45 protein-coding genes and 2 tRNA genes (2 of these 47 running past the window's edge) are annotated in these 57,671 nt (G+C 66.1%); 24 read left to right on the forward strand and 23 right to left on the reverse strand.

The window, feature by feature from the left end:
- The 3 genes in view from ACO05N_RS11495 to ACO05N_RS11505 are tightly spaced (at most 47 nt apart) and all read left to right on the forward strand, a layout consistent with a single transcriptional unit that may run on beyond the window.
- A protein-coding gene (locus ACO05N_RS11495; protein WP_422057222.1) for a TonB-dependent receptor plug domain-containing protein crosses the window boundary here: on the forward strand, window positions 1-1,675 show its 3' portion. It extends 959 nt beyond the left edge of the window; 1,675 of the gene's 2,634 nt are visible here — the last part of the coding sequence; the start codon falls outside the window, past its left edge; it ends in the stop codon at window positions 1,673-1,675.
- Complete coding sequence (locus tag ACO05N_RS11500; protein WP_422057223.1) at window positions 1,675-3,195, forward strand: tannase/feruloyl esterase family alpha/beta hydrolase; 1,521 nt, start codon at window positions 1,675-1,677, stop codon at window positions 3,193-3,195. Before ACO05N_RS11495 ends, ACO05N_RS11500 begins: the two co-directional genes overlap by 1 nt.
- Before the next feature lie 47 nt (window positions 3,196-3,242).
- A complete protein-coding gene (locus ACO05N_RS11505; protein WP_422057224.1) occupies window positions 3,243-3,842 on the forward strand; it encodes a YdeI/OmpD-associated family protein in 600 nt (199 codons plus the stop codon).
- On the opposite strand, the gene ACO05N_RS11510 is transcribed toward ACO05N_RS11505, so the two are convergent.
- From ACO05N_RS11510 to ACO05N_RS11520, 3 genes are read right to left on the reverse strand one after another with little or no spacing between them, the layout of a single operon-like run.
- Entirely contained in the window at window positions 3,839-4,606 is a 768-nt protein-coding gene (locus ACO05N_RS11510) for a hypothetical protein (RefSeq protein WP_422057225.1), read from the reverse strand. The two genes, ACO05N_RS11505 and ACO05N_RS11510, sit on opposite strands and share 4 nt — an antisense overlap.
- The gene (locus ACO05N_RS11515) at window positions 4,603-6,081 is read right to left on the reverse strand and encodes a hypothetical protein (RefSeq protein ID WP_422057226.1); all 1,479 of its coding nucleotides are present in this window, start codon (window positions 6,079-6,081) and stop codon (window positions 4,603-4,605) included. The genes ACO05N_RS11510 and ACO05N_RS11515 overlap by 4 nt, the downstream gene beginning before the upstream one ends.
- Window positions 6,078-7,349 (reverse strand): MFS transporter, encoded by a 1,272-nt coding sequence (locus tag ACO05N_RS11520; protein WP_422057227.1) that lies wholly within the window; start codon window positions 7,347-7,349, stop codon window positions 6,078-6,080. Before ACO05N_RS11520 ends, ACO05N_RS11515 begins: the two co-directional genes overlap by 4 nt.
- A gap of 82 nt (window positions 7,350-7,431) precedes the next feature.
- Between ACO05N_RS11520 and ACO05N_RS11525 the strand changes: the two genes are divergently transcribed.
- Window positions 7,432-8,625, forward strand: coding sequence for a cytochrome P450 (locus ACO05N_RS11525; RefSeq protein ID WP_422057228.1), 1,194 nt, complete (start codon window positions 7,432-7,434; stop codon window positions 8,623-8,625).
- 96 nt (window positions 8,626-8,721) lie between these two features.
- Here ACO05N_RS11525 and ACO05N_RS11530 read toward each other — a convergent pair whose 3' ends face one another.
- From ACO05N_RS11530 to ACO05N_RS11550, 5 genes are all read right to left on the reverse strand, one after another.
- Window positions 8,722-11,034 (reverse strand): TonB-dependent receptor, encoded by a 2,313-nt coding sequence (locus ACO05N_RS11530; protein WP_422057229.1) that lies wholly within the window; start codon window positions 11,032-11,034, stop codon window positions 8,722-8,724.
- 286 nt (window positions 11,035-11,320) lie between these two features.
- Window positions 11,321-11,983, reverse strand: coding sequence for a GntR family transcriptional regulator (locus ACO05N_RS11535; protein WP_422057230.1), 663 nt, complete (start codon window positions 11,981-11,983; stop codon window positions 11,321-11,323).
- Between the two features lie 32 nt (window positions 11,984-12,015).
- Window positions 12,016-13,338 carry an MFS transporter gene (locus tag ACO05N_RS11540; RefSeq protein WP_422057231.1) on the reverse strand — a complete coding sequence of 441 codons (1,323 nt, stop codon included), beginning with the start codon at window positions 13,336-13,338 and terminating at the stop codon, window positions 12,016-12,018.
- 48 nt (window positions 13,339-13,386) lie between these two features.
- Complete coding sequence (locus ACO05N_RS11545) at window positions 13,387-13,812, reverse strand: MarR family winged helix-turn-helix transcriptional regulator (protein WP_422057232.1); 426 nt, start codon at window positions 13,810-13,812, stop codon at window positions 13,387-13,389.
- Window positions 13,809-14,831 carry a Rieske 2Fe-2S domain-containing protein gene (locus ACO05N_RS11550; protein ID WP_422057233.1) on the reverse strand — a complete coding sequence of 341 codons (1,023 nt, stop codon included), beginning with the start codon at window positions 14,829-14,831 and terminating at the stop codon, window positions 13,809-13,811. The genes ACO05N_RS11545 and ACO05N_RS11550 overlap by 4 nt, the downstream gene beginning before the upstream one ends.
- Before the next feature lie 80 nt (window positions 14,832-14,911).
- On the opposite strand from ACO05N_RS11550, the gene ACO05N_RS11555 reads away from it, so the two are divergent.
- Window positions 14,912-16,018, forward strand: coding sequence for a 5-methyltetrahydropteroyltriglutamate--homocysteine S-methyltransferase (locus ACO05N_RS11555; protein WP_422057234.1), 1,107 nt, complete (start codon window positions 14,912-14,914; stop codon window positions 16,016-16,018).
- Between the two features lie 181 nt (window positions 16,019-16,199).
- Here the strand turns inward: ACO05N_RS11555 and ACO05N_RS11560 are convergent, their stop codons facing one another.
- From ACO05N_RS11560 to ligK, 4 genes are all read right to left on the reverse strand, one after another.
- The gene (locus ACO05N_RS11560; RefSeq protein ID WP_422058742.1) at window positions 16,200-17,441 is read right to left on the reverse strand and encodes a Bcr/CflA family efflux MFS transporter; all 1,242 of its coding nucleotides are present in this window, start codon (window positions 17,439-17,441) and stop codon (window positions 16,200-16,202) included.
- Window positions 17,381-18,271 carry an amidohydrolase family protein gene (locus ACO05N_RS11565; RefSeq protein ID WP_422057235.1) on the reverse strand — a complete coding sequence of 297 codons (891 nt, stop codon included), beginning with the start codon at window positions 18,269-18,271 and terminating at the stop codon, window positions 17,381-17,383. The genes ACO05N_RS11560 and ACO05N_RS11565 overlap by 61 nt, the downstream gene beginning before the upstream one ends.
- Window positions 18,272-18,407: 136 nt before the next feature.
- On the reverse strand, window positions 18,408-19,463 hold the full coding sequence (locus ACO05N_RS11570) for a 4-oxalomesaconate tautomerase (protein ID WP_422057236.1): 1,056 nt from the start codon (window positions 19,461-19,463) through the stop codon (window positions 18,408-18,410).
- On the reverse strand, window positions 19,456-20,130 hold the full coding sequence (gene ligK, locus ACO05N_RS11575) for a 4-carboxy-4-hydroxy-2-oxoadipate aldolase/oxaloacetate decarboxylase (protein ID WP_422057237.1): 675 nt from the start codon (window positions 20,128-20,130) through the stop codon (window positions 19,456-19,458). The genes ACO05N_RS11570 and ligK overlap by 8 nt, the downstream gene beginning before the upstream one ends.
- Before the next feature lie 190 nt (window positions 20,131-20,320).
- Between ligK and ACO05N_RS11580 the strand changes: the two genes are divergently transcribed.
- The 7 genes from ACO05N_RS11580 (at window position 20,321) to pobA (ending at window position 27,007) form a co-directional block, all read left to right on the forward strand.
- Window positions 20,321-21,529: a LysR family transcriptional regulator gene (locus tag ACO05N_RS11580; RefSeq protein WP_422057238.1), complete on the forward strand. Its 1,209-nt coding sequence runs from the start codon at window positions 20,321-20,323 to the stop codon at window positions 21,527-21,529.
- 52 nt (window positions 21,530-21,581) lie between these two features.
- Window positions 21,582-22,445 (forward strand): DUF1932 domain-containing protein, encoded by an 864-nt coding sequence (locus ACO05N_RS11585; protein ID WP_422057239.1) that lies wholly within the window; start codon window positions 21,582-21,584, stop codon window positions 22,443-22,445.
- The gene (locus ACO05N_RS11590; protein WP_422057240.1) at window positions 22,442-23,461 is read left to right on the forward strand and encodes an amidohydrolase family protein; all 1,020 of its coding nucleotides are present in this window, start codon (window positions 22,442-22,444) and stop codon (window positions 23,459-23,461) included. Before ACO05N_RS11585 ends, ACO05N_RS11590 begins: the two co-directional genes overlap by 4 nt.
- Window positions 23,458-23,868, forward strand: coding sequence for a protocatechuate 4,5-dioxygenase subunit alpha (ligA, locus tag ACO05N_RS11595; protein ID WP_422057241.1), 411 nt, complete (start codon window positions 23,458-23,460; stop codon window positions 23,866-23,868). The genes ACO05N_RS11590 and ligA overlap by 4 nt, the downstream gene beginning before the upstream one ends.
- A 2-nt stretch (window positions 23,869-23,870) precedes the next feature.
- Window positions 23,871-24,752: a class III extradiol dioxygenase subunit beta gene (locus ACO05N_RS11600; RefSeq protein WP_422057242.1), complete on the forward strand. Its 882-nt coding sequence runs from the start codon at window positions 23,871-23,873 to the stop codon at window positions 24,750-24,752.
- A 97-nt stretch (window positions 24,753-24,849) separates the two neighbouring features.
- Window positions 24,850-25,797, forward strand: coding sequence for a Gfo/Idh/MocA family oxidoreductase (locus ACO05N_RS11605; RefSeq protein WP_422057243.1), 948 nt, complete (start codon window positions 24,850-24,852; stop codon window positions 25,795-25,797).
- 40 nt (window positions 25,798-25,837) lie between these two features.
- Window positions 25,838-27,007 (forward strand): 4-hydroxybenzoate 3-monooxygenase, encoded by a 1,170-nt coding sequence (gene pobA / locus ACO05N_RS11610; protein ID WP_422057244.1) that lies wholly within the window; start codon window positions 25,838-25,840, stop codon window positions 27,005-27,007.
- Here the strand turns inward: pobA and acs are convergent.
- The 4 genes from acs to ACO05N_RS11630 form a co-directional block, all read right to left on the reverse strand.
- The gene (gene acs / locus ACO05N_RS11615) at window positions 27,004-28,950 is read right to left on the reverse strand and encodes an acetate--CoA ligase (RefSeq protein WP_422057245.1); all 1,947 of its coding nucleotides are present in this window, start codon (window positions 28,948-28,950) and stop codon (window positions 27,004-27,006) included. The genes pobA and acs overlap by 4 nt on opposite strands.
- Window positions 28,951-29,039: 89 nt before the next feature.
- On the reverse strand, window positions 29,040-29,975 hold the full coding sequence (locus ACO05N_RS11620; protein WP_422057246.1) for an alpha/beta hydrolase: 936 nt from the start codon (window positions 29,973-29,975) through the stop codon (window positions 29,040-29,042).
- A gap of 4 nt (window positions 29,976-29,979) precedes the next feature.
- Entirely contained in the window at window positions 29,980-33,054 is a 3,075-nt protein-coding gene (locus tag ACO05N_RS11625; RefSeq protein WP_422057247.1) for a TonB-dependent receptor domain-containing protein, read from the reverse strand.
- A 62-nt stretch (window positions 33,055-33,116) separates the two neighbouring features.
- The gene (locus ACO05N_RS11630; RefSeq protein WP_422057248.1) at window positions 33,117-34,451 is read right to left on the reverse strand and encodes a dicarboxylate/amino acid:cation symporter; all 1,335 of its coding nucleotides are present in this window, start codon (window positions 34,449-34,451) and stop codon (window positions 33,117-33,119) included.
- A 198-nt stretch (window positions 34,452-34,649) separates the two neighbouring features.
- Here ACO05N_RS11630 and ACO05N_RS11635 point away from each other — a divergent pair, with 198 nt between their 5' ends.
- A complete protein-coding gene (locus ACO05N_RS11635; protein WP_422057249.1) occupies window positions 34,650-36,434 on the forward strand; it encodes a sensor histidine kinase in 1,785 nt (594 codons plus the stop codon).
- Window positions 36,434-37,768 carry a sigma-54-dependent transcriptional regulator gene (locus ACO05N_RS11640; RefSeq protein ID WP_422057250.1) on the forward strand — a complete coding sequence of 445 codons (1,335 nt, stop codon included), beginning with the start codon at window positions 36,434-36,436 and terminating at the stop codon, window positions 37,766-37,768. Before ACO05N_RS11635 ends, ACO05N_RS11640 begins: the two co-directional genes overlap by 1 nt.
- 305 nt (window positions 37,769-38,073) lie before the next feature.
- Here the strand turns inward: ACO05N_RS11640 and ACO05N_RS11645 are convergent.
- From ACO05N_RS11645 to rpsA, 3 genes are all read right to left on the reverse strand, one after another.
- A tRNA-Leu gene (locus ACO05N_RS11645) sits at window positions 38,074-38,161 on the reverse strand.
- 97 nt (window positions 38,162-38,258) lie between these two features.
- Window positions 38,259-38,537, reverse strand: a complete 279-nt coding sequence (gene ihfB / locus ACO05N_RS11650; RefSeq protein ID WP_422057251.1) for an integration host factor subunit beta — start codon at window positions 38,535-38,537, stop codon at window positions 38,259-38,261.
- Between the two features lie 184 nt (window positions 38,538-38,721).
- The gene (gene rpsA / locus ACO05N_RS11655) at window positions 38,722-40,431 is read right to left on the reverse strand and encodes a 30S ribosomal protein S1 (protein ID WP_422057252.1); all 1,710 of its coding nucleotides are present in this window, start codon (window positions 40,429-40,431) and stop codon (window positions 38,722-38,724) included.
- A 317-nt stretch (window positions 40,432-40,748) separates the two neighbouring features.
- Here rpsA and ACO05N_RS11660 point away from each other — a divergent pair, with 317 nt between their 5' ends.
- Window positions 40,749-41,171: a hypothetical protein gene (locus ACO05N_RS11660; protein WP_422057253.1), complete on the forward strand. Its 423-nt coding sequence runs from the start codon at window positions 40,749-40,751 to the stop codon at window positions 41,169-41,171.
- A gap of 62 nt (window positions 41,172-41,233) precedes the next feature.
- Here the strand turns inward: ACO05N_RS11660 and ald are convergent, their stop codons facing one another.
- Window positions 41,234-42,340 carry an alanine dehydrogenase gene (gene ald, locus ACO05N_RS11665; protein ID WP_422057254.1) on the reverse strand — a complete coding sequence of 369 codons (1,107 nt, stop codon included), beginning with the start codon at window positions 42,338-42,340 and terminating at the stop codon, window positions 41,234-41,236.
- A 141-nt stretch (window positions 42,341-42,481) separates the two neighbouring features.
- On the opposite strand from ald, the gene ACO05N_RS11670 reads away from it, so the two are divergent.
- The 6 genes from ACO05N_RS11670 to ACO05N_RS11695 all read left to right on the forward strand — a co-directional run bounded on the left by ACO05N_RS11670 (window position 42,482) and on the right by ACO05N_RS11695 (window position 48,854).
- Window positions 42,482-42,952 carry an Lrp/AsnC family transcriptional regulator gene (locus ACO05N_RS11670; RefSeq protein ID WP_422057255.1) on the forward strand — a complete coding sequence of 157 codons (471 nt, stop codon included), beginning with the start codon at window positions 42,482-42,484 and terminating at the stop codon, window positions 42,950-42,952.
- Window positions 42,953-43,071: 119 nt separating this feature from the next.
- Window positions 43,072-43,245 (forward strand): hypothetical protein, encoded by a 174-nt coding sequence (locus tag ACO05N_RS11675; RefSeq protein WP_422057256.1) that lies wholly within the window; start codon window positions 43,072-43,074, stop codon window positions 43,243-43,245.
- 116 nt (window positions 43,246-43,361) lie between these two features.
- Window positions 43,362-45,290, forward strand: coding sequence for a potassium transporter Kup (locus tag ACO05N_RS11680; protein ID WP_422057257.1), 1,929 nt, complete (start codon window positions 43,362-43,364; stop codon window positions 45,288-45,290).
- 52 nt (window positions 45,291-45,342) lie between these two features.
- Window positions 45,343-45,849 carry a 2'-5' RNA ligase family protein gene (locus tag ACO05N_RS11685; protein WP_422057258.1) on the forward strand — a complete coding sequence of 169 codons (507 nt, stop codon included), beginning with the start codon at window positions 45,343-45,345 and terminating at the stop codon, window positions 45,847-45,849.
- A 70-nt stretch (window positions 45,850-45,919) separates the two neighbouring features.
- A tRNA-Met gene (locus tag ACO05N_RS11690) sits at window positions 45,920-45,996 on the forward strand.
- Window positions 45,997-46,355: 359 nt separating this feature from the next.
- The gene (locus ACO05N_RS11695) at window positions 46,356-48,854 is read left to right on the forward strand and encodes a TonB-dependent receptor domain-containing protein (protein WP_422057259.1); all 2,499 of its coding nucleotides are present in this window, start codon (window positions 46,356-46,358) and stop codon (window positions 48,852-48,854) included.
- A gap of 34 nt (window positions 48,855-48,888) precedes the next feature.
- Here the strand turns inward: ACO05N_RS11695 and ACO05N_RS11700 are convergent, their stop codons facing one another.
- The gene (locus ACO05N_RS11700) at window positions 48,889-49,383 is read right to left on the reverse strand and encodes an Lrp/AsnC family transcriptional regulator (RefSeq protein ID WP_422057260.1); all 495 of its coding nucleotides are present in this window, start codon (window positions 49,381-49,383) and stop codon (window positions 48,889-48,891) included.
- 73 nt (window positions 49,384-49,456) lie between these two features.
- Between ACO05N_RS11700 and putA the strand changes: the two genes are divergently transcribed.
- Window positions 49,457-53,056, forward strand: coding sequence for a trifunctional transcriptional regulator/proline dehydrogenase/L-glutamate gamma-semialdehyde dehydrogenase (gene putA / locus ACO05N_RS11705; RefSeq protein ID WP_422057261.1), 3,600 nt, complete (start codon window positions 49,457-49,459; stop codon window positions 53,054-53,056).
- Between the two features lie 34 nt (window positions 53,057-53,090).
- Here the strand turns inward: putA and ACO05N_RS11710 are convergent, their stop codons facing one another.
- A complete protein-coding gene (locus ACO05N_RS11710; protein ID WP_422057262.1) occupies window positions 53,091-54,887 on the reverse strand; it encodes an acyltransferase family protein in 1,797 nt (598 codons plus the stop codon).
- Between the two features lie 143 nt (window positions 54,888-55,030).
- On the opposite strand from ACO05N_RS11710, the gene ACO05N_RS11715 reads away from it, so the two are divergent.
- Both ACO05N_RS11715 and ACO05N_RS11720 read left to right on the forward strand, forming a co-directional pair.
- A complete protein-coding gene (locus tag ACO05N_RS11715) occupies window positions 55,031-56,248 on the forward strand; it encodes an NAD(P)/FAD-dependent oxidoreductase (RefSeq protein ID WP_422057263.1) in 1,218 nt (405 codons plus the stop codon).
- A gap of 105 nt (window positions 56,249-56,353) precedes the next feature.
- Window positions 56,354-57,433: a TauD/TfdA family dioxygenase gene (locus ACO05N_RS11720; RefSeq protein ID WP_422057264.1), complete on the forward strand. Its 1,080-nt coding sequence runs from the start codon at window positions 56,354-56,356 to the stop codon at window positions 57,431-57,433.
- 1 nt (window position 57,434) lies between these two features.
- Here the strand turns inward: ACO05N_RS11720 and ACO05N_RS11725 are convergent, their stop codons facing one another.
- Window positions 57,435-57,671, reverse strand: the end of a protein-coding gene (locus tag ACO05N_RS11725; protein WP_422057265.1) for a nitroreductase family protein. Its footprint extends 360 nt past the window's final position; 237 of the gene's 597 nt are visible here — the last part of the coding sequence; the start codon falls outside the window, past its right edge; it ends in the stop codon at window positions 57,435-57,437.

The raw sequence follows: 57,671 nt of genomic DNA on the forward strand, positions 1-57,671 counted from the left end.
CATCTTCGCCGACGGCTTCTACTCGCGGCGCAGCGGCACGCTGTTGTTCAATCCCACGGCGAACGCGACCGTCCCCAGCACCAATCCGTTCTTTGTCTCGCCCGTCCCGGGCGCGACCTCGGTGACGGTGCAGACCACCTTTCTCGGCGCGACCGGCGCGCTGCCCAATGACTATTGGGCCAGCACGTGGAACGTGTCGGGCGGGGTCGAGGCCGACCTGTTCGGGGACTTCCAGGGAACGGTCTATTATGCGCAGGGCCGCTCGGAGGAAGTCGCCGACCGCCGCCGTTCGGGCATCAACGCCGCGGCACTCAACGCCGCGCTCGCCGACACCAACCCGGCGACTGCGCTCAACGTGTTCGGCGGGACGAACAACCCCGCGACGCTGGCGCGGATCACCGACAATTACTTCGTGATCGAGGGTAAGACCCGGCTCGAAGTCGTGAACGCCCAGCTCGACGGATCGCTGTTCGCCATCCCCGGCGGCAATGTCCGCATCGCGCTCGGTGCCGAGCATCGCGTCGAATATACCTATACGTCGCTGCTCACTGGCCAGTCTGCAAGCCAAGTGCGCACCGCCAGCGACGGCAGCCGCAACGTCGACGCGGTGTTCGCCGAACTGTTCGTGCCGATCGTCGGCGCCGACAATGCTGCGCCGGGCCTTGAACGCCTCAACCTCAGCCTCGCGCTGCGGCATGAGAATTACAGCGACTTCGGCAGCACCACCAACCCCAAGATCGGCCTGACCTATTCGCCCTGGACCGGACTGGTGCTCAAGGGCACCTATGGCACCTCGTTCCGTGCGCCGACCTTTACCGAAGTGTCGACCGTCGGCGGCGGCGCCGGCCTGTACTTCGACACGCTGCCGGGTCCCAGCGGCAACCAGATCGGCATCGGCATCGCCGGCGGCAATCCGGGGCTGAAGCCCGAACAGGCGACCACCTGGTCGTTCGGTATCGATATCACGCCGCCGGAAATTCCCGGTTTCACCGCGTCGGTGAATTATTTCCGCATCGATTACACCGACCAGATTCAGGCGCTGCGCGGCACGCCCGGCCTGCTCACCAATCCGATCTACAGCCAGTTCGTGCAGTTCAACCCGACCGCGGCGCAGATTTCCGCGCTGGTCAATTCGGGCCTGCCGATCAATCAGGCGATCAACCAGTCGCTGGTGACCTTCATCGCCGCTGGCCGTCGCCAGAATCTCGGCACCTCGCTGTTCCGCGGGCTCGATTTCACCGCCGCCTATCGCTGGAACTGGGGCGGGGTGGAGCTCGATGCCGGGATTCAGGGCACCTATATCCTCGACTATCTGTTCGAAGCGGTGCCGGGCGCGGGGCTGGTCAATGTGCTCGACACGATCGGCTTCACGCAGAAGTTCCGCACGCAAGCGGACATCGGCGCCAAGGTTGGCGCGTTCAAGTCGCGGCTGACCTGGAACCACCTCAACGGCTACACCAACACCACCTCGACCGTGGTGCGCGATGTCAGCAACTACGACACGTTCGACCTGCTGGTCGGCTATGACTTCACCGACCGGATCAACCTGTCGCTCGATGTGCGCAACCTGTTCGACGAGGATCCGCCCTTCGTCGACACGACCAACGGCTTCGACCCGCAGGCGTCGAACCCGATCCCGCGCATGTTCGCGATCACGGCGAACGTGAAGTTCTGATGCCGGCGCTGCTCGCCGCAGCCCTTGCCGGGTGCGCGTCCCTCTCGGGCGCGCACCCGGGCGGGGTGACCGTAACCGCGGCGACAGCGATCACCCCCGCGCCCAGCTGGACGCCGCAGACCACCAGCTTCTATCGCGGCGGTCCGGTCAGCGTCCCGCTGTGCCGGGTCGAGGGCGTGATCGAGGGGAATATCGGCTTCGAACTCTGGCTTCCCGCGACCTGGAACGGCCGCCTGCTCGGCGCTGGCGTCGGCGGCGACGCGGGGGTCTACAACTACACGGACATGAGCCGCCGCGTGGGCGAAGGCTTTGCCACCGTCACCACGGACAGCGGGCATAAGGTGACCCGGGCGCGCTGGATGGCCGATCCCAAGGCGCGCGTCGATTACGAACATCGCGCGATCCACCTGACCGCCGTCGTGGCCAAGGCGCTCGCCGCCAAATTCTACGGCCGCACGGTGGACAAGAGCTATTTCACCGGCTGTTCGGGCGGCGGGCGTCAGGCGCTCAAGCAAATGCAGAACTACCCCGGCGACTATGACGGGGTCATCGCCGGCGCACCGGGGCCGTATATGCCGCTGCAATCGGTGCGGATGCTGTGGTTCGCGCTGCAGCAAAAATGGACCCCCGCCGGCGCGCTGAGCGATGCCGACTGGGCGCTGTACGAAAGCAAGGCAACCGCCGCGTGCGATGCGCAGGATGGCGTCACGGACGGCATCATTTCCAACCCGCTGGCCTGCAAATTCCGCACAGCGACCCTGCTGTGCAAGCCCGGCCAGACCGAGGGCTGCCTGACCGCGCCCAAGCTCAGGATGCTCGACCTGATCCGCGCGCCGATGCGCGACGAGGCGGGCAGGGCGATGGACGGCGGGCTGTTCCCAGGCGTCCGCACGCGTCCCGGCCCGCCCTCGCCGCTGCTGCGCGCCATGTGGGCGGACGGCGTTTATGACGACGCCAACTGGAACGAAGACAGCTTCCAGCGCAGCCGCGACCTGCTCGCCGCCAACCGCCGCATGCCCGAGCTGCGCGCGGACAAGGTCGCGATTGCGCCCTTCATCCGGGCGGGCGGCAAGGCGATCCTCTATCAGGGCTGGGCCGACCCCTCGACCAACGCCGGCCCGACGATCGACTATTACGCCGCACTCGCCCGCGCCAATGGCGGGCTGGCAAAGCTGGACGACCATGTCCGCCTGTTCATGGCCCCCGGCATGTACCATTGCGCGCGCGGCCCCGGCGCCGACCAGTTCGGTGCCTCGGGGCAGACGAGCTGGCCCGGCGACCCGTCGCGCGACGTGCTGTGGTCGCTGATCCACTGGGTCGAACAGGGGCAAGCACCGGCTCGTCTGACCGCGACCAAGCTACAGGAGGGCAGGGAGACGTTCACCCGAACCCTCTGCCCCTATCCCCAGGCGGCGCGCTGGGACGGGAAGGGGCCCGCCGACGCCGCGTCCTCCTATCGCTGCGTGATCGATCCGGCGCTCGTCAAATATATGGGCCGCAAGACGCTGGTCGGTTCCTAAACTACACCCGCGCTGCTAGCCATCCGCGCGACGTAGCGGAGGACCCCATGGCAGCGGTTACGGTCGACCCGGACAAGGTTCGCGAATTTGCCGACGCGGCGCGCTTCTATGCCTGGCTGAGCGAAAACCACGCCGTCGCCGACGAACTGTGGATCAAGATCCACAAGGTGAGCTCCGGCCTGCCCTCGATCACACCGAAAGAGGCGATCGACGTCGTGCTGTGCTGGGGCTGGATCGATGCCATCCGCAAGAGCTTCGACGCGCACAGCTATCTTCAGCGCTACACCCCGCGCACCGCGAAGAGCATCTGGAGCCAGGTCAATGTCGAGAATATCGATCGGCTGATCGCGGAGGGCCGGATGACCCCGAACGGGCTCAAGCAGGTCGAGGCGGCAAAGGCGGACGGGCGCTGGGATCGTGCCTATGGCGCGGGCAAGAAGATGAAGATCGCCGATGACTTTCAGGCGGCGATCGATGCCGAGCCGCTGGCCAAGGCGATGCTGGCCAGGCTGACCGAGCAGAACCGCTTCGCGCTTGCCTTTCGCGTGCACAATATGAAGACCGAAGCGGGGCGGGCAAAGCAGATCGCAACGTTCGTGGACATGCTCAAGCGCGGCGAAACGATCTATCCGCAGCGCGACCGCTAGCCGTCCGGCACGATCCGCACATCCACCCGCCGCGCCTGCGGCCAGCGCAGCCCGTCGAACGCCTCCGCCGCATACGGCCCCGGCAACGCCTTCACGATCCGGATCCGATCCGGCGCGATGCCGCGCAGGATCAGCGCGCGCCGCACCACCTCTGCGCGGGTCCGCGCCAGTGCCTTGTCCTCGACGATCCGCCGCCCCGACACCGTCTCCGGCACGGTCTGCGCCACGCCTGCAATCTCGATCCGCGCCGGCTGCACATCCAGCGCATAGTTGATCGTCGCGTCGAGATAATAGTCGCTCAGCTGATAGGTGATGAAGCTGCTGGAAAAGCCGAACGGGATCGTAAACCGGCCCTCGGCGAACGGCTGGGCGGGCTTCTTGCGCGCCTCATAAAGCGGGCGAACGTTGCGGGCGGGCAGGGCGAAGCGCCGTCCCTGATAGCCCTCGGCGCGGATCAGATGGCGGGTGCAGGGTTCCTCCAGCACCGACACCGTCGCCGGTTCGATCACCGTTCCGCCGCACGGATCGCCGCCATCCTTGGCGACGAACCCCTCGACCAGGATCGCGTGGTTCCAGTCGGGCTTGGTGGGCGCGGCGGTGACGTCGTAGCGGATGCCGGTTGCCGGATCGCTCGCCAGCCAGCACCCCGATTTCCGCCCGTTATCGGTATCGCGATAGACCGGGCAGGCGATGAACCGCACTGCCTTCTGCGCATCCTGCGCCCCGGTCAGCAGGACCGCGCCCAACAGCAACACCGTCTTCACAGCGCGCGCATCATGTTTTCGAGGTCGCGCTTCTCCTGCTCGGTATAGCCGATGTTATAGCGCCGCTCGTAATAGTCGATCACCCCGCGCAGATCCTTCGCGCTGCCGTTGGAGAAATAGGGCGCGCGCGCCGACAGGCCGCGCATCGTCTGAAGCGTGATCCGCCCGACATCGGCGCATTTGCCCGTGGTCAGCGCAAAGCCCGGATCGCTGGTCAGGATCGTGCGCCCATAATGCGGATGCGGCTTGCCGGTGCAGGTCACGCGGAACAGCGGCAGATGCGGGGCAGGGTCCGCAAACGGCTGGTTGGTCGTGCCCAGATCGACCTGACCCGGCGCGACATCCATGCCCATATAACTCATGTTGTGACAGAAGACGCAGCTGTTGCGCACCGGGTTGCCGAAGCCGATCGGCGAGTTGATGCCCGCCGTGTCGGTGATCAGGAAGGTCTTGTCGCGAAACACCCGCGCGCCGCGCGCGACGGACTCGCGGAATGCGATGACTTCAGGCGATAGCTTCGCCTTCGCCGCCGCGGGCATCTTCTCCCACGCCTCGAACTCGCTCCACACCGGAATGCCGCCGTCGCTGCCCAGCCGTCCGGCCTGCGACACCTGCAGTGTTTTGGTTCCGCCCATCGATCCGTCGCCGTCGAGCGCACCGCCCTTCACGTCGAATTGCTGCGCAGCATAGATGCGCCGCTCGAAGTCGAGGATGCGGGCAATGTCGCCCTTGTCGAGATTCTTGAGAAAGCCGAGATGCGCCCCCGCCGCGTCGCGCATCTGCGCCTCCAGCGTCGGCACGCGGCCATCGGCCATCAGGTTCCCGCTGACCGGCTTGCCCGTCTCCGGATCGACCGGCAGCGGCATCCCCGCCTTAGGATCATAGGCGAAGCCCATCGCCTCGATATATTTGAAGTTCGCCACCGGGCGCGGGCGGCGGAACACCGACACCATGCCCGCGCCCTTCAGGCCGTATTTGGGATCGAGGTTACACGTCGACGGATCGCGCACGACCTCGATCGTGAAGTCCGGCTTCACATCCTTGGGCGGCCATGGCCGGGCGATACGGATCAGGCCATGGTCGATCAGCAGTGAATGCGACGCGCGCTCGCCCTGCGGCAGGCTGGGGCAGTTCGACCCGTCCGACGCCGCGAATAACGGGTCCTTCGCGCCGCGCCGCGTCCATTGCCGAGCCGCCGACGCCGCTGAGAGGCTCATCGCGTCCGCAGGCTGGTGACAGGTAACGCACGCCCGCCCGTTCGGCCCGATCGCGGTGAAGAAGGGATGATCCTTCGTCTCCATCGGCCCATTGTCGAGCAACAGCCGCAGCGTGCCATTGGCATTGCGATAGTCGAGGCTGGCCGGGAACACGCGCCCCTCGTTCGGGTCCCACCACGGATCCTTTTTGTCCTGCGCGAACGCAACCGCCGCAGCAAAGGCGATCGTAGCAGCGCCAAGGACGAGGCCGCGGATCACGCCTTGCCCTCCCGCGCATTGCCGAGGCGGCTGAGCGGCAGGATCAGAAGCGCGCCCAGTAGCATCAGCCCCGCCAGCACATAGACCGGAACGGTGATCTTCCCTGTCGACGCGACGATCCACCCGATGACGATCGGCATCACCGTGCTGCTGGCATTGCCGCACAGGTTGATCGTGGCGATGGCCCCCGGATTGCGCGCACCGACGAACTTGGTGGGGATCGTCCAGAATACCGACTGCGCGCCGCCCAGTCCGAACCCGCCGATGACCAAAGCCGCCAGCGCCAGCGGTCCGTTATGCGTGAACTGCGCCGCCACCCCGAACGCCGCCGCCGCGCCCAGCATCGGCCAGGCAAGGTGCTTGTACCGCTCGCCGCTGCGGTCCGAATGGCGCGCATTCCACACCATCCCCGCGCCGATCGCGACCCAGGGGAGGGCGGCGAGGATGCCGACTTCCAGCGGATCGTTGCGCCCCAGCGTCTTGATCGCGATCGGCAGCCAGAAGATGATCGCGTTGGCTCCGGTGATCAGCACGAACCACACCCCCGCCGACACCCAGAGTATGGGGTCCTTCAACGCATCGGACAGCTTGGCGCTGGGCGCCCGCGCGTCGGTTGCTTCGGCGGCGATCGTGTCCTCGATCCGCGCACGTTCGTCGTCGGACAACCACTGCGCTTGCGCCGGGCGATCGACGAACCAGAAGATCGCGACGATCCCCGCAATCACTGTTGCCAGCCCCTCGACCAGGAACATCATCCGCCACGACGCGATGCTGCCGGTGTCCATCGCCATCAGCGCCCCGCACAATGGCCCGCCAAAGATCACCGAAATCGGGATCGCCAGCATCGTCCCGGCAATCGCCCGCGCGCGATATTGCTGCGGCAGCCATTGGCTCACATACCACACCACGCCCGGCGCAAAGCCGCTTTCGAACAGCCCGAGCAGGAAGCGCAGCACATAGAAGTGCAGCGGGGTCTGAATCGCCGCCATCGCGGTCGCGACCGCGCCCCAACCGATCACGCTCCCCGCAATCCACCAACGCGGCCCGATCCGCCGCAGCACCGCCGCGCTCGGCAGCTGGAACAGCAGATAACCGACGAAGAAGATGCCCACGCCAAAGCCATAGGCCTTTGGGTCCAGCCCCAGATCCGGGTTCATCTCGATCGCCGCGAAGCTCACATTCACGCGGTCGAGCGAACTCAGGATGATGAGAAAGGTCAGCGGCGCAACGACGCGCGCCATCACCTTGCGATAGGTGGTCGGTTCCAAGCCTCTCTCCTTTGCAAAAAGGCTATGCGATAAAGCATTTTTGTGTCAACGAGATTGTCGACAATCTGCTGAGGTGAGGATGATGGCGCCGCGCTGGACCGCCAACGAATATGACCCCCATGCGCCTGAGGCATTCGACACGCCGCATCAGGTGTTCGCCGATCTGCGCGCCCGATGCCCGGTCGCGCACAGCGACGCATTCGGCGGCTTCTGGATCGCCACGCGCCATGCGGACATCAAGGCGATCCTCGACGACCCCGCCGAGTTCACGACGACTGTCCGCAACGTCGTCCCGGGCGCGTCCGCCACCGGCCGCCGCCCGCCGCTGCACCTCGACCCGCCCGAGCATACGCCATACCGCCGCGCGATCGACCGCGCACTCGGCGCCTCGCGCCTCGCCGCGATCGAGCCGGTGATCGAACGCCATGTCGCGATGCTGCTCGACTCCTACATCGCGGCGGGCGGCGGCGATTTCGTCGAGGGGTTCGGCAGCCCGCTCCCCGCCTTGCTCTTCGCCGACTGGTTCCAGCTCAGCCCCGACCAGACCGACCTGTTGTGGCGCACCGCAAAGGATTTCGTGAAGGCGTGGGAGGCGTTCGATGTCGCCGCCGTGTCGAAGGCGAGCGAGATCCTCTACGACCTCGCCCGTGACCTCATCGCCACCCGCCGCGCCGCGCCGCTCGATCCCGAATTCGATCCGGTCAGCAGCCTGCTCGCCGCGACCGACGCTGAAGGCAATCCGCTCCCGCACGAAATGCTGGTCGGCTGCGTCCGCCAGATCCTCGTCGTCGGCCTCGTCGCGCCGCCGGTCTTCCTCGGTAGCGTCGCGGTCCATCTCGCGCGCCACCCCGACCTCGCCGACCGGCTGCGCGCCGCGCCCGACAGGATCGACGCGGCGGTCGAGGAATTCCTGCGCCTCTACACCCCCTATCGCGGCTTCGCGCGCACCACGCGCAACGGCGTCGAGCTCCGTGGCCGCCGCATCGAACCGGGCGAGCCGATCGCGCTCGCCTATGCCTCGGCCAACCGCGACGAAGCGGTGTTCGAGGCGCCGGACGAATTCCGCCTCGACCGCGCCAATGTTCGCGACCACCTCGCCTTCGGCCGCGGCCCGCATCGCTGCGCCGGCATGGCGATGGCGCGGATGGAATTCCGCATCGCGTTACGCGAACTCCTCGCCCGCACGCGCAGCATCGAACTCGCGGGCGACGTGCGGATGAGCGGCATGCCCGAAGTCGGCCCGGTCTATGTTCCGCTCACGATAGCGGGCGCATAAACCGACAAGAAAAACCCCTCTCCCTTTCGGGGGAGGGGCAAAGGTTTGGGGGAGTCCCGCAAGGTTGGCCTCTCCAGGGGGAGAGGCCGTCCAAGATCAGAAACTGAACCGCACCGTCGCGTAAATCTCGCGCGGCGCCGCCGGGATCGCGACATATTCGCCGGTCGGCGGCAGCGTGCCCTTGTAATAGGCATGGTCGGTCTTGGTCAGGTTGGTACCCTCGACCGACAGCTCGATGCCGGGCAGGAAGCTCGGCTTGAACGCGATCCGCGCCCCCAGCAGCGTATAGGCATCCTGGAACGACGTCGCATCGGCGGGGGTCAGGAACTGCGACCCCTTGTGGCTCAGATCGCCGCGCAGCGTCAGCTCACCCGCGCCGGTCTCGAAGCCATAGGAGATGCCGGCGTTGATCGACCAGTCGGGGATCTGCGGCACACGGTCGCCCAGCTTGAACCCGCTGGAGATCGCCGACGCCGCCAGCGTGTCGAACTTCGCATCGACATAGCCGACGCCCAGATTGAGATCGAGCCCGCGCGTCGGCCGCGCCGCGATCTCCAGCTCGAACCCCTTGATGTCCGAACCGCCCGCATTGCGCGTGGTGCGGATATTGGCGTTGGTCACCGGATCGACCGACTGCACCGTCAGCTGGATGTCGCGATACTCGGAATAGAACCCCGCAACGTTGAACGTCAGCCGGTTGTTGAGCCAGCTCGTCTTCGCGCCGATCTCATAGCTGGTGAGCTTTTCGGGGTCGTAACGCGGGGTCGGGGTCGATGCGACCGTCGACGCGCCGAAACCGCCGGATTTGAAGCCCTTCGACCAGCTGGCGTAGAGCAGCATGTCGGTGTTCGGCTTGTACTCCAGCGCCACGCGCGGGGTGAAGCTTTCCCACTCCGCCACGGCGCTCGACAGCGGAACTACGGTGGTGCCGTTCTGCGGCCGCACGACCGACGTCGCATATTCCTTGCGATCCTTGTTATAGCGCGCGCCCAGCGTGACACCGAACTGGTCGGTCAGCTTCAGCGTCTCCTGCGTGAACAGCGCGTAGCTGGTCGCCTTCATGTAGAAGGTGGTGAAGGTGTTGCCGACATCCGCCGCGGTCGTGGGCTGCCCCGCCGCGATCAGCGCCTCATAGATACCCTCGAACGACCGGGTAAAGACGGTGGAATCGCCTTCCTCGCGGAACGCATAGGCGCCGATCAGGAAATTGAGCTTGCCGTCCATGGCGGTGCCGCCCAGCTGCAGCTCCTGGCTCAGCTGATCCTGGTTCATCGTCGTGCGCGACTGCTGGAGCGGGTAGGGGGTCTGGTCGCCATCCACCTCGATCGTCGCGTCGATCGACCGCCAGGCGCTGATCGATTTCAGATAGACCGTGTCGCTGAGGTCGATGTTCAGCACCGCCGAAAGGCCGCCGATATCGGCATCGTCCTGCTGCGCCTGCAGCGAATAGACATTGTACGGGTCGGGCGATTCCCACCGCGCGTCATAGATCGACCCGCTGGGCAAGCCGAGCCGCGGATTCCAATAGGGCGCGGCGAACTGGTTGAACCGCGCGATCTTCGCGACCGTTGCGCCAGCCGGCACGAAGTCGATCAGATAGCCCGAGGGCGGGTTCTGCCGCTGCCGTGTATAGTCGCCCGCGACCTTCAGCGTCACCGCCTCGCCCAGCTGCGCCTTGAGCGCGCCGCGCACGATGAAGCGGTTCTCGCTGGCATAATGCTGCCCGTCGAGGATGCGCGTGCCATAGCCCTCGCTGGTGAGGTAGGAGGCGGAGAGGTTAAGCCCCAGAACATCCTCGACCAGCGGCGTGTTGATCAGCGCCGAAACGTCGGCGCGCTTGTAGCTGCCCGCGCGCGCCTTGACGATGCCCGTCGCCTCGCCCGACAGGCGCGGGTCTGTGGTGATGACGTTGATCGCGCCGCCGATCGTGTTGCGGCCATAGAGCGTGCCCTGCGGCCCCTTCAGCACTTCGACCCGCTCGATATCCTCAAGGCTCAGCAACCCGCCCATCGAGCGCGCGATATACACGTCGTCGACATACAGGCCGATGCCGGGATCGGTCGGGAACTGGAAGTCGCCGGTGCCGACGCCGCGGATATAGCCCGCGAACGCCGAACCGCCGCCCGCCGGACGGTTGGTCGGGTGCAGCTCAAGGTTCGGCGCGAAATTGGAAATATCGCCGAGATTGTCGATCCCGCGATCGGTCAGCGAGTCCGCCGACAGCGCGGTCACCGACAGCGGCGCATCCTGCAGCCGCTCGGCACGGCGCTGTGCGGTGATGACGATCTCACCGACGCCAACTTCCTCATCCTGCGGTGCAGGGGCGGTCTGCGAGCGTGCGGGCGATGCGGCCAGCAAGGCGGCGATCGATGCAGTGGCGGCAAGCGCGACGGTCGGACGAAAGCGCATTTTGGATCCTCCCCGGGACAAATGTCGGGGGTCGGCGCCCCCTTGTGGTCCAATGGTTATGGATCAATACAAATATTGTCAACAATCTCGTCAGCAAAGCGCGAGCGGCGCCCAGACCGCTCCCGCCGCATCCCCATACCATCGTCACCCCGGCCTCGCGCCGGGGTCCAGCGGAAGGCAGGCGCGGGACAAGAGGCGCGATCGCTCCGCGCGCGGCCAAGTGGACCCCGAAACACGTCCGGGTGACGAAGGAGGGGCGTGGGCAACAGCGAACGTGAAGCCGCGCCTATTGCGGCAGCACATCCTCCATCTCGATCACCGCCGCCAGCGCGTCCTCGACATGCTTGCGCATCAGCCGCTCGGCCTCAGGCGCATCGCCACGGACGATCGCGTCGGTGATCTGGCGGTGGTCGCTGTTCGCGTCGTCGATCCGGTGCGGCTTGAAGAATGCGGAGAACAGCAGGCGGTGGAGCGGCAGCCGCAGTCGCTCGACAAACCCGCGGACATAGTCGTTGTCCGCGCCGTCGAGGATCAGCGCGTGCCAGGCATCGTTGGCGCGCACGAACGCGGGGTGGTCGCCGGTATTCTCCACCGCGTTCAGTTGCTCCTGCAACTCGACCAGCTGCGCCTTGCGCTCGGGATCGTCGGCCAGCGCGAAGTCATGCGCCGCCAGCCCCTCCAGCACCATGCGCGCGCGATAGATCTGACGGATTTCATCACGGCCAAAGCGGCGCACCGACGCGCCGCGAAACTCCTCGATGACGATGAGTCCTTCGCTCTCAAGCCGCTGCAGCGCCTCGCGCACGCGGCTGCGGGTCGCGCCGGTCTCGCGGATGATGTCCGCCTCGACCAGCCTTTGCCCCTGCACCGCGCGCCCGGTGCGGATGCGCTCGCGCAGCCAGGCGGCGACCTCGGCGGCGGAAAGGATGCGGTCGGGTTCGTCGGCCATGCCGCGACCCTCGCCGGGGCGCGGGGCGGCTGTCAACCGGCCGCGCCCTCGACCGGCTGTTTCCACCCGCGCATCGCCAGCAGCGCGAGCGCCGCGATGATCGATCCGATGCTCATCAGGATCGCTACGGTCGGCAGGCCATAGCCAGCTGCAAACAGGAATCCGGCCAAGGCAGGGGCCAGCGCCGATCCGCCGCGCCCAACGCCGATGACAAAGCCGGTCGCCGACGCGCGAACCCCGGTCGGGAACGACTGGGCGATCAGCGCGTACAGGCCGACAACACCAGCATTGGTGGCAAAGCCCGCGGCGGCCGCGACCATCGACAGCCCAGCCAAATCGCTCTGTCCCTGCCCGAACAGGATGATGAGCGCGGTCGACAGCAGCATCGCGACGATGGTGAGCGCGAGCAGCCGGATCTTGCCGGTCAGCAAGCCCAGGATCAGCGAGCCCGTAGCTCCGCCAATGCTGGCCCACACCAGCACCCCGGCCGCCTCGGGCGGCGGGAAGCCCATGTCGACAACGATCTTCGGTATCCACTTCAGGATGAAGTAGAAGGTCATGATGTGCGCCAGATAGGCGATCGTCAGCAGGATCGTCGGGCGGATCAGGCTGGGTGAGAACAGATTGACCAGCGGCGCCTTGCGCGACGTCACCACATCCGGCTCGGGCAGCGCGTCGATCGGCGGGTGGCCCATGCGGGCAAGGTTGGCGTTGATCCGATCCAGCGCGTTAGGCGGGCGCTTGTGCATCAGGAACGCAACCGATTCCGGCGCGCGCCACAGCACCAGTGGTACGAACAGGATCGAACATGCCGCACCAAACACGAACACCGCGCGCCAGTCGTACATCGACAGCAGCACTGCCGAGATCGACCCGCCGATGATCGTACCGACCGGATAGCCGGCCGCCATCAGGACCACCGCAAGCGACCGGTGCTTGGCATTCGCCGCTTCCGCTACCGCCGCGTTGGTCGCCGCCAGCATGCCGCCGATGCCAAGGCCGGTCAGCACGCGCCACAGCATCAACGTGTAGACGTCGTGCGCGGTCGCCGCGCCGAGCATGCCGACGGTCATGATGCACAGGCACGACAGGATCGTCGCGCGCCGCCCGATCCGGTCGGCAATGCCGCCCAAAAACAGCGACCCGATCGCCATGCCGACCAGTTCCATCGACAGGACGATGCCCAGCTGCGCGCGGTCGATGCCCCAATCGGCAGCGATGCCGGGGGAAGCGAAGCTGATCGACAACACGTCGAATCCGTCGAGCGCGTTCAGCCCGACCATCGTCGCGACCACGCCCCATTGGAACCGGGACATCGGTGCGCGGTCGATCACCGCGCGCGGATCGGTAGCCATTTCCCCTCCATCGGCCGATGCTCGGCCATTGTTATATCGGCAAACAAGTCAGCGATAGATGCGTGCGAGCAATTCCTCAAGCATTCCGAGTTCGGCAGCGCCGAACCGCGCCTTCAACCAGTCTTCGTGTGCGGCGATGGCGGCCTTGGCCTGTGTCAGCAATGCCTCGCCCTCGCCTGTCAGCCGGAACGCGATGCGGCGGCCATCGGTGCGCGACGGGCTGCGCGACACCAGCCCGCGCTTCTCCAGCCCGTGTACCAGCGCCATCGTCGTTGCGCGATCCATGTCGAGCGCCTGCGCCAGGTCCGCCTGCGCCAGATCGGGGTGGTCCCCGGTCAGCCACAGCACCGAGACCTGTTTCTGTGTCAGCCCCAGGTCGGCGAAATGCTCGACGAAATGCCGCTGCACCGCGCCATGCGCGCGCCGCAGCCTCAATCCCAGAATATCGTCCAGATCGCCACGGCCGATCGTCACGCCTGCTCCGCCTCCATCAGCTTGCGGATGATCGTCCGCGCCCGAACGCTGCCCTGATCGATCGAATAGCCGCGCAGCTTCATGTCCGGGTTGGCCGCGATGCTGCGCTGCTGCGCTTCCAGCACTTCGACATCCTCGTCGAACACCTGGCCCTGCTGCGCCTTGAACCGTGCGGTAAAGCCGGCATCGTCGATGTCGAAGTTCCTCGCCATGCCCCAGAAATAGTGAGTCGTCGTCTCGGTCTCGGGAGTCATGGCATCGACGACGAAGCCGCGCACCCCCGAATTGTGATCGTCGATCGTATCCCCGGCATCGGCCGGCGACACGCCGACATCGATCAGCACCGAAGAGGGCGGCAGGAAGTGGCACACCTGCCAGCGATCGACCGGCCCGGCCGAGCGCAGCGCGTCGCGCCAGAAGGGTGGCGGCTCGATCCCCGGCATCCAGCGGCGGACGAACACTTCCTCGCCCTTCACCACGGTCTCGATCGGTGCCTCGGTAATCTCATGCTGCCCGATCGACCCCTGGTGCACCCAGGTCTCGTGGCTCAGGTCCATGAGGTTGTCGATCACCAGGCGGTAGTCGCAACTGATATGATTATACCCGCCATCGAAGGTCCAGCCCGGCGCGCTGCATGGCCAGAAATCCGGGATCGTCGCCGGATCGGCCTTCGCCGCCTCGCCGATCCACACCCACACGAAGCGGTGCTTCTCCACCACCGGATACAGCGTCGCGCATACGGCCTTGGGTACCGCCTCCGACTTGATCGGCATTTCGCTGGCACAGCCATCCGGCTCGATCAGCAGCCCGTGATAGCGGCACCGGATCGAATCCCCCTCCTTGAACCCCATCGACAGCGGCAACAGCCGGTGCGGGCACGCGTCGCGCATCGCCACCACGCTGCGGTCCAGCTTGCGGTAGAGCATCACCGGTTCGCCACAGATGGTGCGCGCGATCGGCGTGCGGTCCACCTCCGAATCCCATGCGGCGACATACCAGCGGTTGGTGATCCAGGTCATTGCCTCGCTCCTCATCCTGTCCTATCGGTCATTGCAGCATTTTGTATGTAACACTTACAAATATCGCAAGGAGAATCAGGATGTCCAAACCCCCGTTCCGCGCCGATCATGTCGGCAGCTTCCTCCGCCCCAAGGCGCTGATCGACGCCCGCGCAGCGTTCAAGGACGGCAGCATCGACGCCGCCGCCCTGCGCGCTGTTGAGGACGAGGCGATTCGCGGCGTGGTGAAGTTCCAGGAGGATTTGGGGCTTCAGGGCATCACCGACGGCGAATTCCGCCGCACCTATTTCCACACCGATTTCCTGCTGCAGCTCGATGGTGTCGAGGAAGCCGGCGGTACCGCGGTCCATTTCCACCAGCATGGCGGCAAGGAACTGTCCTACGCCCCGCCGGTCATGAAGATCACGGGCAAGATCGAACATGCCCGCGACATCCAGCGCGCTGACTATGAGTTCCTCGCCAGCTGCACCAGCCGCACGCCCAAGGTGACGATCCCGTCGCCGACGATGCTGCACTTCCGCGGAGGCCGCGATGCGATCGACGCCTCCGCCTATCCCGACCTAGAGGACTTCTACACCGACCTCGCCGCCGCCTATCGCGCGGAGATCGCCAGTCTCGCCGACGCCGGCTGCCGTTACCTGCAGCTCGACGACACCAACCTCGCCTATCTGTGCGACGAAACCCAGCGCGAGAATGCCCGCAAGCGCGGCATGGACCCGGACGAGCTTCCGCGCCTCTACGCCCGCATCATCAACGATTCGATCCGCGACAAGCCCGACGACATGGTCGTGTGCGTCCATCTCTGCCGCGGCAATTTCCGTTCCAGCTGGGCGGCCGAGGGCGGTTACGAACCCGTCGCCGAAGTGCTGTTCAACGAACTCAACATCGACGGCTATTTCCTCGAATATGACGATCCCCGCTCGGGCGACTTCGCCCCGCTGCGCTTCGTGCCGAAGGGCAAGACCGTCGTGCTCGGCCTCGTCACCACCAAGCTCGGCGAGCTGGAGTCGAAGGACGACGTCAAGCGCCGCATCGAAGAAGCCGCGCAATTCGCCCCGCTCGACCAGCTCGCACTGTCGCCGCAGTGCGGCTTCTCCTCGACCGTCCACGGCAACGACATCGAGGTCGAGCAGCAGGCGGCAAAAATGCGCCTGGTGATCGACGTGGCAAAGGACGTCTGGGGCTGACAGCCAAACTCCTCCCCTGAGCTTGCTCAGGGGAGGGGGACCGCCCGCGTAGCGGGTGGTAGAGGGGCCGCCCCTCGCAAATGGCGGAGTTTTGCCAAGCTGCCCACGGCCGTTTACGCGGCCGCCCCTCCGTCAGCGCTGAGCGCTGCCACCTCCCCTGCGGCGCAGGGGAGGAATTGGGCTAGTCCAGCGTGCGACTCCCCCAAACCCGCAGCCCCAAAGCCACCATCACCAACACCCCGATCAACCCCAGCTCCACCGCCGCCGATGGCGCCAGCCGCACCGCCAGCGTCGAGATCAACGCCGCGCCCCCCATCTGCATCGTCCCGAACAGACCGGTCGCCGCGCTCGCCCGCTCGCGCTGCTGCTCGATCGCCTCGGCCAGCAGGGCAGGGCCGGTCAGCCCCGCACCGAACGCGATCAGGCTCATCGCCACGAACAGCCCCGCCAGATGCGCCCCCGTCGCCGCGACGATCAAGATCACGACCGCGCCGCTGCCTAGCGCGACCGACCCGGCCGGCTTCAACCCGCGCGGCCAGCGGCGCAGCACCACCGGCACGCACAATGTCCCGCCGATGATCGCGCACGCCACCGCCGAGTAGAACAACCCCGCCTGCGCCGGCGTCGCCCCCGCCGCGTCGAGCACGAACGGCGACGCCGCCAGAAAGGTGAAGAACGCTCCGCTGATCAACGCGTTGGACAACGCGAGCGGCAGATAGCCGCGCTGGCGCAGCACCTGCCAATAGGTCGTCGCAATCCGCCGCGCATCAACCGGCGCACGGTCGCCCGCCCGCGTTTCCGGCAGCATCCGCAACGCCAGCGCTCCGCCGACCAGCGTCAGCCCCGCAAGGATCCAGAACAGCGCGCGCCACCCGCCCACGCTCGTCACCGCGCCGCCCAGCGCCGGGGCGAGGGCGGGGGAGATCAACGTCACGCTGGTCAGGATCGCGAGCGGCGCTGCGGCCTTGCCGACCGGCGCGGTATCGGTCGCCATCGCGCGCCCGGCAATCAGCGACGATGACGCCCCGGCGGCCTGCACCGCGCGCCCGGCCAGCATCATCGCCAGATCGCCCGCCAGCGCGCAGCACAATGTCCCGATCAGAAAGACGATCAGTCCGCCAAGCAATACAGGCCGCCGGCCATAATGATCCGCAACCGGCGCCCAGCCCAGCTGCCCCAGTGCCAACCCGATCAGATACAAGGAGATCACCAGCTGTCCGCCAGCGGGCGTCGCGCCGATCCCATCGACCAATTGCGGCAGGGCAGGAACGATGATCTGGATCGCGAGTGAACCCAGCGCGATGATCCCGCCGAGCAGGACCAGCCGCCCCTTCGTCGCCTCGGCGCGCGCCGCCGCGATGGTCAGGCTTCCTCGGGCCAGTACAGCCGCATCGGATTGGCGACGAGCAGCTTGTGCTGCAATTCCGCCGTCGGCGCGATTTCGGGGATCACATCCACCAGCGCCCCGTCATCGGGCAGCACGCTTTCCATGTTCGGATGCGGCCAGTCGGTGCCCCACAGCACCCGATCGGAATAGCCCTCGACCAGCGGGCCCACCGCCTTCACGAAATCGGCATAAGGCGGACCGGCGGGATCGAGCCGGTCGGGGCAGGTGACCTTGGTCCAGATGTCGTCACGACTGTCGAGCAGCGCACGGAACGCGGTCATGTCCGCGCCATCGGGTCCCTGCCGCACATCGGGCCGGCCCATATGGTCGATGACGATCGGAACCGGAATCGCGGCGAGGAACGGCTTCATCTCCTCAAGGATATCCGCCTCGAAATAGACCACGACATGCCAGTTCAGCCGCGCGATCCGCTGCGCCACGTCGAGGAACTTGTCCTTCGGCGCATCGTCGACCAGCCGCTTCAAGAAGTTGAACCGCACCCCGCGAATGCCGCCCGCATGCAGCGCGTCCAGCTCGGCATCGCTGATCGCCGGATCGACCACCGCCACCCCGCGACACGTGCCACCCGACACCGCGATGCCGTTCAGCGTCGCGGCATTGTCGGTCCCGTGACAGCTCGCCTGTACGATCACGTTGCGCGCAAAGCCCAGCCGCTCGCGCAGCGCGAACAGCGCGTCGGGCCCGGCATCCTGCGGCAGATACTTCGCCTTGGGGCTGAACGGGAACTGCGCCTGCGGCCCGAACACATGGCAATGCGCGTCAACCGCGCCCGGCGGCGGGGTAAAGTGCGGCTTGGACGGCTCCAGCGTCCAGCTGCGGATGCGCCCGTCCTGATCTGTGCTCACCGCCAAACTCCCATATTTCCGTCATGCTGAACTTGTTTCAGCATCCACCACGCCACACGCGGCTCAGCTAATGGCGGCAGATTGGACGCTGAAAGACCGCCAGCATGACCGACGGTGTTGCAGCCCCTGCGCCACATCACCCGAACACCATCCCATCCATCAGTTTCCGCGCGGTCCGCAGCATCCCGGCCTCGACCGGCGCGCCGGCCTCATCCAGCTTCACCACGCACTCGGTAACCCCGGTCGGATGCTCGACCCCCAGGGTCAGCGACTGCCCCTCGGGCACCACCGCCAGTGCAGCCGCAGGCGATCCCTCGATCAGACACGCCGTCGCCACGCTCACTGCACCCAGCACCCCGATCGACGCATGAACCCGATGCGGGATCAGCGACCGCACGGCAATCGCGCCGCCATCGCGCGGCGCAGCAACCAGCATCATCTTGGGCACCGATTTCCCGGCCACATCGCCGAGATTCATCAGCGGCCCGGCCTTCAGCCGGATCGCCTCGACCTTCGCCTTCATCGCATCATCGGCGTCGAGCGTGTCGCGATCCTCGTACCCGGTGATGCCGACATCGCTCGCCGCGATCACCACGCAGGGCATGCCATTGTCGATCAGCGTGACCTTGACGCCATCGATCTCGTCCACGCCATTGCCGGTCGGCAGCAGCGCGCCGCAGCTCGATCCGGCAGTATCGCGAAAGGCGAGCGGGATGGGGGCCGCAGTCCCCGGCACGCCGCTGATGCTGGCGTCACCGTCATAGCGGACCTCGCCGCCCGGCGTCTGGACCGTCGCCACCGCGACCTGCCCGGTATTCTCCATGAAGATCGCAACCCGCGTCTCGCCATCCTGCGCCGCGACCAGCCCGCGCTCGATCGCAAATGGCCCGATTCCGGCGAGGATGTTCCCGCAATTCTGCGCGTCGGTCACGATCGCCTGATCGACGAACACCTGCAGGAACAGATAATCGACATCGACCCCGTCGCGCGCCGACTTGCGCACCACCGCGACCTTGCTCGTCAGCGGATCCGCGCCACCCATGCCATCGATCTGGCGGGGATCGGGCGAGCCCATCACCCGCAGCAGAAACGCATCGCGCGCGCCGGTGTCGGCGGGCAGGTCGTCGGCAAGGAAATACCCGCCCTTCGACGTCCCGCCCCGCATCCACATACAGCGGACGCCCTCACTCATATTTCAGGCCCATCTCAGCGAGGCGCGGTCGCATGTCATAGATGTCGAGGCCCAGCTCGCCCGCCGCCAGCCGCACCCGCTTGGCTTCCTCGGCAGCCTCACGCTTGCGCGCCGCCTCCAGCACGGTGACGGCATCGCCACGCTTGACCACGCACACGCCATCATCGTCGGCAACGATCACATCGCCCGGCTCGATCGCGGCACCTGCGCACACGATCGGCACGTTGACCGACCCCAGCGTGTTCTTGACCGTCCCTTGCGCGAACACCGCCTTGGACCAGACCGGAAAGCCCATCTGCGTCAGGTCGCGCACGTCGCGCACGCCCGCGTCGATCACCAGCCCCCGGCACCCGCGCGCCATTGCGCTGGTCGCCAGAAGGTCTCCGAAATAACCATCGACGCACGGGCTGGTGGGCGCGAGGACAAGGATGTCGCCCTCCTTCAGCTGTTCGATCGCGACATGCACCATCCAGTTGTCGCCCGGCGGCGACGAGATAGTCACGGCGTTCCCTGCAATCCGCGCCCCGGCATAGATCGGGCGCATATAATGGGCGAGCAGCCCGATCCGTCCCTGCGCCTCATGCACCGTCGCGACGCCGGCTTTGGCGAGGCCATCGACGATGTCCATCGGGGTCCGCTGGATGTTTTGAACGACGCGTGCACTCATTGTCTTCTCCGGTGCGCAATTGTCGAACCCGAATTCGGGCCGATGCAGCGTTATGGCACGATGTGTTGCCCTTTTTGGACGAACGCACGGTTCGGGCCGCGACTTTGTTCGCCTTCCATGGCTGTCGATCTCCAACATACCATAATATGAATTCCGTTTATGTAATAAGATTTTCGGATATGTTGGCGGCATGATCCGTCCGTTTGACCTCAATCTCCGCCATCTGCGTGCGTTGGGCCAGGTGATCGCGCAGGGTAGCCTCAACCGCGCGGCGGAGGCGGCGGGATTGTCGCAACCGGCACTGACGCAGGGGTTGGCCAAGCTTGAGAAGCAGCTGGGCGTCACCCTGTTCGACCGGCATTCGGACGGCGTGACGCAAAGCCCGGCCGGGACAGCGCTGGCGGAGCGGGTGGAGCGCGCATTCGACCAGCTCGCCGCCGCGACCCGGCGCTCGGCGCGTGGCGGAACGCGCGGGTTTGCGCGGCCCGAGCTGCTGATGACCGCGACCCAGCTGGATGCGTTTCTCCACTTCGCCGATGCGCAGGGCTTTGCCGGCGCCGCGGCGGCGAGCGGCATGTCGCAGCCTGCGGTGCATCGCTCGGTCCGCGAGTTGGAACAGGTCTGTGCCACCCCGCTGGCCGAGCGGCGGGGGCGGGGGATGGCGCTGACGCCCGCAGGCCGCACGCTGGCGCGCGGGGTCCGCCTTGCCGCCGGTGAGCTCGCCGCCGGGATCGCCGAAGCACGCGGCGATGAGGGGGAGGGCGGGCGCATCGCGATCGGCGCGATGCCGCTCAGCCGCGCGCTGCTGCTCCCCCACAGCCTTGCTCAATTCCTGCGCGAAGAACCACGTACGGTGGTCGATGTGATCGAAGGGTCGTGGCGCGAGCTGGTCGATCCGCTGCTCGACGGGATCATCGACATCATGGTCGGCGCGTTGCGCGACGATTGCCCGCCAGGCGTTGAGCAGGTGCCGCTGTTCACCGATCGCCTCGCGATCTTCGGGCGGCGCGGGCATCCGCTGGCACAGGGTGCGGTCGATCTCGACACGCTTGCCGCGCAATCCTGGGTCGTCGGCCCGGTCGGCACGCCCTTGCGCGCACATTGGGAGGCCCTGTTCGCGGGCCGCGCGCTGCCTTCGGTCCCGATCGAGTGCGGGTCGGTGATGGTGATCCGCGGACTGCTGGTGCAGAGCGACCTGTTGACCCTGCTCTCGCCCGACCAGGTCGCGCTGGAGGTCGGGGCGGGGATGCTCGAGCGTATCGGCCCCCAGCTCCCCGGCGCGGTCCGCACGATCGGCATCAGCACCCGCGCCAACTGGCGCCCCACCGCGAGCCAGGCACGCTTCATCGACCTGCTGAACCGGGCCTCGAAAGAGACCAGACTTCAGAAAAACGGATAGCGACCAAAGCAATCCGATTGGAACATGTCGCGCGTAAACGCTTCATGGCGACATGATCGATCGGACATCCTTGGTGGGATTTGGCGAAGCAGGGCAAGCCTTCGCCCAACCCGGCGCCGCGGCGTTCGACATCGCCACCGAGAATGGCGAAACACGTCCACTCAAGATCGCCGAATATGAACGCGCTCAAGTGCGCTGGTCGGCAACCCCCGCAGGTGCGTTGGCGCATGCGGAATTGGTCCTGAGCCTCGTCACCGCCGATCAGGCACTTCCCGCCGCGCAGCGCTGTGCGCCCTTACTGAAATCCAGTGCGCTGTGGTTCGACATGAACAGCGTCGCGCCCGGCACAAAGCGCGAAGCCGCTCAAGCGATTGAGGCGGCGGGTGCGCGCTATGTCGACGTAGCGGTGATGGCCCCGGTGCTGCCCGCGCGGTTCGGAGTGCCCCTGCTGGTCGCCGGGCCGCACGCAGACGCCGCCGCAGAAGCACTGCGCGCTTATGGGTTCACCAAGGTGTCGATCGCTGGCCCAAAGGTCGGTGACGCGTCCTCGATCAAGATGATCCGGTCGGTGATGGTCAAGGGGCTGGAGGCGCTGACCGCCGAATGTGTCCTGGCGGCGGAGCGGGCGGGGGTGCGTGATGCGGTGCTCGCCTCGCTGGACGCGAGCTGGAAGGAACAGGGCTGGGCGGAGCGCGTCGACTATAATCTCGATCGCATGCTTGCGCACGGCACGCGCCGCGCCGCCGAGATGGAGGAGGTCGCCAAGACGCTGAGCGATCTGGGCGTCGATCCGGCGATGACGCGCGGCACGATCCAGCGGCAGCGTGAGGTGGGTGCACTCGATTTGACGCCGCCCAATGGACTGACGGCGAAACTCGCCGCGATTGAAGCAAGGGAAGAGGACCAAGCCGCGTGATCATCGACTGCCACGGCCACTACACCGTCCTGCCCAAGGCGCATGACGCCTGGCGCGAGGAGCAGAAGGCCGCGTTCAAGGCCGGGACGCCGTGCCCGCCCTATCCCGAGATCAGCGACGACGAGATCCGCGAGACGATCGAGGCGAACCAGCTGCGCCTGATCAAGGAGCGCGGCGCGGACCTGACCATCTTCTCGCCCCGCGCTTCGGCGATGGCACCGCATGTCGGAGACGAAGCCGTCGCGATCGAATGGGCGCGGCGCTGCAACGACCTGATCGCGCGCGTCGTCGGGCTGTTCCCCGAGACGTTCGTCGGTGTGTGCATGCTACCGCAATCGCCCAAGGCGGACATGAGCGCCAGTATCGCCGAGCTGGAGCGGTGCGTGAGCGAACTTGGCTTCATCGGCTGCAACCTCAACCCCGATCCGGGCGGCGGGCATTTCACCCATCCGCCGCTGACCGACCGTTACTGGTACCCGTTCTACGAGAAGATGGTCGAGCTGGACGTCCCGGCGATGATCCATGTCTCGGGCAGCTGCAACCCGGCGATGCACGCGACCGGCGGCTACTATATCGCGGCCGACACGGTTGCCTTCATGCAGCTGCTGGAGGGCGACCTGTTCGCCGAATTCCCGACGCTCCGCTTCATCATCCCGCATGGCGGCGGCGCGGTGCCGTACCATTGGGGGCGCTATCGCGGGCTGGCGGACATGCTCAAGAAGCCGTCGCTCGACACGCACCTGATGAACAACATCTTCTTCGACACCTGTGTCTATCACCAGCCCGGCGTCGACCTGCTGGCGGATGTGATCGAGAACAAGAACATCCTGTTCGGGTCGGAAATGGTCGGTGCGGTGCGCGGGATCGACCCCACAACCGGGCATTATTTCGACGACACCAAACGCTATGTCGATGCGCTCGACATCAGCGACGCCGAGCGCGCCGCGATCTTTTCCGGCAACGCCCGCCGTGTCTTCCCCCGTCTCGACGCCAAGCTGAAGGAGCGCGGCCTGTGACCGACCATACCGACATCCACGCCTATCTCGCGGAGTTCGAGGACATCCCCGGCACGCGCGTGTTTACCGCCAAGCGCGCGCGCGCCGGTTACCATATGAACCAGTTCGCGATGAGCCTGATGAAGGCGGAGAACCGCGAGCGCTTCAAGGCGGACGAGCGTGCGTATCTCGATCAATGGCCGCTCTCCGAAGAGATGAAGCAGGCGTTGCTCGCACGCGACTACAACAAGTGCCTCGACCTGGGCGGCAACGTCTATTTTCTCTCGAAGCTCTTCTCGACCGACGGCATCGCCTTTGCCGAGGCGGTCAGCACGATGACCGACATGAGCTTCCCCGAATATCGCGAGATGATGATGCGCGGCGGGCGTTCGCCCGAAGGCGTCCGCTCGATCAAAGAAGGACGCTGAACATGGCACGGATTACCGCAGGCGTCGCGTCGAGCCATGTCCCGCTGCTGGGCGTGGCGGTCGATCAGGCCAAGGACCGCGACGATTATTTCGGTCCGATCTTCGCCGGCTATGACTGGACCCGCGAATGGGAAAAGGCCGAGAAGCCCGACGTCGTGATCCTGGTCTATAACGACCATGCGTCGGCGTTCGACATGAAGATCATCCCGACCTTCGCGATCGGTTGTGGCGAGCGGTACAAGCCCGCCGATGAGGGCTGGGGCCCGCGCAAGGTGCCCGATGTGGAGGGCCATCCCGACCTGGCCTGGCATATCGCGCAGAGCTTGGTCCTCGACGAATTCGACATGACGATCATCAACGAGATGGAGGTCGATCACGGCCTGACCGTCCCGCTGTCGATGATGTTCGGCACGCCCGATGCCTGGCCGTGCAAGGTCATCCCGCTGGCGGTCAATGTCGTCACCTATCCGCCGCCCTCGGGCAATCGCTGCTGGGCGCTGGGCGAAGCGATCGCGCGCGCGGTGGCGAGCTTCCCCGAGGATCTGAACGTGCAGGTGTGGGGCACCGGCGGCATGAGCCACCAGCTTCAGGGGCCGCGCGCCGGGCTGATCAATCCCGAATGGGACAACATGTTCCTCGACGGGCTGATCGGCGAGAGCGACCATCTGCGCCGCATCCCGCACATTGAATATCTGCGCGAGACCGGGTCCGAGGGGATCGAGATGGTCATGTGGCTGATCATGCGCGGCGCGCTGGGCAAGCGCACCGCCGCGCTGCACCGGCATTACCATGTGCCCTGTTCGAATACCGCGATCGGGCATCTGGTCCTGCGCCCCGACAATGGCGAGGGGCTGGATATGACGGGGAGTGGGTTCGCGGCCTGACCCGTCACCCCAGCGAACGCTGGGGTCTCGGGCGGCAGGCTCAAACCTCATGAGACCCCAGCGTTCGCCGGGGTGACGAATTAGACTGGAGCGAAACATGAAAATCGCACTCGCAGGCGCCGGGGCATTCGGCGAAAAGCATCTCGACGGGCTTCAGAAGATCGACGGGGTCGAGGTAATCTCGGTCGTCGGGCGGCGGCTCGAACCAACCCAGGCGGTGGCCGCGAAGTACGGCATTCCGCACGCGACCACCGAACTTGCGGAGGCGCTGGAGCAGCCGGGCCTCGACGCGGTGATCCTGTGTACGCCGACCCAGATGCACGCCGCCCAGGCGATCCAGTGCATGGAGGCGGGCAAGCATGTGCAGGTGGAAATCCCGCTGTGCGACAGCCTGGCCGATGGCGAAGCGGTGCTGGCCAAGGCACAGGAAACCGGCCTGACCGCGATGGTCGGCCATACCCGTCGCTTCAATCCCAGCCACCAATATCTGCACCGCAAGATCGCGGCGGGCGAGCTGAACGTTCAGCAGATGGACGTGCAGACCTATTTCTTCCGCCGCCAGAACATGAACGCAAAAGGTGAGGCGCGCAGCTGGACCGATCATCTGCTGTGGCACCATGCCGCGCACACGGTCGATCTGTTCGCCTATCAGGCGGGGCCGATCATTGCCGCCAACGCGATCGAGGGTCCGATCCATCCTGAGCTTGGCATCGCCATGGACATGTCGATCCAGCTCAAGGCGGAGAGCGGCGCGATCTGCACGCTCAGCCTGTCGTTCAACAATGACGGGCCGCTCGGCACCTTCTTCCGCTACATCTGCGACAACGGCACCTGGATCGCGCGCTATGACGATCTGGTGACCGGGCGCGAGGAGCCGGTCGACCTGTCCGGGGTCGCGGTGTCGAACAACGGCATCGAGCTGCAGGACCGCGAATTCATCGCCGCGATCCGCGAAGGGCGTGAGCCTAATTCCAGCGTTGCGCAGGTGCTGCCCTGCTACCGCGTGCTGCACCAGCTGGAGCAGCAGCTGAACGCCGCGCGCTGAACATCAACTGGCCGCGCGGATGCGGTCGTGGGGAAATGACATGAAGACCCAGGTTGCGATCATCGGGGCAGGGCCTTCGGGCCTGCTGCTCGGCCATCTGCTGCGTCAGGCGGGGGTGGATTGCGTCGTTATCGAGCGCGCGTCGCCCGATTATGTGCTCGGCCGGATTCGGGCGGGCGTGCTGGAGACGGTGACGACCGACCTGATGACACGGCTCGGCCTCGACGCGCGGATGAAGCGGGAGGGGCTGGTCGAGGCGGGGTTCAACCTTGCCACCGATGACCGACTTATCCGCATTGACATTGCCGCGCTGACCGGGCGCAACGTGATGGTCTATGGTCAGACCGAGCTGACCCGCGACCTGATGGACGCGGCGCCCGAGCGGGGGCTGGAGGTCGTCTATGACGCGGGCGATGTCGCGTTGCATGAGATCGAGGGCGATGCGCCGTTCGTTACCTATGTGAAGGATGGCGAGACGCACCGGATCGACTGCGCCTATATCGCCGGGTGCGACGGGTTCCATGGGCCATCGCGCAAGGCGATCCCGGCGAGCGCGGTGCGCGAGTTCGAGCGGGTCTATCCGTTCGGCTGGCTCGGCATCCTCGCTGACGTGCCGCCGTGCCATGATGAACTGATCTACGCCAATGGGCAGCGCGGCTTCGCACTTGCCTCGATGCGGTCGAAGACCCGCAGCCGCTATTATATCCAGGTGCCGTTGACCGACAGGGTCGAAGACTGGACCGAAGAGCGCTTGTGGGACGAACTCGCCGCGCGGTTCGATCCGATCAGCGAGCACAAGGTCACGCGCGGGCCAGCGCTGGAAATGTCGATCGCGCCGCTGCGGTCCTATGTGTTCGAGACGATGCGGCATGGCCGGCTGTTCCTCGCCGGGGACAGCGCGCATATCGTGCCGCCGACCGGAGCCAAGGGGTTGAATCTGGCCGCGTCGGATGTTGCCTATCTGTGTGACGCGCTGGTCGGCGCGGTGAAGCAGGGGGATGCCGCGGGGCTGGACGGCTATCAGGCGCGGGCGCTGGCGCGGATCTGGAAGGCGGAGCGGTTCAGCTGGTACCTGACCAAGCTGATGCACCGCTTCCCCGAGGATGGCGCGTTCGAGCATCGCATGCAGGAGGCCGAGCTGGATTATGTCGCCAGCTCGACCGCGATGCAGACGGCGATTGCGGAGAATTATGTGGGGCTGCCGCTCTAGGCCCCCGCAAGCTGGGGTCGGTTGGCGAGCAGGTGATCGACCACCGACGGGTCGGCCAGCGTCGACGTGTCGCCGAGGTTGCTGACGTCATTCTCGCCGATCTTGCGCAGGATGCGGCGCATGATCTTGCCCGATCGGGTCTTGGGTAGCGCCGGGGCGAACTGGATCACGTCGGGGGTGGCGATGGGACCGATTTCCTGGCGCACCCATTTGATCAGCTCGGCGCGCAGCGCGGCGTCGGGTTCGACCTCGGCATTGGTGGTGACGAAGGCGTAGATGCCCTGGCCCTTGATGTCGTGCGGCATGCCGACGACTGCGGCCTCGGCGACCTTGTGATGGGCGACGAGCGCGCTCTCGATCTCGGCGGTGCCCATGCGGTGGCCGGAGACGTTGATGACATCGTCGATGCGGCCGGTGATCCAGTAATAGCCGTCTTCGTCGCGGCGGCAGCCGTCGCCGGTGAAATAGCGGCCGGGGAAGGTGCTGAAATAGGTCTGGAAGAAGCGGTCATGGTCGCCCCAAACGGTGCGCATCTGGCCGGGCCAGCTGTCGGTGATGACCAGGCAGCCATCGCCCGCGCCCTCGATCAGCTTGCCGTCATTGTCGAGCAGAGCGGGCTGGACGCCGAAGAAGGGCTTTGTCGCCGAACCGGGCTTGAGCGCAGTCGCGCCGGGCAGGGGGGTGATCATCGCGCCGCCGGTCTCGGTCTGCCACCAGGTGTCGACGATCGGGCAGCGGCCCTCGCCGACCACGCGGTGATACCATTCCCATGCCTCGGGATTGATCGGCTCGCCGACGCTGCCGAGCAGGCGCAGGCTGCTGCGGCTGGTGCGCTTCACCCACTCATCGCCCTCGCGCATCAGCGCGCGCAGGGCGGTTGGGGCGGCGTAGAAGATCTCGACCTTGAACTTGTCGACCACCTGCCAGAAGCGGCTGTGGTCGGGGAAGTTGGGGACGCCTTCGAACATCACCGTGGTCGCGCCATTCATCAGCGGGCCGTAGACGACGTAGCTGTGCCCGGTGACCCAGCCCACATCGGCGGCGCACCAGTAAATCTGGCCGGGGCGGTAATCGAAGACGTACTCGTGCGTCATCGCCGTCCACACCGCATAGCCGCCGGTGGTGTGCAGCACGCCCTTGGGTTTGCCGGTGGAGCCGGAGGTATAGAGGATGAACAGCGGGTCTTCCGCGCCCATCGCCTCGGGCGCGCAGTCGGCGGACTGGCTGGCGGCTTCGGCCCAGTCGATATCGCGGCCTGCAACCGTCGGGACATCGGCGCCGGTGCGGCGGAGCATGATGACGCGCTCGACCCCGGGACAGCGGGCCAGCGCGGCATCGACATTGGCCTTGAGCGGGATGCGCTTGCCGCCGCGCAGCCCTTCGTCGGCGGTGAGGACGATGCGGCTGTCGCAATCCTGGATGCGCCCGGCGAGCGCGTCGGGGGAGAAGCCGGCGAACACGATCGAATGGATCGCGCCGATGCGTGCGCAGGCGAGCATCGCCACCGCCGCCTCGGGCACCATCGGGAGGTAGAGCGTCACCCGCTCGCCGCGCTTGACCCCCTGAGCTTTCAGCAGATTGGCGAAGCGGCAGACATCGGCATGGAGATCGCGATAGGTGATAACGCGGTGCGGCTCGTCCGGGCTGTCCGGTTCCCACAGGATCGCGGTTGCATCGCCGCGCTCGGCAAGGTGGCGGTCGAGTGCATTGGCGCTGATGTTGAGCGTGCCGTCACTGAACCAGGCGATGCCGAAATCGGCCTCTTCGAAGCTGGTTTCCTTGACCCGCGTGAATGGCGTGATCCAGTCGATCCGCTGCGCCGCCTCACGCCAGAAGCCCTCGGGATCTTCGACCGAGCGGCGGTACATCGCGTCATAGCCGTCCGCATTGACCAGCGCGCTTGCCGCCCATTGTTCGGGTACCGGGAAGATCGTCTGGGCCATGTCACTCTCCTGTCTACGCCGCGCGTTTGCTATCCGCGTTAGCGCATCGGGAGCGACAGGTCAGTCCGACTTTTGTCGTAGATTCGTGCTCAGTCGGCAGCTTCAGCCGCCTTTCGCGCAGGAAGCCAGCCATTGGCTCTGATCCAGCTGGCAAACAGCCGGGGCCAGGCCGCGACCGGTTCGCCGGGCTTGCCCAGCCCCCAGCTATGCCCGCCGCGCTGGAACAGGTGCATCTCCACCGGACGCTTCGCCGCATGCATCGCCGCCGCGAGCCGCAGGCTGTGCGCGACATCGGCGGTGGGGTCATCATAGGCATGGGCGAGGAAGATCGGCGGCGTCGTGGCGGTCACCTGTGCCTCGACCGAATAGGCGCCGCGCCAGTCGGGCAGCTTGCTGACATAGCGGGCCGTGCGCGTCGTATCGATCGGCGCGCGCATCGAAACCACGGGATAGATCAGCCCGGCGAAGTCCGGCACCGCGCTGGCCGTGTCCACCGCGTCGATCGCCGGGTAGAAATCATGCGCTCCGCGCGTCGCGAGCATGCCGGCAAGATGGCCGCCCGCGGAGAAGCCGATCACGCCGATCCGCTTGGGATCGATCCCCAACGTCTTCCAGTTGCCGCGCAGCAGCCGCATGGCGCGCTGCCCATCCTGAAACGGAACCTCCGAACTCCATCCGTCGCCGGGCAGGCGATAATAGAGGACGAAAGCGGTCACGCCGCGCTGCGCCAGCCATTGCGCAGTAGGCATGGCCGCGCTGCCGATCTGGATGCGGAAATAGCCGCCGCCGCCGATCACGAGTACAGCCGCGCCGTTCGGCTTTTTCGGCCGCACGACCACCATGCGCGGCACGGTGACGTTGGAGACCGATCCGGTCGCCGCGCCCTCGCTGCCGATCTTCTCGGGTCCGGAGACGGTGCCGCTCCCCGGCATCGGCCCGGGCCAGAGGTTGATCACTTCGCTCCGCGCCGAGGCCGGGGCCGCGACGCAGAGCAGCACAAGGGCAGCGAGCCAGCGCGTCATCATCACCTCAGAACCGCTTGCCGATCGATGCGTAGAGATAGCGGCCATAGGGGACGTAGAGCGACCCCAAATAGCCATCGGCGGTGATCGGCGGCTGGGTGTCGAACACGTTGCGCGCGCCGATGCGGAAGCGCGTGTCCTCCAGCGGGCCCTTGCGGATGCGATACTGGCCATAGAGGTTGAAGAATGCCTTGCCCTCGACCTTGTACGGGTTGCCGGCCGTGTCGAGGAAGTTGGTGTCATACACCGTGCCGATGTAATTGCCGAACGCACCGATCTGGAAGCCCTTGTGGCTCCAGGTGAGCGATCCCGTCACACGCCACTTGGGCCGTCCGCGCTCCTCGATCAGGTCGCTGGCGTCGGTCAGCGGGGTCGCGGCATTGATCTGGCCCGCCGCGCGTGCATCGAACAGCGCCTGCACCGCCGGCGGCGTTTCGCGCGAGAATTTGGTCAGGCGCGCGGCGTTCAGCGCGACATCGAACCGACCGATGTCGGTGCGGACATTGTAGAGCAGCGCGAGATCGACGCCCTGCACGGTCTGGGGCAGCAGGTTGACGAACTGGTCGTTGATCCGGGTCACCGCACCGACCGCTGCCAGGCCGGTCCCCGTGAACACCGGCGTGTCATCGGCGGTGGGCGCGGACCGAACCACGTTCGGGTTGCTCGATCCCTGAAGGCGCAGGAGATAGTCGAGCACCAGCGCATTCTGTGCGCCGAACTGGCCGACGATCCCGGTCTGCTGGATCGACCAGAAGTCGGCGGTCAGCGTCAGGCGGCCGAGACCGGCGGGAATGAACTTCGGCTCGATCACCGTGCCGACGGTCCAGTTGGTGCTTTCTTCCGGCCTCAGGTCGGGATTGCCGCTGATGAAGATCGAATAGCTGATGCCGCGGCTGCATGCGGAGAAATTGGCGATCCGCGCCGCACGCAGATCCGCCTCGCACCGATAGTAATCGGTGTTCGAATTGAGCCGCGAATAGGCGACGGTCTTGGTCTGCTCCAGGTTCGGCGCGCGGAAGCCCTGCGACCACGAACCGCGCAGGCGCAATCCATCGACGATGTCCCATGCCGCCGCGACCTTGGGCTTGGCCACCGATCCGAAGTCCGAATATTCCTCGACCCGACCCGCAATCTGCAGATCGAGGCGGTGGACCAGCGGCACGTCCATCTCGGGCGACACGAGCGGCACGGCGAGTTCGGCATAGGCCGACAGCACGGTGCGGCTCCCGAACACCGACGGGGTGGGGCTGACTGCGGCGACGTTGGACAGGTTGGTTTCGCCGGTCACCATGTCCCTGAAGGTGATCTGACCGTTGAGGTTGGGATCGCGGATGTCCTGCTGCGTCTCGCGCCGACCTTCGACACCGAATGCGATGCCGACGCCGCCGCCGGGCAGGTCGAAGAGGCTGGCGCTCGACAGTTTGAAATCGCCGAGCAGCAGGGTCGTCTTGGACTTGCGCACGAGGTTGAAGCTGATCGCGTCGATCGTCGCCTGGCTCGCGGGTGAGCAGTCGCCCAGCGACGGCGTCGCCGAGCAGCCGCCGCTGAACGGGTTGTACGCATCGGGGGTCGACAGGGCGAGGTTGCGCTGGAGCGCGGTCATGTCGATCGCGTTGGAGCTGTCGCGCGCCTGCGCCTCCGAATAGAGGATGCCGGTGTCGTAATCGAAGCTGCCGATCTTGCCGCGCGCGCCGAGCAGGAAACGCGATTGCCAGTTTTCGACATTCACCACCTGATTGCCCGCATCGACGAAGCGATAGGTGGTGAGGCGCACCGGGAGTCCGGCGGCGGGGACGTTGGTGAGCCCCGGGATGCGGTTGGTATTGGCCTGGCCATTGGCGAAGGTGACCGGGCCGAACGGGTTCCAGTAATTGCTCGCCGGAATGACGATCGCGTTGAGGTTGATCGTCGGCGGCTGAATCCGCTGGGTGTCGGCGAGGTAGTAGCCGAGTTCGGTGTAGAGCTCGACTGCGTCGCTGACCTCGTAGCGGCCGGTGAAGAAGGCGTTGTAGCGGTTGAACGCGGGCGTGACCGTCGTGCCGGGACGCGTATCGAACCGCTCGCTGCGCAGCGTCGTTGCGGTCGCGCGGGTGCCGGTGCCGTAGCAGACATTGCTGTTGATCGTGACCGCGCAGCCGGGGTTCAGCGACGACTGGGTGTGGAACGCGCCCGCCGATGAGGTCAGCGCCTGATTGCCCGGGCTGCGGCGGATCGTGCCGGGGCCGCCGACAACGGCGAGGTTCGCCCAAGGGCTCTGCGTCGCGCGGCCATCGGCACCCAGGTTGCCGGCATAGGCGGGATCATTGGCGAAGAACGAGAGGAGATTGTCGGTCGCGGTATAGGGCTGGTCCTCGGCCAGCTGCGCGGTGCGGCGGACATAATTGACGAACAGGGAGAAATTGCCGCGGCCACCGGCGAAATTATGCCCGATCAGCCCGGTCCCCTCGAACTCCTTGCGGTGCGTCCCCTCGGCATAGCCGTAGCGCAGGTCGAGCCGCGCGCCGTCGAAATCGCCCTGGGTCACGGTGTTGACCACGCCCGCCACCGCGTCCGCGCCATAGATCGCCGCCGCGCCATCGCGCAGGATCTCCAGCCGTTCGATCCCGGCGACGGGCAGTGCGTTGGAGTTGTAGCCGAGCACGGGCACGTTGCCGTCGCCGGCCTGACTGGTCGGGTGGCTGACCATGCGGCGGCCGTTGAGCAGCACCAGCGTGTTGCCGACGCCCAGATTGCGCAGGTTGATCGAATTGACGTCGCCGCGCGCGGCGTTGCTGGTCTGCGGATTATTGGCTTCGTTGAAGGTGACGTCGCCCGCCTGGGGAATCGATCGGATCAGATCGTCGCCCGACAGCGCGCCGGTCGCCTCGATCTGGTTACGGTCGACGACGCTCACCGGCAGGGCGGTGGTGATGTCCTTGCCCTTGATCTGGGTGCCGACGACGACGACCTCCTGCTCGGGTGCGGCCTCTTCGCCGGCGGGAGCGGCGGGCAGCGCGTCCTGGGCCTGGGCGGGCAGCGCGATCGCCAGTGCGGCGAGTGCGGTTCCGGTCGCGAGCGCGCGGAGGCTGGTGCGGTTGGTCATGGTCTTCTCTCCCTGTTCCCGGAAAGGCGGCTTCGACGTCCGCTCTTCCCCAATGTCCTTGATCAGTCCGGATCGGCTTCCGTCGCTGGTCGCGCCGGGCCCGTCGGCGCCGCACCCGACAGCGCGCGATCGAGCGCGTCCTTGTCGAGCGCATTGTCCCAACGCGCGACGACGACCGTCGCGACCGCATTGCCGATGAAATTGGTGAGGCTGCGGCACTCGCTCATGAAGCGGTCGATGCCCAGGATCAGCGCCATGCCAGCGACCGGCACCGAAGGCACGATCGACAGCGTCGCGGCCAGCGTGATGAAGCCAGCGCCCGTGACGCCCGCCGCCCCCTTGGACGAGATCATCGCGATCAGCAGCAGGGCAATCTGGTCGCCAAGCGTCAGGTCGACATTGCACGCCTGCGCGATGAACAGCGCCGCCAGCGTCATGTAGATGTTGGTGCCGTCGAGGTTGAACGAATAGCCGGTGGGGACGACCAGGCCGACGACCGACTTCTCGCAGCCCGCGCGCTCCATCTTGTCCATCAGGCTGGGCAGCGCGCTTTCGGACGAGGAGGTGCCCAGGACCAGCAGCAACTCGGCCTTGAGGTAGCGGATCAGCTTGAAGATCGAAAAACCGGCGAGCTTTGCGACGATCCCCAGCACCACCACGACGAAGATCAGCGAGGTGAGGTAAAAGGTCGCGACCAGTCCGGCCAGATTGGCGAGCGATTCGATGCCGTATTTGCCTATGGTAAAGGCCATCGCGCCGAACGCACCGATCGGCGCCGCGCGCATCAGGATCCCGACCAGCTTGAACACCACCAGCCCGACGCGCTCCAGCATGTCGCGCACCGGCGCGGCGGGCTCACCCACCATCGACAGCGAAATGCCGAACAGGATTGCAACCAGCAGAACCGGCAGCAGCTGATCCCCCGTCAATGCCGAAACCAGTGTCGTCGGGATGATCGCCATGAAGAATTCGACGATGCCGCTCTCATGCGCCTTGGCGACATAGCCCTCGACCGCTCCGGTATTGAGCGTGGCGGGATCGACGTTCATGCCCGCGCCGGGCTGAACCGTATTGGCGACGATCAGGCCGACGATCAGCGCCAGGGTCGAAAAGAACAGGAAATAGGCGAACGCCTTGCCGGCGACGCGGCCGACCGAGCGCAATTCCGTCATGCCCGCAATGCCGGTCACCAGCGTCAGGAAGATCACCGGGGCAATGATCATCTTGACCAGCTTGATGAATGCATCGCCGAGCGGTTTGAGCGCTTCGCCGACCCCCGGCCAGAAAAAGCCCAGCGCAATGCCGGCGGCGATCGCGACCAGCACCTGGACATAGAGCTGGGTCCACCAGCGTCCGGGCTTTGCGGGTTCTGCCGCATATTCGAGTGCAACCGCCATCAACCATCCCCTCTGCGCGCCTTGATTGGCGCGTCTGGCTATAGTTGGCGACACTATGTCCGGGACAGGGGGAATTGCGAACGTCCGCGATAAATCGTTTTATTTCAACGGATTGATCATAATCATACGGATGAAAGGTGTGCAAAATGTGCGATATTCCGCGCATTACATATCGCGAATGTGTGATATTCCGCGCGGATGGAGATCGGGACGACTCGACTGTCACGTCGGCTGGCACTGGTTGCGGCAATCGGCTTGGTGCTGCTGGCGGCGGTTGCATTGGGCGCGTCACGCTGGGCGCGCGGGCAGGCGGTGGCAGCGACCGATGCGGCAGGGGCGGAGCTGGCGCGCGCCAACGCCGGCCTGCTCACGAGCGAGCTGCAGAAATTCCGGCTGCTCCCGCTCGTCCTGACCGAATATCCCGACGTGCCGGCGCTCCTCGACAGCCCGTCCGCGGCCGTTGCGGCACGCGTGAATGCCCGGCTGGAGCTGCTCGCCGCACGCACCGATGCGGCGGCGATCTATGTCATCGACGCGCGGGGCAAGACCGTCGCGGCCAGCAACCACCGCCTGCCGACCAGCTTTGTCGGCCAGAATTACGGATTCCGGCCCTATTTTCGCGATGCGGTTCGCACCGGCAGCGCGGAGCTGTTCGCGCTGGGTACGGTCAGCGGCATACCCGGACTGTATCTTGCGCAGCGGATCGGCTCCGCTGCACGCCCGCTGGGGGTGATCGTGGTGAAGATCGAGTTCGAACGGGTGCAGGCGCAATGGGCCGCGCAACAGGGCACGACGATCGTCACGGATCGACATGGCGTCGTGATCGTGACCGGCCGTCCCGACTGGCGCTTCCGCACGCTCGCGCCACTCTCCGCCGCCAGTCGCCAGGCGATCCGGGCCACGCGACAATATGGCGATCTTCCGCTCGGCCCGCTCGGCCTGACCCTGGATGGCGCCGACGTGCGGGGGACCGGGGTCGACATTGCGGGCGACAGCCGGGTCGCGTCGGTCGCCACACCGCTGGCAGGGGCACGGTTGCACGTCCTGATGCCGCTGCGACCGGCGCTCGCCAGTGCCAATGCCAATGCGCGGCTGGTGACGCTTGCCGCGCTGGTGCTGATCGTCGGCGCGCTGCTGTTGCTGTGGCGCGCGCGCGAGCGGCAGCTGTTGCAAGCGACGGCACGGGCCGCGCTGGAAACCCAGGTCGCCGAACGAACTGCCGAGTTGCGCGAAACCAACCGCCAGCTCGAGGCCGAAAGCGCCGAACGCGCGCGCGCGGACCAGCGTTACCGGGCTGCCCGCGAAGAGCTGGCACAGGCAAGTCGCCTGGGCTCGCTGGGACAGATCACCGCCGGGGTGGCGCATGAGATCAATCAGCCGGTCGCGGCGATCCGCACCTTTTCCGACAATGCGCGCCAGCTGCTCGACCGCGGCGACACCGTGCGTGCCGCCGACAATCTTGGTCGCATCAGCGCGCTGACCGAGCGGATCGGCGCGATCACCGGCGAACTGCGCAGTTTTGCGCGAAAGCGGACGCCCGATATCGGCGCGGTCGAAATCGGATCCGCCATCGACTCCGTCGTGCTGCTGATCGGTGACCGCGTGCGTGCGGCGGGGGTCAGGCTGGACCGCGTCGGCGATCTGAACATCAGGGTCATCGCCGATCGCGTGCGGCTGGAGCAGATCCTCATCAATCTCGTCCAGAACGCACTCGATGTGCTCGCCGGGCGGCCGGACGCGCGCATCGTTATTGCGGTGGAGGGGGAGGGGGATCGCGCGCGCATCACCGTAAGCGATAATGGCCCGGGCGTCCCGCCGGACCTGCGCGACCAGCTGTTCACGCCGTTCGTTACCGGGCGGGAAGAGGGGCTGGGGCTCGGACTTGCGATCTCCCGCGACATTGCCCGTGATTTCGGCGGCGAGTTGGCGCTGGCCGACGGCCGGGAGGGCGCGCGGTTCGAACTCACGCTGTTGCGCGCATGATGGCCGAGGCGGATCAGATCGTCTTCTTCGTCGACGACGACGCGGCGTTGCGCGAGGCGAATGTGCAGACGCTCGACCTCGCCGGCCTGCCGGTGCGCGCCTTTGCTGACGCCGCGTCGCTGCTTGCCGCGATCGGCCCGGATTTCGACGGCGTCGTGGTCAGCGACATCCGCATGCCCGGCATGGACGGACTCCAGCTGTTCGCGCGGCTGCGTGCGCTGGATGCGGACATTCCGGTCATTCTGGTCACCGGACATGCCGACGTCCCGATGGCCGTCGGCGCGCTCCGCGACGGCGCATTCGACTTTCTCCCCAAACCCTTTTCCGCCGATCATCTGGTTGCAGCGGTCCGCCGCGCGCTGGCGCACCGCCGCCTGATCCTCGACAACCGCGCGCTTCGCGCTGCCGCCGCCAGCCCGGTCGACAGCCCGCTGATCGGCGATAGTCCGGCGATGGTGCGGCTGCGCGAGAGCGTCGCACAGGTCGCGCGCGCGGAGGTCGATGTGCTGATCGAGGGGGAGACGGGCACCGGCAAGGAACTGGTCGCGGCGATGCTCCACCGTGGCTCGCCCCGCGCCGCGCGCGCCTTCGTCGCGGTCAATTGCGCCGCGCTGCCCGATGCGCATGCCGAAATCGAGCTGTTCGGTCACGCCGCCGATGCCGTTCCGCACGGACGGTTCGAGCGGAGCGGTCGGATCGAGGCGTCGAGCCGGGGCACGCTGTTCCTCGACGATATCGACGGGATGCCGCTGGCGGTCCAGCCGCGCCTGCTGCGCGTTCTGGAAGAGCGCGAGGTGCTGCCGGTCGGAGCCGAGCGCCCGATCCCGCTCGATCTGCGTGTCGTCGCTTCGGCCAAGCGCGACCTGCTGGCGCTTGCCCAGCAGGGGGCGTTCCGCAGCGATCTGTATTTCCGGCTCAACGTAGTGCGCCTGTCGATCCCGCCGCTGCGCGAGCGGCGCTCCGACATTGCCCAGCTGTTCGCGGCGTTCGTTGCCGAAGCGGTGCGGCAGACCGGGCAGGGAGGGTTTCGTATGACGGACGCGGTCCGCCGCCATCTGCTCGACCATGAATGGCCCGGCAACGTCCGCGAGCTGCGCAATTTCGCGTTCAGCGCGGTGCTGAATCTGATCGACGGCGGCGGTCCGTCCTCGACGCACCAGACCCTGCCGGATCGCGTCGCCGCCTATGAGGCGATGCTGCTGCGGGAGGCGCTGGAGGCGACACGCGGCAATGTCGCCCGTGCGATCGATCTGCTGGGCGTCCCGCGGAAGACCTTTTACGACAAGATGGCGCGCGCCGGGCTGACAGCGGGAGCGTTCCGGCGGCGGGGCTAGTTGGGGTCGCTCTTGCGCTGAATGACCGGCTGGTCACGTCCGATAGCTGGCGCGGTGCGAACTGCTGCAAACCCGCCTGGCGCTGGACCAGCATCCGGCTGCGTGCGCTGCTTCCGAGCCGTGCTGCCAGTTGCATCAATGCGCAGGCGGCCACACCGGTCGATGTTGCGCAGTGGGAGGCAGGGTGGCGGGTCGGTGGCCGACACGGTCGGCGAATTGCTGCGTCAACGCGGCTTCCCATAAAACATGATGAACTGCAAAAATAGCAGGGCCGCCGGGGTCGATCAAACCGGAGCGGAGCAATCTGGTACGGGCGGGGGGACTTGAACCCCCACGGACCTTGCGGTCCAACGGATTTTAAGTCCGGTGCGTCTACCATTCCGCCACGCCCGCACGCGTTCCGTCTGGCGGGCCGAACCCTCCCGAACGCCAAACGCGCCCGCGGTCTATCGGTCCGTTGGCATGGTGCCAAGCAAATTGCCGCGTGCCGTCACACGTTGAGGCGCAGGCGCATTTCCTTGCCAGGCTTGAAATAGGGGACCCGCTTCGCGTCCACGTCGACCGATTCGCCGGTGCGCGGATTGCGGCCGGTGCGCGCGTCGCGTGCGCGGGTGGAGAAGGCACCGAAACCGCGCAGTTCGACGCGTCCATTCGCGACCAGGCGCGCGGTAATTTCTTCGAAGAAGATGTCGACGATCCGCTCGATCTCCCGCGCAGACAGGTCGGGATTGTCCGTCGCCAGCATCTGTACGAGTTCAGAGCGGATCATGTGCGTCCCCATGTTCGAGCTGCGGCGCCATGCCCACAGCAGCGACTATGTCAGACGTCTACGCGGCGCGCGGGGGCTGCGGCAACACAATCTTGCTCCCGGCAACCAAAATTTGAAATATATGACCGAACTCGTTGAAATCGCTGGAAAGGGGCGGACGCCGAAGCGCCCGCCCGCGGTCCAGTTACTTCTTCTCTTCGCGTGCCTTGAGGGCTTCGCCGAGAATGTCGCCCAGCGACGCGCCCGAATCGGACGAGCCATACTGCGCAACCGCCTGCTTCTCTTCGGCGATCTGCATCGCCTTGACCGAGAAAGTCGGCTTCTTCGAACGGTCGAGGCCGGTGACCATCGCGTCGAACTTCTGGCCGACCTGGAAGCGCTCCGGACGCTGCTCGTCGCGGTCGCGGCCAAGGTCGGTGCGCTTGATGAAGCCGGTGACGCCATCGTCGCCAACCTGCACTTCAAGGCCTGCGTCGCGGACTTCGAGAACGGTGACCGTGACGATCTCGTTCTTGTTGACGCGGGCGCCGGCACCAGCGGCCGGGCTCGGCACGCCGCCGCGCTCAAGCTGCTTCATGCCAAGGCTGATGCGCTCCTTGTCCGGCTCGATCGCCAGGACGACGGCCTTGACCATCTCGCCCTTGCGATGCAGCGCCAGCGCGTCCTCGCCCGAGATGCCCCAGGCGATGTCGGACATGTGGACCATGCCGTCGACGTCGTTGTCCAGACCGATGAACAGGCCGAATTCGGTGGCGTTCTTGACTTCGCCCTCGACTTCGGTGCCGACCGGATGGGCGGCCGCGAACGCTTCCCACGGATTCTGCTGAGCCTGCTTGAGGCCGAGCGAGATGCGGCGCTTTTCCTGATCGACCTCGAGCACGACGACATCGACTTCCTGCGAGGTCGACACGATCTTGCCCGGATGGACGTTCTTCTTGGTCCAGCTCATTTCCGACACGTGGACCAGGCCCTCGATGCCGGCTTCGAGCTCGACGAAGGCGCCATATTCGGTGATGTTGGTCACGCGGCCAGACAGCTTCGCGCCGACCGGATACTTGCTGCCTGCGCCATCCCACGGATCGCTCTCAAGCTGCTTCATGCCGAGCGAGATGCGCTGGGTGTCGCGGTTGATGCGGATGATCTGAACCTTGACGGTGTCGCCGATGTTCAGGACTTCCGACGGGTGGTTGACGCGCTTGTAGCTGAGGTCGGTGACGTGCAGCAGGCCGTCGATGCCGCCCAGGTCGACGAACGCACCGTAATCGGTGATGTTCTTGACGACGCCGTCGATCACCTGACCTTCGGCCAGGCTCAGGATCAGGCCCGAACGCTGCTCGGCGCGGTTCTCTTCCAGAACGGCGCGGCGCGAGACGACGATGTTGCCGCGCTTGCGGTCCATCTTCAGGATCTGGAACGGCTGCGGCAGGTCCATCAGCGGCTGGACGTCGCGGACCGGACGGATATCGACCTGCGAACCAGGCAGGAACGCCACGGCGCCCGACAGGTCGACGGTGAAGCCGCCCTTGACGCGGCCGAAGATGACGCCCTCGACGCGGTTGCCCTGGCTGAATTCGAGTTCCAACGTGTCCCATGCGGCTTCGCGGCGGGCGCGGTCGCGGCTGAGCATCGCTTCGCCGTTCGCATTCTCGACGCGGTCGACATAGACCTGGACTTCGTCGCCGACCTTCAGGTCAGCCTTCTGGCCCGGCGCCGCGAATTCGCGCAGCGGCACGCGGCCTTCGCTCTTGAGGCCAACGTCGATGACGGCGAGGTCGTTTTCGATGCCGGTGACGGTGCCGATGACGACGCGGCCTTCAAAGCTTTCTGCGCCGCCGAGCGTCTGGTCGAGAAGCGCGGCGAAATCGTCGCGCGTTGGGTTTGCCGTAGAGGCCATAAAGGGTTCAGTCCTAACTATCGTTTTTCCGGCCGGCTGGTTGGGTCCAGCGGTCTTTGAGGCCGAAACGCCGCGGCGGCCGAACGCCGGTCGCGGCATTCGTTGAACGGCCCGAACGAAGGGACAGACGCTCTTTCAGAAAAAGCGAAAACGGCGCTGGGGCATTACGCCTCGCGCTTCCCTCCACAAGCACCGCTCGCAGAACGGGCGCGCCATAGACGGGAACCGCCCGAAAGGCAAGGATGGCTCTGCTTACGCATTGTTTACCGCGCGCCGTCATGATGCCGCCCCAATACGACCTGTGGGGGAGAGGGTGTATGGTGGCCGTAACCGTGCCGGCTGGCGGCGTGCAGGGGCGCGTCGTTGCAGCGATGTCGGGGCAATATGAGATCGTCCGCGACGATCGCCTCGCGGTCATCCGCATCCGCTGCGTCGGGCTGAGGCTGGGCGAGGAGGTCGATCGCTACCTCGCGGTGCTCGAGCCGATCGTGGCCGACATGCGCGCCTGCCACGGCCGGGTTCGCGTGATCGCCGACCTGCGTAACGCGCCGATCCGCACGCAGGAGGCGGCGGACAAGATGCGCGCGGGCAATCTGCGCCTCTATCGCACCGGCGACCGGATCGCGCTGATCGTCGAGTCCAGCCTGCTCAAGATGCAGCTGCGCCGGACGCTGGTCGCGTATCAGAACATCTTCGTCTCGCCCAACGCCGCCGAAACCTGGGTGACCGCAGAGGTTTAAGGAGATGCCCGCCGCCCCCATGGGAGGGGGAGAGTGGGGACGGCGAGCAAACAGGTCGGTCCTCAGGCGCTCCAGGCCTGGAACGGTAGGTCGAGATCGTCGGCCACCGCCTTGAACGCGATCTTGCCCTGATAGACGTTTAGGCCGTTGGCGAGGTGCGGATCGGCGGCCATCGCCTTTTCCGCGCCGAGATTGGCAAGCTTCATCACGAAGGGCAGGGTCGCGTTGTTGAGCGCGAAGGTGCTGGTCCGCGCGACCGCGCCCGGCATGTTGGCGACGCAATAGTGAATCACGCCATCGACTTCATAGACCGGGTTCTCATGCGTCGTCGCATGGCTGGTCTCGAAGCAGCCGCCCTGATCGATCGCGATGTCGACCAGCACGCTGCCGCGTTTCATCGTCTTGAGCATCTCGCGCGTCACCAGCTTCGGCGCCGCCGCACCCGGCACCAGAACCGCGCCGATCACCAGATGCGCATTGGCCACCGCCGCCGCGATCGCCGCCTTGCTGGCATAAGCGGTCTTGATCTGACTGCCGAAATGCATGTCGAGTTCGGCGAGGCGGGTATTGTTGATGTCATAGATGGTGACATCGGCGCGCAGGCCCGTCGCCATCTGCGCCGCGTTGATGCCCGAAACGCCGCCGCCGAGGATCGCGACGCGCGCGGGCGCCACGCCCGGCACGCCGCCGAGCAGCACGCCGCGGCCGCCCTGTTCCTTTTCCAGATAATGCGCGCCGACCTGCACCGACATGCGTCCTGCGACCTCGCTCATCGGCTTGAGCAGGGGGAGCGAGCGATCGTTGGCGGTCACGGTTTCATAAGCAATGCACGTCGCGCCCGACTTCATCAGCCCTTCGGCCTGCGGCTTGTCGGCGGCGAGGTGGAGATAGGTGAACAGCGTGTGGCGCGGTTCGAGCAGCGCGATCTCGCTCGGCTGCGGCTCCTTCACCTTCACGATCATGTCGCTCTGGGCGAACACTTCAGCCGGAGTGCCGACGATGCGCGCGCCGGCGGCCACATAGTCTTGGTCGCTGAAATCGATGCCCATGCCCGCATTGGTCTGCACCACCACCTCATGCCCGGCAGCGGTCAGTTCGGCGACCAGCGGGGGTGTCAGTCCCACGCGATATTCGTGATTCTTGATTTCCTTGGGCACACCGACGCGCATGGACACTCTCCAGGAGAATTATGGTTCTGTTACACCTCTAGCGCAGGATGCGCCCGCGAATCCCTGCAAACTCATGCGCTGTTCAGCCGGCTGTCACACGATTATGCTGTCGTTGGCGCAAAAACTGGAAATCTGTGCGGAATGGATCGAATCGACGAGGCAATCCTGAAACTGCTGGCGCAAAATGCCCGCGCGCCGGTGAACCAGATCGCGGGTGAGGTGGGACTGTCCCCCTCTGCCTGCACGCGGCGGATTCAGGCACTTGAGGCGTCGGGGCATATCCAGGGCTATGCCGCGCGGCTCGGTCTGCGTCGGCTGGGGTATAGCGTAACGGCGTTCGTCGACATCACGCTCGGCACAGAGGTGGACGAGGATCTGGCCCGCTTCGAAGCTGCCGTTGGCCAGATCGACGGCATTGTCGAATGCGCGCTGGTATCGGGCGGCTATGATTACCGGCTCAAGGTGCTGTGCCGCGACCTCGACGACTATGAGCGGTTGCACCGCGAGAAAATGGGCCGGCTGCCCGGCGTGGTCAAGATCAGCTCCAGTTTTGTTCTACGTTCGGTGCCGACGCGGAGCGAGGCGGATGCGCTTTTCGTTAGACAGAATTAGTACGTTTTCCATTTTCATGATCGCGGTATCATAAGATATCGCCATGCGTTACATGAGCGAAAAAGTCTTCTGCGACGCGCTGTGAGTAAAGCTGCTCCCAGTATTTTTGGGAGAATAGCGTGCCTGAGCTTATCTTACTCGCCGCCATCGCGATTGCCATTATCGGATATGTGTTCAGCCGGCGATATACGGACCAGGCGGTCTATCGCCGCCGCCGCCGCCGCGAGAGAGCGGAGTATGATGCGGTCATGGCGAGTCGGCGGGAGGCCGAGGACTCCAGCCGCTTGCCGTGATGCTGGCGTGCCGTTGCTACCCCATGTTGCACGTGCTAACGGCCCGCGTTGTTTCAACGGACAGGCATTGGTCGCATGACCCCTCGCTCTCTCGCCACGGCACATAAGTTCCTCCCGTGAGCGAGCCCAACGGAAGCCCCGAGCCGGCTGCCGACTCGATCCCCGCCGACCAGCATCACACGCATGGCCGCGAGGCCGCGCTGTGGAAGCTTGCGGTTGGTGCGATCGGGATCGTGTTCGGCGACATTGGCACCAGCCCGCTCTATGCGTTCAAGGAAACCTTTGCGGGTCATCATCCCCTCGCGCTGGACCAGGAACATATCATGGGCGTCATCAGCCTGATGTTCTGGTCGATGATGGCGGTAGTGACGTTGAAATACGTGACCGTGATCATGCGGGCGGACAACAAGGGGGAGGGCGGAAGCCTCGCGCTGCTTGCGCTGATCAACCGGTCGAGCGGGCAGAAGAAGTGGACCGCCGGCATCGTCCTGCTCGGCGTGTTCGCCACCGCGCTCTTCTATGGCGATTCGATGATCACCCCGGCGGTGTCGGTGCTCTCGGCGGTCGAGGGGATCGCGGTTGCCGCTCCGGCCTTTTCGGGCTGGATCCTGCCGATCGCGGTCGGGATCCTGCTGGCGCTGTTCTCGATCCAGCGCACCGGCACCGCGCGCGTCGGCGCGATGTTCGGTCCGATCATGCTCGGCTATTTCGCGGTCATCGCGACGCTTGGTACGCTCAGCGTGATCAAGACGCCCGAAGTGCTGTGGGCGCTGCTGCCCAGCTATGCGGTGCATTTCTTCGTCATCGACGGCTTTGCCGCGTTCCTCGCGCTCGGGTCGGTCGTGCTGGCCGTGACCGGTGCCGAGGCGCTGTACGCCGATATGGGGCATTTCGGGCGCAAGCCGATCCGGGTGTCGTGGCTGTGGTTCGTGCTGCCCGCGCTGATGCTCAACTATATGGGGCAGGGCGCGTTGCTGATGCGCGATGCCAGCGCGCTGCAAAGCCCGTTCTACATGCTCGCGCCAGAATATCTGCGCCTGCCGCTGGTCGGCATCGCGACGATGGCGGCGATCATCGCGTCGCAGGCGGTGATCACCGGTGCCTTCTCGGTTACCCAGCAGGGCATCCAGCTCGGCTTCATCCCGCGTCTGCGCATCAGCCATACGAGCGCGGCGACGGCAGGGCAGATCTATATCCCGCTGATCAACTGGGCACTGATGATCGCGATCATCCTGCTCGTCCTGACCTTCCAGACCTCGTCCAACCTCACCGCTGCCTATGGCATCGCGGTGACGGGCGCGATGCTGATCGACAACTTCCTGATCGCGGTGGTGCTGTTCGGCCTGTGGAAGTGGAAGAAGCGCTATGCCGTGCCGCTGCTCGCGCTCTTCTTCGTGGTCGATCTCGCCTATTTCAGCGCCAATCTGACCAAGGTGCCCGATGGCGGCTGGTTCCCACTGCTGGCGGGGGTGCTGATCTTCACGCTGCTCACCACCTGGTCGAAGGGCCGCCGCCTGATGGTCGAGCGGATGCGCGAGAGCGCGATGCCGATCAAGGTGTTCATCCAGTCGGCCGCGACCTCGGCGACGCGGGTCAAGGGCACGGCGGTGTTCATGACCTCGACGCCGGAGGGCGTGCCGCACGCGCTGCTTCATAACCTCAAGCACAACAAGGTGCTGCACGAGCGGGTGATCCTGCTCACGGTCAAGATTGCAGACCAGCCCTATGTCGACGAAAAGGACCGCGTCACGCTCGACGATCTGGGGCAGGGGTTCCACCGCATGAAGATCTTCTACGGTTTCATGCAGGAAGCCGATGTCCCGGCGGCGCTGCAATCGTGCAGCACCTGTGGCGGCGCGTTCAACATGATGGACACGAGCTTCTTCCTGTCGCGTCAGACGCTGTTGCCGTCGGAGCACCCGGGCATGCGGATCTGGCGTGAGAAGCTGTTCGCGTGGATGCTGCGCAACGCCGAAAGCGCGATGGAGTTTTTCCGCCTGCCGACAAACCGCGTGGTCGAGCTGGGGAGCCAGGTGGAGATTTGAGGGCGGCGGCATCCTCGTCTGCAATCCTCCCCCGCAGGGGGCAGGAGTTCGTGTGACCCCGGCGCCCATCATTGTCTCCGCGCTGTTCGGGCGACAGGATCAGGCCGTGTTAGATGCGTTGCGGCGGGAGCATTTTCCGCCCGAGCGCAATGTGCTGCCCGCGCATCTGACCTTGTTCCATCATCTGCCGCCATCGGCGCTGGACGAGCTGAAGCACCGGTTGAACGCCGCCACGCGCGGCGTGCGGGCGCCGACGGCGCGTGCGGCGGGGCTGATGTCGCTGGGGCGGGGGGTGGCAGTGCGGATCGAATCGCCGGGACTGACCGCGATCCGCCGCGACCTGAGCGAGGCTTTTGCCGGGATGCTGACGCCGCAGGATGCCGGCGGCTGGCGCCCGCATGTCACCATTCAGAACAAGGTCGCGCCATCGCTCGCGAAGCTGTTGCTGAGCGCGCTGAGCCAGGATTTCCGGCCGCGCGAGGTCGAGATCGCCGGTCTCGCCGCCTCGTATTATCGCGGCGGACCATGGGAGCTGATCTCGCGGCACATGTTCGCTTGACCGGGCCGGAATCGCTGCCTATGTGCGCCGCTCTCGCTCGCGCCCAGAGGGATGCGAGCCGCCGTGGTAGGGCGGAGTAGCTCAGTTGGTTAGAGCACGGGAATCATAATCCTGGGGTCGGGGGTTCAAGTCCCTCCTCCGCTACCATTTCGCAGTCATCGATCTCGACGACATGGCGCCGCACCCGGCGGCATGGCCGGTCGGCGAGTTCGTCTGACCGGTGCCCGCCGCCTGTTGGATCGCAGTGACGGCTTCCCCGCAAACCCAGCGCATTGGTAATGCAGGCGAACAATTATCGGTCGCCGTTGCCCCAATATTGTTTGCTGTATTTATACAGTAGTATCGATAAATCCCCCTAGTTCCAGCGGCATGCCGCTGATCATTGCAAGTCAATGCTGCGACCGTGTGTCCGTCATTCCCTATATGAATCCAAAACATTGGGGACTTTCGCCGAATTTCTGCGGAGGGCTCCCCGCAACGATGTGTTCGGGTGAGGACAAACGATCATGGCTAAGACGGCATTCCTGTTGTTCGCTTCGTATCTGACACTCTCCAGCCCGGCACTTGCCGCGACGGACCCGCATGCGCCAAATGACAGTGCGACGGAGGCGGAGGGCGACGCGAAGGAAAAGCCTGCGCCCCAGACCACGGAAGTGTTCTCGACCGGCGTTGCCAAAGGCCGCGATCGGCTGGACAGCGCCACGTCGACTAGCGCGCTGCGTGGCAATGACGTCCAGAAGCTGGGGCCGCGCCCGCTGGGCGAAGTGTTGCGCAACATGGCGGGTCTGCGCGTCGCGACCAGCATCGGCGAAGGCAACAACAACTACACCGTGCGCGGCCTCCCGCTCGCCGCCGGCGGTTCCAAATACATGCAGATCCAGGAAGACGGTCTGCCGGTGCTGGAATTTGCCGACTTGTTCAACGTCGGCGCCGATGTGTACCTGCGCAACGACCTGAGCGTCGCGGCGATCGAATCGATCCGTGGCGGTTCGGCATCGACCTTTGCGTCCAATTCGCCCGGCGGCCTGATCAACGTGCTGTCGCGCACCGGCGATGTCGAAGGTGGGACGATCCAGCTGTCAACGGGCGTCAACTATGACGAGCAGCGCGTCGATTTCAGCTACGGCGCCAAGCTGGGCGAAAACACCCGCTTCCACATCGGCGGCTTCTACCGGTCGGGCGAAGGCCCGCGTGACATCGGCTTCGACGGCTGGAAAGGTGGTCAGATCAAGGCCAATATCACCCACCAGTTCACGGGCGGCTATGTCCGGCTGTACCTCAAATATCTCGACGACCGCTCGCCGACCTTTGCGCCCTATTTCGCCAACATCACCGGCACCAATGCCGACCCGACCATCCGCAGCTTCCCTGGCTTCGACCTGCGTCGGGGTTCGGTGCTGTCCTCCTATCTCGGTCCGGTCGTGACGCTGGACGAGAACAACCAGCCCGCCGCGCTGCCGATCGCCACCGGTCAGAGCGCGGAATCGCGGTCGATCGGGTTCGAGGGCCAGTTCGAGATTGCCGGTTGGACGATCACCGAACGCATGCGCTACTCGGTCAATCGCGGCGACTTCAGCCGCGCCTTCCCTAACAGCGCCAACACAGTGTCGGCCTTTGCCGTCGGGCAAGGGGGCGCGGGCGCGACCGCACGCTATGCCAGCGGACCACTCGCGGGCCAGGTGATCAGCCCCACCGCCAACATCAACGGCAACGGCCTGCTTTCGCTCTACTTCGTGTCGTTCGTCCGCGCCCGCTCGCTCGACAATTTCACCAACGACATTCGCGGGTCGAAGGTGTGGAACCTGTCCGGCGGCAAGCTGACCACGACGCTCGGCGCCTATTTCGCGACGCAGGATCTCAACACCACCTGGCTGCACACCGCGATGAACGTCGACGTCAACGGCGACAACGGCACCGCGATGGTCGACATCTTCAACGCAGGCGGCGCGCCGCAGACGCTGAATGGCTATTACGCCTTCGCCCGCGCGAGCAGCCTGTTCCGCCGCGCGTTCGATGTGAACTACAAGGTGTTCGCACCCTATGGCTCGGTGAACTTCCATGTCGGCAAGCTCGCTGTCGGCGGCAGCCTTCGCTATGACAAGGGCAAGGTGCGCGGATCGCTGGTCGGCGCCGACCTGAATAACGGCAGCGTCGGCCTGATCACCCAGGACATGAACCGGGACGGCCTGATCAACCCGGCCGAGACGCGCGTCGCCTTCCTGCCGTTTACTCAGCCGGGTGCGGTCAATTACGACTATGGCTATCTCAGCTACTCGGCCGGCGTGAACTATCGCGTCGCGGAGCCCTTCTCGGTCTTCGCCCGCTACAGCAAGGGCGCCCGCGCCAACGCCGACAAGGTGCTGTTCACCCCGCTGATCAACAACGCCACCGGCGACATCCGCAGCGAGCGCGACAAGCAGGACGACGTCAAGCAGCTGGAAGGCGGGTTCAAGTTCCGCAAAAACGGCTTCACGTTCAACGCTACCGCGTTCCGCGTCACTGCGGCGGACCACAACGTCCTCAACGGTGCTGCCAACCGCACCGACCGCACCTATCGCGCGACCGGCGTCGAGATGGAAGGCGGGATTCAGCGTGGCCCGTTCAGCCTGATGGCCGGCGCGACCTATACCAAGGCCAAGATCACGCAGGATTTGCTCGAACCCGGTCTGACCGGCAAGGTGCCGCGCCACCAGCCGGACTGGACGCTGACCGCCACTGGCTCCGCCGATCTGGGCCGGGCGACCGTGGGTGCGAGCGTCGTGACCATCACCAAGAGCTTCGCGCAGGACTCGAACCTGCTGGTGATGCCCGGCTTCACGACGGTCGACCTCTTCGCCCAGGTGAAGCTGCTCAAGGGCGGCAGCCTGGCGGTGAACGTCAACAATGCACTCGACCAGCTGGGGATCTTCGAGGTCAACCAGGCAAGCGTGCCCGCCAGCGGCATCGGTTTTGCCCGTGCCGCGAATGGCCGGACCATCTCGGGGTCGCTCCGCTTCGACTTCTGAGGGATTGCGCGCGGGGGACTGGTCGTCCGACCGGTCAGCCCCCCGCGTCGCGGATCGTTTCCATCGCGACGAACGTCGACGTGCTGGCGACGTGCGGCAGGCTGGAGATGCGCTCGCCCAGCACTTCGCGATAGCGGCGGATATCGGCGGTGCGCACCTTGAGCAGATAGTCGAAGCTGCTGGCGATCATGTGGCACTCCTCGACTTCGGGGATGCGCAGAACTGCCTGGCGGAATGCCTCGAGCGCGTTCTCGCGCGTGTCGGACAGCTTCACCTCGGTAAAGGCGATATGGTCGAGGCCGAGGCGGGCGGGGTCGACAATCGCGCGAAAGCCGCGGATCACGCCACTGGCGACCAGACGCTTCATCCGCACCTGACATGGCGTCTTTGACAGCCCGACACGGGCGGCGAGGTCGGTAATCGAGATGCGCCCGTCCACCCGCAGGATTTCCACGATTTTTCGGTCGAACGCGTCCAGATCGCTGTGGTCGAGCATATTCTGGCGCATTTGGACTGTCTCGGATTGCATTTGAAGGCAAAGTGATAAGCTGAAGGTGCTTCAAAAGTCCATCTGCCGCAACGGCATCTGATACCATGGCGCAATGACAAATCCCTTCGCCGAATTCGCCCCGCCCGTTCGCCCCGCTACCCCGTTGCGCGCCGCGATCACCGCAGCCTATCGTCGGCCGGAGCCCGAATGCCTCGCGCCGCTGATCGAAGCAGCGACGCTGCCGACGAATGTGCGCGAGGCGGCGAAGGCGACCGCGACCGGGCTGATCACGGCGCTGCGTGCCAAGCACAAGGGCACCGGGGTCGAGGGGCTGGTGCAGGAATATGCGCTGTCGAGCCAGGAGGGCGTGGCGCTGATGTGCCTCGCTGAAGCGCTGCTGCGCATCCCCGACGCCGCGACCCGCGACGCGCTGATCCGCGACAAGATTTCGGACGGCGACTGGAAGTCGCACATCGGCGACGGCCGTTCGCTGTTCGTCAATGCCGCGACCTGGGGTCTGGTGGTCACCGGCAAGCTGACCGGCAGCGTCAACGATGCCGGGCTGGCGGCGGCACTGACGCGCCTGATCGCGCGTGCGGGCGAGCCCGTGATCCGGCGCGGCGTCGACATGGCGATGCGCATGATGGGCGAGCAGTTCGTGACCGGCGAGACGATCGCCGAAGCGCTGAAGCGCGCCCGCCCGCTCGAGGCGCGCGGCTTCCAGTACAGCTATGACATGCTGGGCGAGGCGGCGACGACGATGGCCGATGCCGACCGCTATTACCGCGATTACGAGAATGCGGTGAACGCGATCGGCACCGCGTCGGCGGGACGCGGCGTGGTCGGTGGCCCCGGCATCTCGATCAAGCTGTCGGCGCTACACCCGCGCTATGCCCGCGCACAGGCGGGGCGGGTGATGGCCGAGCTGCTGCCGCGCGTGAAGGCGTTGGCGATGCTCGCCAAATCCTATGACATCGGCTTCAACATCGATGCCGAAGAAGCCGACCGGCTCGAACTCTCGCTCGACCTGCTCGAAAGCCTCGCGCTCGACCCCAATCTGGCCGGTTGGGATGGCCTTGGCTTCGTGGTCCAGGCCTATGGCAAGCGCTGCCCGTTCGTGATCGACTGGATCATCGACCTCGCCCAGCGCGCCGGGCGGCGGATCATGGTGCGGCTGGTCAAGGGCGCCTATTGGGACGCGGAGATCAAGCGCGCGCAGGTCGACGGGCTGCCCGACTTCCCGGTCTATACCCGCAAGGTCCATACCGATGTCGCATACATCGCCTGCGCACGGAAGCTGCTGGCAGCGAAGGCACATGTCTTCCCGCAATTCGCGACGCATAATGCGCAGTCGCTCGCGACGATCTATCAACTCGCCGGGCCGGACTTCGCCGTCGGCGATTACGAATTCCAGTGCCTGCACGGCATGGGTGAGCCGCTCTATGACGAGGTAGTCGGGAGCGACAAGCTCAACCGCCCGTGCCGAATCTACGCGCCTGTCGGGACGCACGAGACTTTGCTCGCCTATCTCGTCCGGCGCCTGCTCGAAAACGGCGCGAACTCCAGCTTCGTCAACCGTATCGCCAATCCCGAAGTGTCGATCGCCGAGCTGGTGACCGATCCGGTCGAGGTCGTGACCGCGATGGATGCGCCGGGAAGCAAGCACCCGATCATCGCGTTGCCCCGCGACCTGTATGGCGCGCGGGTCAATTCGGCGGGGATCGACCTGTCGGACGAGACCGCGCTGGCCGCGCTCGCCGACGCGCTGCGCGAGAGTGCGGAAATCGGCTGGCTCGCCCAGCCTGCCAGCGGTGAGGGCAAGTCGCGCCCGGTGGCGAACCCGGCCGATGCGCTCGACATCGTCGGAACCGTGGTCGAGATGAGCGAGCCGGCCGCGCTGCAGGCGGTCGAAACCGCGCAGTCGGTCGCGGCGGACTGGGGCGCCGTGCCGGTCGCCGATCGCGCCGCGTGCCTCGACCGCGCCGCGGACCTCGTGGAATCGCGCATGCAGCTGCTGATGGGGCTGATCATGCGCGAGGCGGGCAAGTCCGCGCCGAACGCGATTGCCGAAGTGCGCGAGGCGGTCGATTTCCTGCGTTACTATGCCCAGCAGGCGCGCGCGACGCTGGGTGCTGCCCATGCCCCGCTCGGCCCGGTGACGTGCATCAGCCCGTGGAACTTCCCGCTCGCGATCTTCATCGGTCAGGTCGCGGCTGCGCTGGTGACGGGCAACCCCGTCCTTGCCAAGCCGGCCGAGGAAACGCCGCTGATCGCCGCGCAGGGCATTGCGATCCTGCACGCGGCGGGTGTGCCGGCCGATGTGGTTCAACTGGTTCCCGGTGACGGCCAGATCGGCGCGGCGCTCGTCGGCGCGTCAGGCACGCAGGGGGTGATGTTCACTGGCTCGACCGAGGTCGCGCGGATCATCCAGCGACAGCTTGCCACCCGCCTTGCCAATGACGGCACGCCAATCCCGTTCATCGCGGAAACCGGCGGGCAGAATGCGATGATCGTCGACAGTTCGGCGCTCGCCGAACAGGTGGTCGCCGATGTCATCGCCTCCGCCTTCGACAGCGCGGGGCAGCGCTGCTCGGCGCTGCGCGTGCTGTGCCTGCAGGAGGATGTCGCCGACCGTATCCTGACGATGCTGCGCGGCGCGTTGCACGAGCTGTCGATCGGGCGCACCGACCGGCTGTCGACCGACATCGGCCCGGTGATCAGCGCCGAGGCACGGATCAACATCGACAGCCATATCGAGAACATGCGGCGGCTGGGTCGCCGCGTCGAACAGATCGAGCTGGCGGGCGAGACCGGGCAGGGGACGTTCGTGCCCCCGACGATCGTCGAGATCGACGCGCTGTCCGATCTGCAGCGCGAGGTGTTCGGTCCGGTGCTGCACGTCATGCGCTACCAGCGCCGCGATCTCGATCGCGTGATCGATGCGATCAACGCCACCGGCTATGGCCTGACCTTCGGCCTGCACACGCGGCTGGACGAGACGGTCGAGCATGTCACGCAACGGGTCGAGGCGGGCAACCTCTACATCAACCGCAACATCATCGGTGCGGTGGTCGGCGTGCAGCCGTTCGGCGGCCGTGGCCTGTCGGGCACCGGGCCGAAGGCGGGCGGGCCGCTCTATCTGGGGCGGCTGGTCAAGGCAGCGACCGTGCCGGCGGACCTTGCCTCGTCCGCGTCGGATCCGGCGCTGCGCGACTTTGCGCTGTGGCTGGGCGAGGGCGGCGATTGCGCGCGCGAGGCGGGCGAGGCGTCGCTGCTCGGCGCGCAGCTTGAGCTGCCGGGGCCGGTGGGCGAGACCAATGTGTACAGCATTCACCCGCGTGGGTGCGTGCTGCTGCTCCCGCAGACGCGTGCAGGGCTGGTCGAACAGTTGTGCGCGGTGCTGGCGACGGGCAACCGCGCGGTGATCGGCAATGCTACCCTACGCGCGGAGCTGGACGGAGCGCCCGAGCGCGTGCTGCAGCGGATCGATTGGGTGGCGGACTGGCGCGCGGCCGGACCCTATGGCGGCGCGCTGATCGAAGGGGATGCGGCGACGCGCCTCGCCGCGCTGGCCGACATCGCCGACCTGCCCGGCCCGATCGTGCTGGCACAGGCCGGGACGCCGCGGCTCGACTGGCTGGTGGAGGAAGTTTCGACCTCGATCAACACCACGGCGGCAGGCGGCAATGCCAGCCTGATGGCGATGGCCTGAACATGCGATCCTCCTTCTGGCGGGGGAGGATCGTTTAACGGGCCGAGGGCGGCTGAATCCGCATAATCGGCCGCCACGCGGGATCGTCCAGCACGGTCCCTGCGAAGAATTGCGCGCCTGCCTGGGTCAGGTGGACCCGGTCGACGGACAGGATGCGGCCCTTTGCATCGAACACCGGCAGCCCGCCATGACGGCGCTGCGTGATGCCGAGCAGGTCGACATAATGGTCGGGCGGGACCAGAGCGGCATAGGCCGCGTTGGCCGCGAGGGTTTCGGGCAGCAGCGCAGCGCGGACTTCGGGTCGCCGCGACGCGGGCACGTGCTTCCATTTGTTGAGGTTATAGCCGAAATGCTTGGGGCCGATCAGCAGCCATGCTTTGCCGGCCAGCATTGCGTCGCGGACCTCGGCAGCGGTCTTGCAGTCCAGCGGCGCGGACATCGACGCGACGAAGACCACTGCCTGCGCATCGGCGATCAGCTGGCGGCGAGCGCCTGCCGCGCGGTACAGCGAACAGAGATGGATTTCGGTGCGATAGACGATCTCGAACCCGTCGAAACGGCCACTCTCGACAAGCATGTTGACCATGTCGCGCGCCATGCTGTTGCCGACGACAAGCAAATTGGGGCGCGCCGGATCGTCAAACCGATCCTTCTCGAACCGGAAAGCCGAGCTGTTGTAGGCGGCATAATCGCCCGCGCCGAGGCCCATGCCCGGTACCCGCTGCGGTAGTCCGGAAGTGACCGACACAGTGAGGCCGGCGACACCGGTCAGTGCGGTGGCCACAAGCCCGAGTGTGAGAAACGGGCGCAGCGGCCATCTGCGCGCATCGCGAAATGGCTGTTCGATCCAGCGCCAGCTCGCATAGCCGATGGCCAGTGTGGCGAGCGTCAGGGCCGCCATCACCGCGGCGTCTGGCGGGGTGACCCGCATCGCCCGCGCAAAGGCGAACAGCGGCTGATGCCACAGATAGATGCTGTAGCTGGCCAGGCCGACCAGCACGAGCGGCCGCCAGCCGAGCATATGCCGTGCGAGCCCGCCGACCGCGCCGTAGCGCAGGATCAGCGCGGTCCCGGCGCACGGCAGTAGCGCGCGCCAGCCGGGATAGGGCGCGGCTGCGTCGATAAGGACCATCGCGGCGACGATCATCGCCAGCCCGGTGAGTGCGAGCGCGCGCGCCATCCGCTCGCGTGGGGGCGCAGGAGGCATGCGCCATGCCGTCAGCGCGCCGAGCAGCAATTCCCAAGCGCGGGTATGGATCAGATAGAAGGACGCATCCGGCTGGCGCGCGGACAGGGTGACGCTGAGCAGCAGGCTGATCGCGATGCCGCCTGCCAGCACCGGCGCAAATAATTGAGGCCGTCGCCGCAGGAGCAGCAGCGCCAGCAGCGGGTAGGCGATGTAGAATTGTTCCTCCACCCCCAGGCTCCAGGTGTGGAGCAGCGGTTTGAACGTCGCGGCGAGATCCCAATATCCGCTGGTGAGCGTCAGCAGGACATTGTTGGCGAAGAGCGACGTGGCAACCGCGCTCTGCCCCAGATTTTCATAATCGTCCGGAAGCAGCAGCCAGTAGCCGGCGATCAGGGACAGCGCGACCACGGGAATGAGGGCGGGCAGGATGCGGCGCGCGCGGCGCTCATAGAAATGGGCGAGTGAAAAACTGCCGTCCGCAACGCCATCGGTGACGATGCGGGAGATCAGGAAGCCGCTGATCACGAAGAACACATCAACGCCGACGAACCCGCCGGGCAGCGCGGCCAGCCCGGCATGGTGTAACACGACGCCCAGCACCGCCAGTGCGCGCAGCCCGTCAATGTCGTCCCTGCGCTGCATCGGTTTTCCGGTCGGGTTTATGTCGACCGCTCATGGCCCGGCACGATGGCGGCGTGCAAGCCCGGCTTCGCGCGGCACCAACCACTTTGTGTTGGCCATCGCCGCCGCCGCTGCTAGCCGGACTGCAAATACGGGAGCGAAACATGCAGTTCGATATCGTCATCGTGGGCGCAGGGCATGGCGGGGCACAGGCGGCGATCGCGCTGCGCCAGGCCAAGTTCGAGGGGACGATCGCGATGATCGGTGACGAACCCGAGCTGCCCTATGAGCGCCCGCCGCTGTCGAAAGAGTATTTTTCGGGGGAGAAGGCGTTCGAACGGATCATGATCCGCCCCGCGGCCTTCTGGGCCGAGCGCAATGTCGAGATGCTGCTGAACCGGCGTGTGGTTTCGGTCGATCCCGTCGCGCACAGCGTGACCACAGCCGATGGCGCGACGATCGGCTATGGCCAGCTGATCTGGGCCACCGGGGGCAGCCCGCGCCGGATCGGGTGCGCCGGCAATGACCTGATCGGCGTCCACACCGTCCGTACTCGCGCCGATGCCGACCGGATGCTCGCCGAGCTGGACGGTGTCGAACAGGCGGTGGTGATCGGCGGCGGCTATATCGGGCTGGAAGCGGCGGCGGTGCTCGCCAAGTTCGGCAAGAAGGTCGTGCTGCTCGAAGCGCTCGACCGGGTGCTGGCGCGCGTCGCGGGCGAGCCGCTATCGCGCTTCTATGAGGCCGAGCATCGCGCGCATGGCGTCGATGTGCGGCTGGGGGCGGCGGTCGAGTGTATCGAGGGTGATGGCCGGGTGACCGGTGTGCGGATGCAGGACGGCACGGTGATCCCGGCGCAAATGGTGATCGTCGGCATCGGCATCGTGCCCGCCGTCGAACCGCTGATCGCGGCGGGGGCAGAGGGCGGCAATGGCGTCGCGGTCGATCACCAGTGCCGCACCTCGCTGCCCGACATCTTCGCGATCGGCGACTGCGCGCTGCACGCCAACCGCTTCGCCGACGATATGCCGATCCGGCTCGAGTCGGTACAGAACGCCAATGATCAGGCGACGTTGGTGGCGAAGACGATCATGGGTCAGGAACTGGCCTATGACGCGGTGCCGTGGTTCTGGTCGAACCAGTACGACCTCAAGCTCCAGACCGTCGGCCTGTCGACCGGCCATGATCAGGCGATCCTGCGCGGCGATCCGGCGAACCGCAGCTTTTCGGTCCTGTACCTGAAGGAAGGGCGCGTGATCGCGCTCGACTGCGTCAACGCGACCAAGGATTATGTTCAGGGGCGCAAGCTGGTGTTGGAGCGGCTGTCGCCCGATCCGGCGGCACTCGCCGATGCCAGCGTGCCGCTCAAAGAGCTCGTCTGACGCGCCCTCAGGCATGCGCCAGCAGCGCAATGTTTGGGCATGATCGGTCAAGTCGAACCCCTGATGGTGCGATAGGTTCGCGTCGGTCATTCCAGGGAGCCGAGCATGCCCGTTCAAGATCTGTTGCGTCCGATCACCACGCGCGCCGCCTGGCGCGGGGATCGCCTGATTGGCAGTGACGAATGGATCTATCGCCTGTCGGACGAACAGGTGGCGGAGCTGGAAGAACTGGGGCGGCGCTTCGTCGAGCAAAGCCCGGACCTGCGCAGCGTGCAGGCCCAAGACTATCGCCTGATCGCGACCGCGGAGGCGGCGGCGGAGTGGCGGGAGACGGTCGATTTCGGGCGCGGTTTCGTGCTGGTGCGGGGCTTGCGGACCCATCTCTATTCCGACGCGCTGTCGGCGGCGATCTATTACATTCTCGGCCTGCACATGGGCGACCCGATCCGCCAGAATGAGCTCGGCGATCTGGTCGACCATGTCTATGCCACGTCTGAAAAGACGATGGACGATCCCACCGCCAAATCGTCCAAGGTCCGCGACCAGCTGGTTTATCATTCCGACAGTTCGGACATCGTCGCGCTGATGTGCCTGCGCCCGGCGCGCGAAGGGGGGCTGTCCTGCCTCGTCTCCGGGGCGGAGATCTATAACGAGATTCTGCGCCGCCGCCCCGACCTGGCGCCGCTGCTGCTGGAGCCGTTTCATTGGGACTGGCGGCGGCAGGATGCCGAATCCCCGGCGCTGACCTATACCTCGCCGATCATCTCGATGGTCGATGGCGTGTTCAGCATGTACGCCGGATCGCTCTACATCCTCACAGCGCAGGAATATCCCGGCGTCCCGCAACTCACTGCCGATCAGATCGAGGTGCTGCGCCTGTTCGACGAGATTACCTACGAGCCGGGCATGGCGATCGAGATGGATTTCCGTCCGGGCGACATCCAGTGGCTGTCCAACTATGCCGCGCTCCACGCCCGCACCGGCTTTACCGACTGGCCGGAGCCGCAGCGGCGGCGGCACCTGCTGCGGCTGTGGCTGAGCAGCAAGACCGACCGGCCGGTGGTGCCCGATTTCGGCAAGAACGGCGTGGTCCAGCACCGTGCCGCCCCGCGCGACGGTGCCGCCGAGCATCCCGATGCGCGGTTCGACATCGCAACCGCCGCCGTCCCGCGGCTGCTCTCATAAGTCAGGCGGAGAAAACACCGTCCGAAACCAGCCGGTCGAGCGGGGTCCGTCCGCTCGGCACTTCGCGTGCGCGCAGCCCTTCGGCCAAGGTCGCGGGATCGCCGATCCGCCCGATCGCAATCGCTGCCTCGATCCGAAAGTCTTCGGGCACCGCCATCGCCGCCCGCGCCGCATCGACGTCGAACCCGGTCATGCCATGGGCGAACAGTCCGCTGCGCACTGCCTGCAATGCCAGCAT

Origin of the sequence: Sphingomonas sp. (assembly GCF_965227385.1) — a bacterium.
GTDB lineage: Bacteria > Pseudomonadota > Alphaproteobacteria > Sphingomonadales > Sphingomonadaceae > Sphingomonas.

Coding starts and splice junctions, on each gene's coding strand:
- ACO05N_RS11500 (WP_422057223.1), top strand. CDS start 1,675: ATGCCGGCGCTGCTCGCCGCAGCCCTTGCCGGGTGCGCGTCCCTCTCG.
- ACO05N_RS11505 (WP_422057224.1), top strand. CDS start 3,243: ATGGCAGCGGTTACGGTCGACCCGGACAAGGTTCGCGAATTTGCCGAC.
- ACO05N_RS11525 (WP_422057228.1), top strand. CDS start 7,432: ATGGCGCCGCGCTGGACCGCCAACGAATATGACCCCCATGCGCCTGAG.
- ACO05N_RS11530 (WP_422057229.1), bottom strand. CDS start 11,034: ATGCGCTTTCGTCCGACCGTCGCGCTTGCCGCCACTGCATCGATCGCC.
- ACO05N_RS11535 (WP_422057230.1), bottom strand. CDS start 11,983: ATGGCCGACGAACCCGACCGCATCCTTTCCGCCGCCGAGGTCGCCGCC.
- ACO05N_RS11540 (WP_422057231.1), bottom strand. CDS start 13,338: ATGGCTACCGATCCGCGCGCGGTGATCGACCGCGCACCGATGTCCCGG.
- ACO05N_RS11550 (WP_422057233.1), bottom strand. CDS start 14,831: ATGACCTGGATCACCAACCGCTGGTATGTCGCCGCATGGGATTCGGAG.
- ACO05N_RS11555 (WP_422057234.1), top strand. CDS start 14,912: ATGTCCAAACCCCCGTTCCGCGCCGATCATGTCGGCAGCTTCCTCCGC.
- ACO05N_RS11570 (WP_422057236.1), bottom strand. CDS start 19,463: ATGAGTGAGGGCGTCCGCTGTATGTGGATGCGGGGCGGGACGTCGAAG.
- ligK (WP_422057237.1), bottom strand. CDS start 20,130: ATGAGTGCACGCGTCGTTCAAAACATCCAGCGGACCCCGATGGACATC.
- ACO05N_RS11580 (WP_422057238.1), top strand. CDS start 20,321: ATGATCCGTCCGTTTGACCTCAATCTCCGCCATCTGCGTGCGTTGGGC.
- ACO05N_RS11585 (WP_422057239.1), top strand. CDS start 21,582: ATGATCGATCGGACATCCTTGGTGGGATTTGGCGAAGCAGGGCAAGCC.
- ACO05N_RS11600 (WP_422057242.1), top strand. CDS start 23,871: ATGGCACGGATTACCGCAGGCGTCGCGTCGAGCCATGTCCCGCTGCTG.
- ACO05N_RS11605 (WP_422057243.1), top strand. CDS start 24,850: ATGAAAATCGCACTCGCAGGCGCCGGGGCATTCGGCGAAAAGCATCTC.
- pobA (WP_422057244.1), top strand. CDS start 25,838: ATGAAGACCCAGGTTGCGATCATCGGGGCAGGGCCTTCGGGCCTGCTG.
- acs (WP_422057245.1), bottom strand. CDS start 28,950: ATGGCCCAGACGATCTTCCCGGTACCCGAACAATGGGCGGCAAGCGCG.
- ACO05N_RS11620 (WP_422057246.1), bottom strand. CDS start 29,975: ATGATGACGCGCTGGCTCGCTGCCCTTGTGCTGCTCTGCGTCGCGGCC.
- ACO05N_RS11625 (WP_422057247.1), bottom strand. CDS start 33,054: ATGACCAACCGCACCAGCCTCCGCGCGCTCGCGACCGGAACCGCACTC.
- ACO05N_RS11630 (WP_422057248.1), bottom strand. CDS start 34,451: ATGGCGGTTGCACTCGAATATGCGGCAGAACCCGCAAAGCCCGGACGC.
- ACO05N_RS11635 (WP_422057249.1), top strand. CDS start 34,650: ATGGAGATCGGGACGACTCGACTGTCACGTCGGCTGGCACTGGTTGCG.
- ACO05N_RS11640 (WP_422057250.1), top strand. CDS start 36,434: ATGGCCGAGGCGGATCAGATCGTCTTCTTCGTCGACGACGACGCGGCG.
- ihfB (WP_422057251.1), bottom strand. CDS start 38,537: ATGATCCGCTCTGAACTCGTACAGATGCTGGCGACGGACAATCCCGAC.
- rpsA (WP_422057252.1), bottom strand. CDS start 40,431: ATGGCCTCTACGGCAAACCCAACGCGCGACGATTTCGCCGCGCTTCTC.
- ACO05N_RS11660 (WP_422057253.1), top strand. CDS start 40,749: ATGGTGGCCGTAACCGTGCCGGCTGGCGGCGTGCAGGGGCGCGTCGTT.
- ald (WP_422057254.1), bottom strand. CDS start 42,340: ATGCGCGTCGGTGTGCCCAAGGAAATCAAGAATCACGAATATCGCGTG.
- ACO05N_RS11670 (WP_422057255.1), top strand. CDS start 42,482: ATGGATCGAATCGACGAGGCAATCCTGAAACTGCTGGCGCAAAATGCC.
- ACO05N_RS11695 (WP_422057259.1), top strand. CDS start 46,356: ATGGCTAAGACGGCATTCCTGTTGTTCGCTTCGTATCTGACACTCTCC.
- ACO05N_RS11700 (WP_422057260.1), bottom strand. CDS start 49,383: ATGCAATCCGAGACAGTCCAAATGCGCCAGAATATGCTCGACCACAGC.
- putA (WP_422057261.1), top strand. CDS start 49,457: ATGACAAATCCCTTCGCCGAATTCGCCCCGCCCGTTCGCCCCGCTACC.
- ACO05N_RS11710 (WP_422057262.1), bottom strand. CDS start 54,887: ATGCAGCGCAGGGACGACATTGACGGGCTGCGCGCACTGGCGGTGCTG.
- ACO05N_RS11715 (WP_422057263.1), top strand. CDS start 55,031: ATGCAGTTCGATATCGTCATCGTGGGCGCAGGGCATGGCGGGGCACAG.
- ACO05N_RS11720 (WP_422057264.1), top strand. CDS start 56,354: ATGCCCGTTCAAGATCTGTTGCGTCCGATCACCACGCGCGCCGCCTGG.